At 68.8% G+C, this 57,671-nt stretch carries 42 protein-coding genes, 2 tRNA genes and 1 riboswitch (1 of these 45 running past the window's edge); of the genes, 22 read left to right on the top strand and 22 right to left on the bottom strand.

Features of this window, described 5'->3' with window-relative positions; all coding sequences use genetic code 11:
- On the bottom strand, nucleotides 1-1,024 hold the 5' portion of the coding sequence (ribD, locus tag DFO65_RS15545) for a bifunctional diaminohydroxyphosphoribosylaminopyrimidine deaminase/5-amino-6-(5-phosphoribosylamino)uracil reductase RibD (protein ID WP_245940823.1). It extends 35 nt beyond the left edge of the window; only the first 1,024 of its 1,059 coding nucleotides appear in the window; its start codon is at nucleotides 1,022-1,024; the stop codon falls past the left edge of the window.
- 113 nt (nucleotides 1,025-1,137) lie between these two features.
- Nucleotides 1,138-1,267, bottom strand: a riboswitch (FMN riboswitch).
- A 108-nt stretch (nucleotides 1,268-1,375) separates the two neighbouring features.
- Here ribD and DFO65_RS15540 point away from each other — a divergent pair.
- From DFO65_RS15540 to DFO65_RS15530, 3 genes are all read left to right on the top strand, one after another.
- Nucleotides 1,376-1,855 (top strand): MarR family winged helix-turn-helix transcriptional regulator, encoded by a 480-nt coding sequence (locus DFO65_RS15540; protein WP_113905396.1) that lies wholly within the window; start codon nucleotides 1,376-1,378, stop codon nucleotides 1,853-1,855.
- On the top strand, nucleotides 1,852-3,153 hold the full coding sequence (locus DFO65_RS15535; RefSeq protein ID WP_147233379.1) for an MFS transporter: 1,302 nt from the start codon (nucleotides 1,852-1,854) through the stop codon (nucleotides 3,151-3,153). Before DFO65_RS15540 ends, DFO65_RS15535 begins: the two co-directional genes overlap by 4 nt.
- Before the next feature lie 239 nt (nucleotides 3,154-3,392).
- Nucleotides 3,393-3,938, top strand: a complete 546-nt coding sequence (locus tag DFO65_RS15530) for a DUF805 domain-containing protein (protein WP_113905394.1) — start codon at nucleotides 3,393-3,395, stop codon at nucleotides 3,936-3,938.
- A 155-nt stretch (nucleotides 3,939-4,093) separates the two neighbouring features.
- Here DFO65_RS15530 and DFO65_RS15525 read toward each other — a convergent pair whose 3' ends face one another.
- Nucleotides 4,094-5,173, bottom strand: coding sequence for a tellurite resistance/C4-dicarboxylate transporter family protein (locus DFO65_RS15525; RefSeq protein ID WP_113905358.1), 1,080 nt, complete (start codon nucleotides 5,171-5,173; stop codon nucleotides 4,094-4,096).
- Between the two features lie 256 nt (nucleotides 5,174-5,429).
- Between DFO65_RS15525 and DFO65_RS15520 the strand changes: the two genes are divergently transcribed.
- The gene (locus DFO65_RS15520) at nucleotides 5,430-6,257 is read left to right on the top strand and encodes an ATP-binding cassette domain-containing protein (RefSeq protein WP_113905357.1); all 828 of its coding nucleotides are present in this window, start codon (nucleotides 5,430-5,432) and stop codon (nucleotides 6,255-6,257) included.
- A 63-nt stretch (nucleotides 6,258-6,320) separates the two neighbouring features.
- Nucleotides 6,321-8,498, top strand: coding sequence for a YhgE/Pip domain-containing protein (locus DFO65_RS15515; RefSeq protein WP_113905356.1), 2,178 nt, complete (start codon nucleotides 6,321-6,323; stop codon nucleotides 8,496-8,498).
- A 17-nt stretch (nucleotides 8,499-8,515) separates the two neighbouring features.
- Here the strand turns inward: DFO65_RS15515 and DFO65_RS15510 are convergent, their stop codons facing one another.
- Nucleotides 8,516-9,277, bottom strand: coding sequence for an AAA family ATPase (locus DFO65_RS15510; protein ID WP_220151306.1), 762 nt, complete (start codon nucleotides 9,275-9,277; stop codon nucleotides 8,516-8,518).
- A 107-nt stretch (nucleotides 9,278-9,384) separates the two neighbouring features.
- The gene (locus DFO65_RS15505; RefSeq protein WP_113905355.1) at nucleotides 9,385-9,984 is read right to left on the bottom strand and encodes a LysE/ArgO family amino acid transporter; all 600 of its coding nucleotides are present in this window, start codon (nucleotides 9,982-9,984) and stop codon (nucleotides 9,385-9,387) included.
- 69 nt (nucleotides 9,985-10,053) lie between these two features.
- Here DFO65_RS15505 and DFO65_RS15500 point away from each other — a divergent pair, with 69 nt between their 5' ends.
- On the top strand, nucleotides 10,054-10,962 hold the full coding sequence (locus tag DFO65_RS15500) for an ArgP/LysG family DNA-binding transcriptional regulator (RefSeq protein WP_245940822.1): 909 nt from the start codon (nucleotides 10,054-10,056) through the stop codon (nucleotides 10,960-10,962).
- A gap of 81 nt (nucleotides 10,963-11,043) precedes the next feature.
- On the opposite strand, the gene DFO65_RS15495 is transcribed toward DFO65_RS15500, so the two are convergent.
- Nucleotides 11,044-11,631, bottom strand: a complete 588-nt coding sequence (locus DFO65_RS15495; protein WP_113905354.1) for a TetR/AcrR family transcriptional regulator — start codon at nucleotides 11,629-11,631, stop codon at nucleotides 11,044-11,046.
- Nucleotides 11,632-11,842: 211 nt separating this feature from the next.
- On the opposite strand from DFO65_RS15495, the gene DFO65_RS15490 reads away from it, so the two are divergent.
- A complete protein-coding gene (locus tag DFO65_RS15490) occupies nucleotides 11,843-12,316 on the top strand; it encodes a hypothetical protein (protein WP_113905353.1) in 474 nt (157 codons plus the stop codon).
- A gap of 48 nt (nucleotides 12,317-12,364) precedes the next feature.
- Nucleotides 12,365-14,506 (top strand): RecQ family ATP-dependent DNA helicase, encoded by a 2,142-nt coding sequence (locus DFO65_RS15485; RefSeq protein ID WP_113905352.1) that lies wholly within the window; start codon nucleotides 12,365-12,367, stop codon nucleotides 14,504-14,506.
- Nucleotides 14,507-14,569: 63 nt separating this feature from the next.
- On the opposite strand, the gene DFO65_RS15480 is transcribed toward DFO65_RS15485, so the two are convergent.
- The 4 genes from DFO65_RS15480 to DFO65_RS15465 all read right to left on the bottom strand — a co-directional run bounded on the left by DFO65_RS15480 (nucleotide 14,570) and on the right by DFO65_RS15465 (nucleotide 18,527).
- Nucleotides 14,570-15,334 carry a VOC family protein gene (locus DFO65_RS15480; protein WP_113905351.1) on the bottom strand — a complete coding sequence of 255 codons (765 nt, stop codon included), beginning with the start codon at nucleotides 15,332-15,334 and terminating at the stop codon, nucleotides 14,570-14,572.
- A 66-nt stretch (nucleotides 15,335-15,400) separates the two neighbouring features.
- Nucleotides 15,401-16,186, bottom strand: coding sequence for an isocitrate lyase/PEP mutase family protein (locus DFO65_RS15475; RefSeq protein WP_113905350.1), 786 nt, complete (start codon nucleotides 16,184-16,186; stop codon nucleotides 15,401-15,403).
- Nucleotides 16,187-16,329: 143 nt separating this feature from the next.
- Complete coding sequence (locus DFO65_RS15470) at nucleotides 16,330-18,054, bottom strand: amidase (RefSeq protein ID WP_113905349.1); 1,725 nt, start codon at nucleotides 18,052-18,054, stop codon at nucleotides 16,330-16,332.
- Between the two features lie 83 nt (nucleotides 18,055-18,137).
- Nucleotides 18,138-18,527, bottom strand: coding sequence for an MmcQ/YjbR family DNA-binding protein (locus tag DFO65_RS15465; protein ID WP_113905348.1), 390 nt, complete (start codon nucleotides 18,525-18,527; stop codon nucleotides 18,138-18,140).
- A 370-nt stretch (nucleotides 18,528-18,897) separates the two neighbouring features.
- Between DFO65_RS15465 and DFO65_RS15460 the strand changes: the two genes are divergently transcribed.
- From DFO65_RS15460 to DFO65_RS15440, 5 genes are all read left to right on the top strand, one after another.
- A complete protein-coding gene (locus DFO65_RS15460) occupies nucleotides 18,898-22,632 on the top strand; it encodes an efflux RND transporter permease subunit (protein WP_113905391.1) in 3,735 nt (1,244 codons plus the stop codon).
- Between the two features lie 301 nt (nucleotides 22,633-22,933).
- The gene (gene dnaK, locus DFO65_RS15455; protein WP_113905347.1) at nucleotides 22,934-24,802 is read left to right on the top strand and encodes a molecular chaperone DnaK; all 1,869 of its coding nucleotides are present in this window, start codon (nucleotides 22,934-22,936) and stop codon (nucleotides 24,800-24,802) included.
- Entirely contained in the window at nucleotides 24,802-25,506 is a 705-nt protein-coding gene (locus tag DFO65_RS15450) for a nucleotide exchange factor GrpE (RefSeq protein ID WP_113905346.1), read from the top strand. The genes dnaK and DFO65_RS15450 overlap by 1 nt, the downstream gene beginning before the upstream one ends.
- Nucleotides 25,507-25,683: 177 nt before the next feature.
- Nucleotides 25,684-26,679 carry a DnaJ C-terminal domain-containing protein gene (locus DFO65_RS15445; RefSeq protein WP_113905345.1) on the top strand — a complete coding sequence of 332 codons (996 nt, stop codon included), beginning with the start codon at nucleotides 25,684-25,686 and terminating at the stop codon, nucleotides 26,677-26,679.
- A 38-nt stretch (nucleotides 26,680-26,717) separates the two neighbouring features.
- Nucleotides 26,718-27,128 carry a heat shock protein transcriptional repressor HspR gene (locus DFO65_RS15440; protein WP_428844233.1) on the top strand — a complete coding sequence of 137 codons (411 nt, stop codon included), beginning with the start codon at nucleotides 26,718-26,720 and terminating at the stop codon, nucleotides 27,126-27,128.
- A 230-nt stretch (nucleotides 27,129-27,358) separates the two neighbouring features.
- Here the strand turns inward: DFO65_RS15440 and DFO65_RS15435 are convergent, their stop codons facing one another.
- From DFO65_RS15435 to DFO65_RS15425, 3 genes are all read right to left on the bottom strand, one after another.
- Nucleotides 27,359-28,672: a hypothetical protein gene (locus DFO65_RS15435; RefSeq protein ID WP_113905343.1), complete on the bottom strand. Its 1,314-nt coding sequence runs from the start codon at nucleotides 28,670-28,672 to the stop codon at nucleotides 27,359-27,361.
- 256 nt (nucleotides 28,673-28,928) lie between these two features.
- A complete protein-coding gene (locus DFO65_RS15430) occupies nucleotides 28,929-30,464 on the bottom strand; it encodes a prolipoprotein diacylglyceryl transferase (protein WP_113905342.1) in 1,536 nt (511 codons plus the stop codon).
- A 248-nt stretch (nucleotides 30,465-30,712) separates the two neighbouring features.
- Nucleotides 30,713-31,825 (bottom strand): diacylglycerol/lipid kinase family protein, encoded by a 1,113-nt coding sequence (locus DFO65_RS15425; protein WP_245940820.1) that lies wholly within the window; start codon nucleotides 31,823-31,825, stop codon nucleotides 30,713-30,715.
- Between the two features lie 83 nt (nucleotides 31,826-31,908).
- Here DFO65_RS15425 and serS point away from each other — a divergent pair, with 83 nt between their 5' ends.
- Together serS and DFO65_RS15415 are read left to right on the top strand one after the other, a co-directional pair.
- Nucleotides 31,909-33,195 (top strand): serine--tRNA ligase, encoded by a 1,287-nt coding sequence (gene serS / locus DFO65_RS15420; RefSeq protein ID WP_113905341.1) that lies wholly within the window; start codon nucleotides 31,909-31,911, stop codon nucleotides 33,193-33,195.
- Nucleotides 33,196-33,226: 31 nt separating this feature from the next.
- Nucleotides 33,227-34,078 carry an HAD family hydrolase gene (locus DFO65_RS15415; RefSeq protein WP_113905340.1) on the top strand — a complete coding sequence of 284 codons (852 nt, stop codon included), beginning with the start codon at nucleotides 33,227-33,229 and terminating at the stop codon, nucleotides 34,076-34,078.
- Nucleotides 34,079-34,168: 90 nt separating this feature from the next.
- Here the strand turns inward: DFO65_RS15415 and DFO65_RS15410 are convergent, their stop codons facing one another.
- The 5 genes from DFO65_RS15410 to ilvA are packed head-to-tail and all read right to left on the bottom strand — an operon-like array spanning nucleotide 34,169 to nucleotide 38,612.
- A complete protein-coding gene (locus tag DFO65_RS15410) occupies nucleotides 34,169-35,005 on the bottom strand; it encodes an HAD family hydrolase (RefSeq protein WP_113905339.1) in 837 nt (278 codons plus the stop codon).
- Nucleotides 35,002-35,589, bottom strand: coding sequence for a hypothetical protein (locus tag DFO65_RS15405; protein ID WP_113905338.1), 588 nt, complete (start codon nucleotides 35,587-35,589; stop codon nucleotides 35,002-35,004). The genes DFO65_RS15410 and DFO65_RS15405 overlap by 4 nt, the downstream gene beginning before the upstream one ends.
- Nucleotides 35,590-35,599: 10 nt before the next feature.
- On the bottom strand, nucleotides 35,600-36,214 hold the full coding sequence (locus DFO65_RS15400) for a proteasome activator (RefSeq protein WP_281268763.1): 615 nt from the start codon (nucleotides 36,212-36,214) through the stop codon (nucleotides 35,600-35,602).
- Complete coding sequence (locus DFO65_RS15395; protein ID WP_113905337.1) at nucleotides 36,211-37,266, bottom strand: NAD(P)H-quinone oxidoreductase; 1,056 nt, start codon at nucleotides 37,264-37,266, stop codon at nucleotides 36,211-36,213. The genes DFO65_RS15400 and DFO65_RS15395 overlap by 4 nt, the downstream gene beginning before the upstream one ends.
- Before the next feature lie 59 nt (nucleotides 37,267-37,325).
- The gene (gene ilvA / locus DFO65_RS15390) at nucleotides 37,326-38,612 is read right to left on the bottom strand and encodes a threonine ammonia-lyase IlvA (protein ID WP_245940819.1); all 1,287 of its coding nucleotides are present in this window, start codon (nucleotides 38,610-38,612) and stop codon (nucleotides 37,326-37,328) included.
- A gap of 177 nt (nucleotides 38,613-38,789) precedes the next feature.
- On the opposite strand from ilvA, the gene DFO65_RS15385 reads away from it, so the two are divergent.
- Together DFO65_RS15385 and DFO65_RS15380 are read left to right on the top strand one after the other, a co-directional pair.
- The gene (locus DFO65_RS15385; RefSeq protein WP_113905335.1) at nucleotides 38,790-40,913 is read left to right on the top strand and encodes a maltokinase N-terminal cap-like domain-containing protein; all 2,124 of its coding nucleotides are present in this window, start codon (nucleotides 38,790-38,792) and stop codon (nucleotides 40,911-40,913) included.
- A gap of 145 nt (nucleotides 40,914-41,058) precedes the next feature.
- Nucleotides 41,059-41,149: transfer RNA gene (locus DFO65_RS15380), tRNA-Ser, on the top strand.
- 188 nt (nucleotides 41,150-41,337) lie between these two features.
- On the opposite strand, the gene DFO65_RS15375 is transcribed toward DFO65_RS15380, so the two are convergent.
- Entirely contained in the window at nucleotides 41,338-42,729 is a 1,392-nt protein-coding gene (locus DFO65_RS15375; protein ID WP_113905334.1) for an APC family permease, read from the bottom strand.
- Nucleotides 42,730-43,069: 340 nt separating this feature from the next.
- Here DFO65_RS15375 and DFO65_RS15370 point away from each other — a divergent pair, with 340 nt between their 5' ends.
- Together DFO65_RS15370 and DFO65_RS15365 are read left to right on the top strand one after the other, a co-directional pair.
- Nucleotides 43,070-44,131 carry an MBL fold metallo-hydrolase gene (locus tag DFO65_RS15370; protein WP_113905333.1) on the top strand — a complete coding sequence of 354 codons (1,062 nt, stop codon included), beginning with the start codon at nucleotides 43,070-43,072 and terminating at the stop codon, nucleotides 44,129-44,131.
- Nucleotides 44,132-44,203: 72 nt separating this feature from the next.
- Nucleotides 44,204-45,355, top strand: a complete 1,152-nt coding sequence (locus tag DFO65_RS15365) for a C45 family autoproteolytic acyltransferase/hydrolase (protein WP_113905332.1) — start codon at nucleotides 44,204-44,206, stop codon at nucleotides 45,353-45,355.
- A gap of 56 nt (nucleotides 45,356-45,411) precedes the next feature.
- Here DFO65_RS15365 and DFO65_RS15360 read toward each other — a convergent pair whose 3' ends face one another.
- Both DFO65_RS15360 and DFO65_RS15355 read right to left on the bottom strand, forming a co-directional pair.
- The gene (locus tag DFO65_RS15360) at nucleotides 45,412-46,410 is read right to left on the bottom strand and encodes a hypothetical protein (RefSeq protein WP_113905331.1); all 999 of its coding nucleotides are present in this window, start codon (nucleotides 46,408-46,410) and stop codon (nucleotides 45,412-45,414) included.
- A gap of 25 nt (nucleotides 46,411-46,435) precedes the next feature.
- Entirely contained in the window at nucleotides 46,436-47,104 is a 669-nt protein-coding gene (locus tag DFO65_RS15355; protein ID WP_113905330.1) for a TetR/AcrR family transcriptional regulator, read from the bottom strand.
- A gap of 124 nt (nucleotides 47,105-47,228) precedes the next feature.
- Here DFO65_RS15355 and DFO65_RS15350 point away from each other — a divergent pair, with 124 nt between their 5' ends.
- On the top strand, nucleotides 47,229-50,054 hold the full coding sequence (locus DFO65_RS15350; RefSeq protein WP_113905329.1) for an efflux RND transporter permease subunit: 2,826 nt from the start codon (nucleotides 47,229-47,231) through the stop codon (nucleotides 50,052-50,054).
- The gene (locus DFO65_RS15345; RefSeq protein ID WP_113905328.1) at nucleotides 50,051-52,363 is read left to right on the top strand and encodes a YhgE/Pip domain-containing protein; all 2,313 of its coding nucleotides are present in this window, start codon (nucleotides 50,051-50,053) and stop codon (nucleotides 52,361-52,363) included. The genes DFO65_RS15350 and DFO65_RS15345 overlap by 4 nt, the downstream gene beginning before the upstream one ends.
- Nucleotides 52,364-52,380: 17 nt before the next feature.
- Here DFO65_RS15345 and DFO65_RS15340 read toward each other — a convergent pair whose 3' ends face one another.
- A complete protein-coding gene (locus DFO65_RS15340; protein ID WP_113905327.1) occupies nucleotides 52,381-54,597 on the bottom strand; it encodes an FAD/NAD(P)-binding protein in 2,217 nt (738 codons plus the stop codon).
- Complete coding sequence (locus DFO65_RS15335; RefSeq protein ID WP_245940818.1) at nucleotides 54,594-56,807, bottom strand: LCP family glycopolymer transferase; 2,214 nt, start codon at nucleotides 56,805-56,807, stop codon at nucleotides 54,594-54,596. The genes DFO65_RS15340 and DFO65_RS15335 overlap by 4 nt, the downstream gene beginning before the upstream one ends.
- Nucleotides 56,808-57,483: 676 nt before the next feature.
- Here DFO65_RS15335 and DFO65_RS15330 point away from each other — a divergent pair.
- Nucleotides 57,484-57,572, top strand: a tRNA-Ser gene (locus DFO65_RS15330).
- Nucleotides 57,573-57,671 lie beyond the last annotated feature (99 nt).

The following is a 57,671-nucleotide window of genomic DNA, read 5'->3' as shown; positions in this document are numbered from 1 at the left end:
CGAAGTGGAGGAGCACGTCGGGTCCCAGCCGGGACACGGCGGGCTCGGCCGTGTCGTCCGGGACCAGGCTGATCGACTCGGCGAGGGTGGAGATCGACAGTCCCTCGAGCGAGGAGCGCCCGGGGCCGAGGATCGTCGGTGCCTGGTAGCAGAAGACCTCGTCGACGACCCCGGCGGCGAAGAACGAGCCGAGCAGGGACGGCCCTCCTTCGACGAGGACGTGCTCGATGCCCTGCGCGTCGAGTTCACTGAGCGCGGCGTGGACGTCGCGGGTGCGCACATGCAGGGTCTTGGGATTGCGGGCCAGGTGGGAGGCGGCGGGCAGGGACGAGACGCCGATGACGACGGGCAGCGGCTGGGATGCCAGCAGGCGTCCGTCGGCATCGCGGGCGCTGAGCCGGGGATTGTCCGCCGAGGCGGTTCCCGTGCCGACGATGATCGCTCCGACTCGTGACCGCAGGAGGTGGGCGTGTTCGCGCGACTGCGCCGAGGTGATCCACTGACTCGTCCCGTCAGCCGCAGCCGCGCGCCCGTCGAGGCTCTGCGCGATCTTCGCGGTGACGAACGGGCGGGAGGTGCCCACGGCGAGGCGCCAGCGGGCGTTGAGCGCCGCCGATTCGTCCCGTCCGAGTCCCGAGCGGACGCGCACCCCCGCCTCGGCGAGGAGAGTTCCGCCACCGGAGGCGATGGCATGGGAATCGGGGAGCGCGAAGACGACCTCGGGGATCCCGGCGTCGAGGATCGCCTGCGTGCAGGGGCCGGTGCGACCCCGATGCGAGCAGGGTTCCAGGGTGACGAACAGCGTCGATGAGGAGAGGTCGACGCCGAGGCGGCGGGCCTCGGCGATCGCGTCGACCTCGGCATGAGGTGCGCCGGCACCGGCGTGGAATCCGGTCACGGTTCGGCCGTCGGCAGTGAGGAGCGCCGCTCCGACGAGAGGGTTCGCCCCCCGGTGGCCGCGGCGGGCAGCACGCAGGGCCGCCGCCATCGCAGCGGTCTCGTGGTCGGAGAACTCCGCACCCATTGAAAAAACCTCCCAGCTCGAACCGGGAGGGAGGAGATTGCGGGTGCAATGTGCACGGTGCCGCGGAATCCTGGCCGGCACTGCTGACAGTGCTCGATCAGTCGACCGTGGTCGCCATGTTCCTCCCATCCAGACTCTTACTGTCGGTCTCGGAATTCCACCGAGTCAACCGGGTGCACGACGTGCACCCAGGTCGCGGACTGTCACCGCCGGCACGGAATTTCACCGTCCCCGGAACATATTGAGCACAGACTAACACGCCGACGTGCCGCGATTCCACGAGACGACGGCTGCGCCCGGACTCCGCGATACCGCTTGCAAAAGTACATAACCAAGGTATATAAATGAGTTATGGAAGATGTGGATCCGGGCGAGCTCGTCTCGCGTCTGGTCGTCGTCTCGTCGCGCCTGACCAGGGCCGTGCGCCGGGTCATCGGCAACGAGAGCGACCTCAACTCGCTGCGCGCGCTCGCCGTCGTCGAGCAGTACCAGCCGGTGCGCGTCGGGCACTTCGCCCAGGGCTACCTCTGCTCCCAGCCGGCCGCGACGAAGATCCTGGCCGGATTGGAGTCCGAGGGACTGGTCGAGCGCTCCGCGAGCAAGGCCGACAGGCGAGCGTCCCAGTTCTCCCTCACGGAGGCCGGCAGCGAGCGCCTGGCAGGGCATCGCTCGCTCGTCGCCGAGCAGATGGAGCCGTACTTCCGATCGCTGTCCGCCGAGGAGCGGGTGGGCGTGGACAGGGCACTCGGTCTCGTCACCGAGTACCTCGCCGACCAGCACCCGGTGGACCGGGACACCTCAGAATCGAGAAAGGGAACACCGAGCACGTGAGCACAGACAGACAGAGCACAAGCGCAGGCCGGGACGGACAGGCATCCGTCCTCCGGCAGCCCCGAGCAGTCTGGGCGGTGGCATTCGCCTGCGTCATCGCCTTCATGGGGATCGGGCTCGTCGACCCGATCCTCCCGGCGATCTCGGCGGAGCTCGACGCCTCGCCCGCGCAGTCGATGCTGCTGTTCACGAGCTACCTCTTCATCACCGGCGGCATGATGTTCTTCACGAGCTTCGTGTCCTCGCGCATCGGCGCGAAGAGCACCCTGCTCATCGGACTCATCCTCATCGTCGCGTTCGCCGCGCTCGCCGGACTCTCGGGCACGGTCGACCAGATCATCGGCTTCCGCGCAGGATGGGGCCTCGGCAACGCGCTCTTCATCTCCACCGCCCTGTCGACGATCGTCGGGGCGGCCTCGGGCGGTGCCGACAAGGCGATCATCCTCTACGAGGCGGCGCTGGGCATCGGCATCGCGACCGGTCCGCTGCTCGGCGGCCTGCTCGGAGGGATCTCCTGGCGCGGCCCGTTCTTCGGCACCGCCGTGCTCATGGCCATCGGGTTCATCGCGATCATGGTGCTGCTGCCGAGCGGCAGGACCGGATCCATCGCCTCGGCGGGCGGGGAGCGCATCGGCCTCGGCGCCACCTTCCGGGCGCTCGCCCATCCCGGCATCGCGACGCTGGGGATCGCCGCGCTGCTCTACAACTTCGGGTTCTTCGTCCTCCTCGCCTACAGCCCGTTCCCGGTCGAAGCCGCCGCACACGCCCGCGGCATGGAGGACTTCGGCGCGATGGGCCTGGGCTGGGTCTTCTTCGGGTGGGGTGTGTGCCTCGCCGTCACCTCGGTGTTCGGAGCGCCGCTGCTGACGAAGAGGATCGGCCGCCGTCGCAGCCTCGTCCTCACCCTCGTCCTGCTGGCAGCGCTGCTGGCTGCCATGGCATTCCTCGTCGACTCGTTCGTCGGCATCATCGTCTGCGTCATCGCCGCGGGCCTGCTGCTCGGCGTGCTCAACACCGTGTTCACGGAATCGGTCATGGAGGTCAGCGAGCTGCCGCGCCCGGTCGCCTCGGGCACGTATTCGGGGGTGCGGTTCCTCGGCGGAGCCATCGCCCCGATGGTCGCCGGAGCGGTCTCCGAGTCGATCAGCGCCGGTGCGCCCTACCTCTTCGGCGCCGGTGCCGTGCTCGCCTCGATCGTCGTGCTCGGCCTCGGCTGGACGGCGCTGCGCCGCGTCGACGGTCACCTCGAGGAGGCGCCGCTCGACGAGGCCTACGCGCTGACCGGGGGAGACGCCTGAGACTCGGGCTGCCGACGACCCCTGCGGAACCCGGTTCCGCAGGGGTCGTCGGTGCTGAGGCGCGGGATGTGCGAAGTATGACGGTTCTGCAGTGTTTGTCACAGTCTCGACATATCTGCCGGGATCACGCGACTCTCAGGCTTCTGTGATGCAACAATGGACTCGCTGTCAGGCTGGTGTCGGCATCCGCGAGGATCCGGGCCACGGCAGCATCCGTGCACATCAACCAGAAGGTCGCTATGTCCTACGACGCGAATCCCGCATACCCCGCCGGACCCGGCGCCGCCATCGCCGGTGCCACGAATCCCGACGATCTGTCCCTGCCTCTCTATGGCGCCAAATTCGGTCAGGCCGTCAAGCGCTTCTTCAAGAAGTACGCGACATTCTCGGGCCGTGCCTCCCGCAGCGAGTACTGGTGGGTCGCTCTCTTCACGTTCCTGCTGCAATTGGTCCCCGGCATCCTCATCGGCATCGGCGGAGCCATGCTGGCCGGTTCCGCGGCGAGCGTCGACCCGTACGATCCCTACGCGTCCAGTGCTGCGGTTGATGCCGCATCGGGTCCGGGCTCGATGATCATGATCATCGGTGTCGTCCTCGGCGGCCTCATCGGCCTCGCTGTCCTCGTCCCATGGCTCGCTGTATCTTGGCGCAGGCTCCACGACGCGAACTTCCCCGGGCCCCTGTTCTTCCTCAACCTCATCCCGAGCGTCGGCTCGCTCATCGTGCTCGTCCTCATGCTCATGCCGCCCAAGCCCGAGGGTCAGCGCTTCGACGTCCGAGCCTGAGCGACTCGGAGGGTGATTGAGTCCTCTCCGGGCTCAATCCGCCCCGCCGCCGCCTCGTCCGCTGCAGCTCCACGTCGAGAAGTCTGAACTGCAGCGGACGAGGCGGCGTCGTCTCGATTCAGAATGACCCTCGGTCGGTCGGCGGGGGTGTCCGCTCAGGCGGATGCAGTGCGACGTCCGGAACGGCTGAGGAGAGCGATCGCGGTCATAGCGCAGAAGACGGTCGCCCAGACTCCGAGCGCGACCCAGTACCAGTGCCCGCCGATCCAGGCGGCGATGGGGATCGATTCTGCTTCCCCGAGGTACATGCTCGCCACCGAGTACATTCCCAAAGGGAAGACCATGCTCCACAGTTCAGCCGAATAGCGCATCGGCACCCGGTGATGGACGTGCCGCCACCAGCCGGCGAGCAGCAGGGCGGGAATGAGCCAGGTGGCGAAGGCCCACAGAGCCGCCGAGGAGCCCGAGATGAGCAGCAGGGTGACGCTGAGCATCGGTGTCTCGTCGAGCACGACGATGCGCGATCCAGCGACGATCGAGATCGCCAGCGCGCCCATCGTCACCCAATACGGAGCATCGAGATCGTCAGGGCCGAGCCGGTAGAGCAGGGCGCGCAGGCTGACGAAGACCGCGCACAGTGCATAGAGTCCCACTCCGACCGCCCACGCGCCGATCGCGATGAGTGAGAGCGCCGCGCCGAGTGCGGTGGGCCCGTGTCCGTGTGCGACCTGCTGAGCCAATCCTGTCGCGACAACCGCGACCGACTGCGTGGCCACGCACCAGACGAACCACGTCCCATTGACCCTCCTGAGGACGGGACGCGAGCGTGAGGTGAGGATCGCCCCGAAGGGGACGAGGTAGCCGAGGACGACCCAGGCGGAGAGGCCCACGGTGAAGAGGACGATTCCGGGCAGCACGCGACCGATTCCCTCGAGCGCCGTGGCCAGTACGTTCGTGGCCGCGACGAAGGTGAAGAAGCCGAACGCCTTGCCGGGGTCGTGGAGGTCGGCGATCATCGCCTCGCGATGGGCCACGGCCCGCCAGGCCATGAGCACGAGGAAGAAGACGTAGAGTACGCAGGCAACCAAGAACAGGGCGATCGACAGGATGTCGAGCCCCTTGAGGTGCGCGCCGACGGCCATGATGCCGGTGGCCATCACCGAAGCGAAGCAGCCAGGCGGAACCGTGGCGGGACCCAGGCCCCAGGGCCTGGACTCGGCTGCGGATCTTCCCATGGTCATCGATCCTACGTTGAGGACCGTCGTCTCCGCCCGCTCGGCGCTCGCGGCAGCAGGATCGAGTGGACGGCGGCCTGCCGGAAGCCGCTAGGGTATGAATGCCGACACACGAGATCCCAAGCGGATTCTCAGCTTCGGCGACTAGAGTTACTGTCGAGTAACTTGTCACTCTGTTCGCCCGCCCGTTTCCGGTCTCTCGTCTGACGCGCGGGTGAGCGGTCGATGCAGGCAGATCCTGTGGGGAGCGGAAGATATGGTCAGCCACGAGAGCGCAGGTGCCGAGGCACCAGGCCTTGGATCCGGAGCGATCCGGGTGCGTGACTGGGCGATGTCCGGCAAGCAGGGTGATGTCTTCGCCGACGTCGACCTCGACATCCCCGCCGGATCCGTCGCGATCGTCCGCGGACCGGCGGGCAGCGGGAAGACTTCCCTGCTGCTGTCGCTGGCCGGCAGGATGAAAGTCACCCGCGGCACCGGTCGCATCGGCGAGTACGACATCAGGCGACAGTCACGGGCGGTGCGCTCACAGGTCGCCGTCGGACACGTCGCCGGGCTGACCGACCTGGAGAAGGACTTCACCGTCGCCCAGCACCTCGCCGAGCGCCTCATCATGCTCCAGCCCTGGTACAAGCCATGGGTCTCGAAGTCCACCCTGCACGAGGTCATCGGGACGATCCGGGACACGATCGCCTCGGCGACGGAGGTCGTCGACCGACTGCCTGCGGGCACGTTCTCGGCCTCCGACGCCGAGGACGCCGACTTCCTCATCGACGCCGAGGGGGCGACCTTCGTCTCCGAGCTCAGCGAACTGCAGAAGTTCCTCCTCGAGTTCTCTCTCGCCAGCCTCTCCCGGCCGCCCGTCATCGTGCTCGACAACATCGACTTCCTGCGCGAACGCCGGGACCGGGCACGGGCCTGGGCCGGGCTGCTCATCTACCAGGAGCTGCGGCGCGAACGCGACCCGGACTCCCCGCTGACCCTGGTCGTGTCCTGCGAGGACTCAGGCGACGTCGGCCTCGTCCTCGAGGCTCTCGAGTCAGAGATCAGCCCCGCCTCGGTCCTCGAATGCGACCTCGGTTGAAGGCTGAGGCCACAGTGCCCACCATCTCCTCTCATCCCCCGATCCGCTGAAGGTGAAGTCACCATGTTCTCCCTGCCCTGGCTGGAACTCACTCGCTTCAAGAGGCACACCATCACCCGGCTGGCGATCATCGTCGTCGCCGTCATCCCGGCGATCTACGGCGGGCTCTACCTCGCATCGAACTGGGCGCCGACGGACCACCTCGACCGGCTGCAGGCGGCCGTCGTCAACCATGACACGGGCGCCGAGAAGCCGAATTCCGACGGGGAGACCATGAACGCCGGCGACGAACTCGTCGACACGATCACGCCCGAAGGCGAGGGCGGGTTCGACTGGCGGGAGACGACCGCCGAGGAAGCCGACGAGGGCCTGGCCGAGGGCAGGTACTTCGCCATCCTCGAGATCCCCGCGAACTTCTCGGAGCGGCTCGTCTCCACCGGCGGCGACGATCCCGAGCAGGCCGGACTCGAACTGCGCACCGACGACGCCCACAACTTCATCGTCGGCCAACTGGCCGGAACGGTGCTCAGCGAGATCAGGTCGGGACTCAATGAGACGACCACCTCCGAGTACGTCTCCCAGGTCTACGTCGGCTTCAACGACATCCACTCCTCGACGGAGAAGGCGGCCGACGGCGCCCACCAGCTCAACGACGGAGCCGTCGAGCTCCACGACGGCACCGGCACTCTCGCCCAGGGAGCCCACGACCTCGATCGCGGCGTCGGCGAACTGGGCAAGGGCCTCGGTGACCTCGACGACGGCGCGGGCCGCCTCGTGACCGGCACCGGTGACCTCAAGAAGGGCGCCGACGAACTCTCCCGCGGCACTGGAGAGGCCGAGAAGGGAGCGAAGACGCTCGCCGACGGGGCGTCCCAGGTCGCCGACGGCACGTCGGCGCTGCGCGATGTCGCCGACACCGCCACGGACCGTGCCGAGGATCTGCGGGATCGGGCCGGTGACCTCGTCGACGGGGCGCGTCCGAAGCTGAGCAGGGCCGAGGAGGACTTCGACTCCGCTCGCACCTCGGTGCGCGGGGACATGGACGAGAGGATCGCGCAGCTGCAGAAGGACTACCCGGACGATCCGAATGTCGCGAAGCTCGCCGAGGAGATGACCAGCCTCGGCGAGGACCTCGACGCCGCACACGAACGGACCTCACGTGCCGCCGACGAGGCGCGGGATCTCGAGGAGCCGGTGACGAAGGCCGTCGACGACGTGATGGGCCAGATCGAGGACGCCGATGAGAAGATCGGCCAGCTCGACGACGGTGCCCAGCAGGTCGCCTCGGGCGCCGACGACCTCCACTCGGGCCTGAAGACCCTCGACTCCGGAGCCGGGGAGCTGGCGAAGGGAGCCGGGAAGCTCAACGACGGAGCCGTCGCGCTCAAGGACGGCACGAAGCAGGCCGTCGACGGGGCGGCGGCGTTGAAGGACGGCTCCTCCCAGCTGGCACAGGGGTCGACCGATCTCGACAAGGGCGCGGGACGGCTCGTCGACGGCTCCGGGGAGCTCGCGGACGGGCTCCAGGAGGGGCTCGAGCAGATCCCGACCTACGACAAGGCCGATCGTGAGCACCGGTCCGACGTCGTCGCCGTTCCCGTCGATGCCGACAAGGTCAAGGACAACGCCGTGGACGCCTATGGTGAGGGTCTGGCCGCGTTCTTCGTCTCGCTGGCGCTGTGGATCGGCGGAATGATCACCTACATGGTCATCAACGCGATCCCATACCGGGCGCTCGCGTCCTCGGCGAAGTCGACGCGGATCGCCTGGGCCGGCTATGTGCCCGGGCTGCTCTTCGGCATCGCCCAGGTGGCGGTGCTCTACGCCGTGCTCGCCTTCGCCCTCGACTTCTCCGCCGGGGCCTGGGCCTGGACCCTGCTGTTCTCCGTCCTCATCGCCGCGAGCTTCCACGCGGTCCATCAGTTCTGCGTCGCCCTCCTCGGCGGCGTCGGCAGGCTGGTCGCGCTGGTCCTGCTGATGATCCAGATCGCCTCGGCGGGCGGAACCTATCCCGTGCAGACCGCGCCGCCGATCTTCCAGGCGATCTCGCCGTTCCTGCCGATGACCCACGCGGTGACCGGCCTGCGCACGCTCATCGCCGGCGGCGACATGGTCATCGCGGCGCAGTCGGCGCTCGTGCTGGCGCTGATGACGGTGATCTTCCTGCTCGCGACCGTGTGGACCTGCAGCAGGAAGCGGATGGTGACGCTCACCCAGCTCCACCCGAGCCTGTCGCTGTAGGACGCTGAGGCGGCTCGTCAGTCGAAGTATCGGGTGTACCGACGCGGGTCCGTGAGGAACCTGCGCCAGTGGTCGACCATGTCGAGTCGCTCCCATTCCTCCTCTCGCAGTCCCCACTCGCCGACCTCGACGAGCTTCGCTCCCTCCGCGCTGGCGAGGACCGGCGAATGGGTGGCCATGATCGTCTGGCGTCCGGTCCGTTCCCGCTCCCGGATGAGCTGGAGGAGGGAGAGCGAGGTGGTGAAGGAGAGGGCGCTCTCTGGCTCGTCGAGGATCCACAGCCCGTGGTCGAGGAAGTCCGCCGAGAGCATCTCGATGAACATCTCGCCATGGGACTGCGAGGCGTACGCGTGCGCCCGGGGCGCGCCGACCCCGAGCAGATAGGCCATGTTCTCGTGCATGGTCTCGGCGCGGAGGAAGAACCCGCCCCGGGGCGCGGCAGCTCCGCGCACGATCTGCAGATGCTCGCTGAGCTCCGGCGGATCCTCGACGTGGTCACGCACCTCCCAGGCGGACCCGCCTCCGCGGGGCAGCCCGAGCGCCTCGGCCAGCGCTTCGATGAGCGTCGACTTCCCGGACCCGTTCTCACCGACGAAGATCGTCGTCGGCGCGAAGTCGAAGCCCCTGAGGATGTCGTCGACCATCGGGAGGCTCTGCAGCCAGGGGCTCAGCGACGGCGGGGCATGGGCGTGCCTGGTCACCGAGCGCAGCGGCAGCCCCCACGCGGGCTGCTCCGGTAGACCCCACGTGGGCCGGTCCGAATGTCGTGGTGAGTCCATGGTCGGGACCCTACCCGGCGGTGCGGACACGGGTTCCGCGGCCGCCGATCGAGTGCCGCTCGCGCCGCTGTGGCTCGACCGAGCAGTCGCGGCCGGCGACCATGCCCTCAGCCGAGTGCCAGCCGTACGGCGAGGATGATGAGGACGACCGCGATGAGCACGTCGAGGACCTGCCACACGCGGGGCTTGGCGAGGTGCCCGGACAGTGCTCGGGCCCCGTGTCCGATGGCGAGGAACCAGATGAGGGAGCCGAGCATCGCGCCGACTGAGAAGGGGAGCACTCCGCCCGGTCCCTGCTGGTTGGCGAGATTGCCGAGCATGACGACGGTGTCGAGGTACACCCCTGGATTGAGGAAAGTCAGGGCCAGTGTCGTCGTGACGACGGCGCCGAGGCTGCGCTGAGCGGAGTCGGCCTCGAGGCCCGAGGCGCGACGGGCCGAGCGCAGGCTTCCCCAGGCGAACCACAGCAGGTAGCCCACGCCGAGCCACCGCAGGACCTCGAGTGCCCACGGGGCGACGAGGACGATCGCGCCGATGCCCACCGTGCCCGCGCCGATGAGCAGGATGTCGGAGACGATGCAGATCCTCAGGACCGCGCCGAGGTGCTCGCGGCGGATCCCCTGACGCAGGACGAGGGCGTTCTGCGGGCCGATGGCGATGATGAGGGACCAGCCCGCGAGGACCCCGCTGATGAGATGAGTGAGCACCAGCTCAGACTAGGACGCGGGGTGGGATAAGCAAAGGAAATGGATCTTCATCTGATGCAGAATGTCTTCATGAACATCGAGCATGTCAGGGCGCTGGCCGCCGTCGTCGACGAGGGCACCGTCGAAGGCGGCGCCTTCGTCCTCGGCATCACCGCCTCGGCGACGAGCCAGCGGATCCGGGCTCTGGAGTCCCGCCTCGGCCAGGTGCTCATCCGCCGGACCAATCCGATCACCGTCACCGAGGCGGGGGAGGCGGTCCTCAAGTACGCGCGGGAGATCGAGCTGCTCGAATCGGAGACCATCGACCGGCTGCACGGCCTGGCGATCGGCGCGGACGCCCTTGCGGGCCCCGGCCCCGGTCCCCGTCCTGCACCGACGCTGCTGCGCATCGGGGTCAACGCCGATTCCCTGTCGACGTGGTTCCGCCCGGTCTTCGCCGAGGTGGCGAGCTGGGACGACATCGTCATCCGGATCGAGGTCGTCGACCAGGACAAGGCGCTGCCACTGCTCACCTCGGGCGATGTGCTGGGCACCGTCACCTCGGCGAGCCGACGGGGATACGGGACCCGCGTGGAGAGGCTCGGCACCATGCGCTACGTCGCGGTCGCCACGCGCGGACTCGCGGAGCGCTTCGGCTCCGGCGCCGAGGTGGACCTCAGGTCGATGCCGATGGTGAAGTTCGGTCACGACGACGATCTCCAGCTCGACTTCCTCGCCCGGGCAGGCATTGCCGCCGCCCCTCCGGTGTCGGTCGTGCCGAGCTCATGGGAGTTCGCCCACGCGGTCGCCGCAGGGGTGGGGTGGGGGCTGATCCCCGTCATGCAGCTCGACCGTCTCGAGGCGCGATCCGATCTTGTGCGGATCACCGCGACCCCCTTCGCCGACGTGCCGCTCTATTGGCATCGCTGGACGCTCGCCTCGGAGAAGCTCGCTCGACTCACCGCCGCGCTCCACCGTGCGGCGGCGACGATGAGCTGAGCCGGCGCCGACGGGCCGAATCACGGCTGCCCCATCACGACGATCCTCGTTGTCGGTCGGCCCCGCAGTGGGCGCGGCCGGTCAGCCGCGGTCGAGGATCCTGTCGATCATCCACCGGACCTGCTCATGGACGGCATCGACCGTCATCCGCTCCGGGGTGACGATCGCGTGGAGGCTGAGCCCGTCGATGAGCGTGAAGAGGCCGGTCGCGGCGGGAGCCACCTCGGCGGGGGAGAGGTGGCCCTCCTCGGCGAGGACTCCCAGCCACCGGTGGAGGCAGGAGTAGCTGAGATCGTGGCCGTAGCGGAGGAGCCGCAGGGCCTGGGCCCGCTTCTCGGGGCCTAGGGCATTCACGTGCATGCTGAACCACAGCTCGAGCTGCGCGTCCCGGTGCTCATGGGTGGGCAGGAACTGCGCGCAGCACTCGTAGAGCCGCTCGGCGGGATCGCGGGAGGAGTCGTCGATCGAGAAGTCGTCGATCGCGATGTCGAGGGAGCTGCGGACCACGGCCTCGTGGAGATCGGCCTGGGTCGGGAAGTAGTGGCGCAGGGTCGAGGCGCCGATCCCGGCCTCCTTCGCGACCGCGCGGACACTGAGGTTCGCATGTCCCGGCGCCGAGCGCTCGGCCAGTCGGATCGCTGCGGCGATGATGTCGTCGCGTCGTGACACGTCCCCTCCTCTCCACTGTCTGCCCTCAGCTTAAGCCGCGTGCGATCCGTTCGGGGACAGTGCCCACGGTGACGGTGTCGACGGTTGGCACGCTGTACTGGTACAGTGTACTAAAGCCGACGACGACGCATCACGGTGAGCCGGCGGAACGATGCCGTCTCCGTCGGCCGTCACCCGACGACCACGATTCCCCACAGAGATCGGAGCCCCCATGATCGAGAGCATCCAGACCTTCGCGGACTCGTTCCCCGACTGGCTGGGATGGGCAGGAGTCCTGCTCGTCTCCGCGATCCCCTTCGTCGAGTCGTACTTCGGGGCCGTCATCGGCGTCGCGATCGGCCTCAACCCCGTCCTCGCGATCCTCATGGCGATCATCGGCAACGTCATCTCGATGCTCGCACTCGTCTACGGCGCCGGTGCCCTGCGGGATCGGGCCACGAAGAACAGGACGACCGAGGTCACGCCGAAGCGCCGGCGCCTCAAGCGCATGTTCGACCGGTTCGGAGTGCCCGGAGTGTCCCTGCTCGGCCAGACCGTCCTGCCCTCGCAGATCACCTCGATGGCGATGGTGGGCTTCGGGGCGAATCGCAACGCCGTCGCCGTCTGGCAGATCATCTCGATCATCCTCTGGGGCGTCGTCTTCGGAGTCCTCGCGACCCTGGGCATCAACCTCGCCCTGCGCTGAGCGGGAATCCCACGCACCTGCGTCAGGGGCGGCCCCTAGACTGGGCCCATGTCTTCAGCGACCCCGTCCACAGTACCCCGCGAGCACGCTTCCGCGCCGGTGCCGGCCGACTTCGAAGCACAGGCGCAGGCCGTCCTCGCCGAGCTCACCGCGAACCCCGAGGCCCGGTTCCGCGACGGTCAGCTCGAGGCCATCCACGACCTCGTCGTCGGGAAGCGACGGGTGCTCGTCGTCCAGCGCACCGGGTGGGGGAAATCGGCCGTCTACTTCGTCGCCACCCGACTGCTGCGCGCAGCCGGCACCGGCCCGAGCCTCATCATCTCCCCGCTGCTCGCCCTCATGCGCGACCAGATCGCCGCGGCGCAGCGGGCGGGAGTCCGGGCGGCCACGCTCAACTCCTCCAATGTCACGGAATGGGACGGCGTCATCGACGAGCTGCGGGCGGGCAGCCTCGACGTGCTGCTCGTGTCGCCGGAGAGGCTCAACAACCCGCAGTTCCGGGACGAGATCATGCCGCGGCTCATGCAGCTCCTCGGCCTCATCGTCGTCGACGAGGCGCACTGCATCTCCGACTGGGGGCACGACTTCAGGCCCGACTACCGGCGGATCGGGCACATCCTCCACGAGCTCTCCGCCGACACTCCCGTGCTCGCCACGACGGCCACCGCCAATTCGCGTGTCGTCGCCGACGTCGCCGAACAGCTCGGCGACCACACGAGCGTCGTGCGCGGCGAGCTCGCCCGCGATTCGCTGCGCCTCGGGGTCCTGCCGGGCCTCGACGCGAGTGAGCGCATCGCCTGGCTCGCCGGTCACCTCGGCGACTTCACCGGGTCGGGGATCGTCTACACCCTCACGGTCAGCGCCGCCGAGGACATCACGAGGATCCTCCGCGACCAGGGGCATGAGGTGCGCGCCTACACCGGCCGCACCGACGCCGAGGAGCGCGCCGAGCTCGAACAGCAGCTCAAGGACAACCGGATCAAGGCGCTCGTGGCGACCTCGGCGCTGGGGATGGGATTCGACAAGCCCGACCTCGGCTTCGTCGTCCACATCGGAGCGCCGTCCTCCGCCGTCGCCTACTACCAGCAGGTCGGGCGCGCCGGACGCGCCACCGACTCCGCCGACGTCCTCCTCCTGCCCGGCCCCGAGGACGAGCGGATCTGGGAGTACTTCGCGACCGCCTCGATGCCCAACCGGCACGACGCGGCCGCCGTGCTGCGCGCCCTCGACGAGGCGGACGCCCCACTGTCCGTGGCCCGCCTCGAGACCCTCGTCGGGACGAAGCGATCCCGCCTGCAGCTGCTGCTCAAGACGCTCGAGGTTGAGGACGCCGTGGACAAGGTCAAGGGCGGTTATGTCTCCACCGGCCGCGGCTGGACGTATGACGAGGAGCGCTACGAGAAGGTCGCGGCCGTGCGCGCCGCCGAGGCGCAGGCGATGCTCGACTACGAAACGACCGCCGGGTGCCGGATGGAGTTCCTCATCCGCCAGCTCGACGACCCCGACCCGCAGCCGTGCGGACGCTGCGACAACTGCGCGGGCGTGTGGTGGTCGACGGAGATCTCCGCCGAGAGCAGGGACGCGACGGCGGGCACACTGCACCGGGTCGGCCTGCCCATCGAACCCCGGAGCACGTGGCCGAGCGGTCTGGCGAGCATCGGCGTGTCCCTCAAAGGGCGGATCCCCGCCGAGGAGCTCGCCGAGGAGGGCCGCGCGATCGCCCGGCTCAGTGACCTCGGGCAGGGGCAGGCGCTCCGCGAGTTCCTCGACCCCTCCGCCCCCGACGCCGAGGTCCCGGCCCGGATCGGGCAGTGGTGCCTCGACGTGCTCAGGGAATGGGACTGGAGCCGGCGCCCCGAGGCGGTCGTCTCGCTGCCGAGCGCCAGGAGGCCGATCACGGTGAGGTCGTTGGCGGCCAACCTGGCCGCAGCCGGGCGGCTGGTCGACGCCGGCGAGCTCCTCCAGGTCCGCGACTACGGCAGTCCGGACGTCAACAGCGCCTTCCGCGTCAAGGATCTCCACGACGCCTTCGTCGTCCCGCCCGAGGTCGGGGAGGCGGTGTCCGGCCGCGCGGTCCTCCTCGTCGACGACGAGGTGGTCTCGCGCTGGACGATGACGATCGCCGCTCGCCTGCTCCGGCAGGCCGGTGCCCGTGCGGTCCTGCCCTTCGCCCTCGCCCTGCGGGCCTGAGATCGGACATCGGGGAGTCCGGGCGGACCGCCTGGCGCGCCCGGGAGCGTCCGGCTCAGCGATTCACAGGTTCTGGTGGAGCTGGAACCGCGCGCCCTCCGGATCGGCGACCGTGGCGATGCGGCCGAACGGCGTGTCCTCCGGACCGTCGAGCAGCTGTCCGCCGAGGTCGACGATCGTCCTCGCCGCGTCGTCGGCGGATTCGACGTTGACGTAGACCCGCCAGTAGGAGCTCGTGGTCCACCGGCGGGCATCGCAGATTCCCGCCACGGCGCTCACTCCCGACCCGTGGGTGGCGTACGAGAAGTCACCTGGCATGGGAGCCAGGTCCCACGCGAACACGTCGCGGTAGAACTCGGTGGCGCGCTGGTAGTCGACGGTCATGAGCTCGAACCAGACCGGGGTGCCCGGGGTCAGCGGAGTCTCGAAGCCGGAGAACTCCCTCGGCTGCCACAGTCCCACACCTGCTCCGGTGGGGTCGGTGACGACCGCCATCTGCCCGAGCGGGCCCACAGCCATGGGAGGAGTGACGGCTGCCGCACCGGCGCCCACCGCTGCCGTGTAGGTGACCTCGATGTCGTCGGCGTGGAGGTAGGTCGTCCAGCTCGTCGGGATCGAGGGGTTGGGGGAGCCGTCCATGGTCATCGCCCGCATGAAGCCGCCGACGGGCGTCTCTCCCTTGAGGATCTGGTGGTAGTGGCCGAACTCGGGGCCCTGGTCGATGATGTCCCAGCCGAACACCGTCGAATAGAATCCCTTCGCCGTGTCGAGGTCCTGGCACACATAGTCGATCCAGACCGGCTGTCCCTGGCGTGCGTTCTCGGGCATCGTGCTTCCTCTTCCTCTGTGATCGGCCGCGTCGTCGCGGCCCGTCCCGGGTGGAGCCGGTGGCTGTCAGTTCGTGGCGGGGTGCCAGTTCGTCGTGAACTCCGCGAAGTCCTGCTGCATCGCGGCCTGGAGGAGGGGCCCGAAGGTCACGCGGCCGACCCCGAGCTCCGCGAGTGCGGCGAGGTCGAGCCCGTCGGGGATCGCCCCGGCCAGGGGGTGGGCGGTGACATTGAGGGGAAGCGTCACCTGAGCGAGCACGGATCGCAGCTCATCCCTGCTCGGCATCGCCACGGGGTAGACGCAGTCGGCACCGGCCTCGGCGCACAGATTCAGCCTCCGCACCACCTCGGCGGTGGGATCGGAGAAGTCGCGGGCATGCTTGAACACATCGGTGCGGGCGTTGATGACGACGTGCACGCGCTGCGCCTCGGCGGCGCGGCGCAGGTCCGAGATGTACTGGGCGTGCTCCTCGGCCGTGCGCAGCCTCTGCTCGCTGTGGACCGTGTCCTCGATGTTGACGCCGACGGCGCCGGCGGTCAGGAGACCGGCGATGAGATCAGGGGCGGGAGTGTCGTAGCCGGACTCGAGGTCCGCGGTGACCGGCACGTCCACCGAGGCGGTGATGCGGGAGATGCCCTCGAGAGCCTGCTCGAGGCTCATCGACTCGCCGTCCTCGGCGCCGAGGGAGTTGGCGAGCGGATGGGAGCCGACGCTGATGGCGGTGAACCCCGCCGACACGACGGCGCGCGCCGACCATGCATCCCACACGGTCGGCAGAACAAGAGGATGACCCGCGTGATGGGCTTCGAGCAGAGCGGCGGCACGTTCGGCGAGCAGCGGGAAATCAGTCATTCCCTCACTGTGGCACCGATCGCCGTCCGATGCACGCGAACGCCCGCAGTTCACCCGAATGTTACAGAGAATCCGCCCGGATCGTCAGACGATGGCGACGCCGGACGACGCCGTCGCCGGGATCGTCTGACGATCCGGGAGGGTCAGAGGCGCGGAGTGCGCGGCGGCACCTCGCGGCGATCACCGGTGGCCTCGAAGGCCGCGGCGAGCTCGATGAGCGCAGTGTCGTCCCACGCGCGTCCCGCGATCGTCAGGCCGACGGGGATGCCGGTGTCGGCCATCGTCTCCATCGGGACCGTCACCGAGGGGATGCCCAGATGACGCGGCACCAGATTGCCGTTGGCCACCCACGTCCCGTTCCTCCAGCCGAGATCGGCCGAGGCCTCGTTGACGTCCATGTCGGCCGGTCCGACGTCGGCCATCGCCGGGAAGACCACGGCGTCGAGGCCGAGCTCGTCCATCCACTCCTCGAGGTCGATCCGCCGCGTCTCCTCGAGCCCCCTGACCCCGGATTCGAGGAGGGGGATGTCGGTCATCGACTCGTAGGGGTGGTCCCTGACCAGCTGCGGATAGGTCGCGATGTCGTCGTCGAAGCCCGTGTAGCGGTCGGGCAGCGCCCCCTCGGGGTGGGGGAAGATCAGGGAGCCGTCCACCTCGGCGAGGGTGCTGAGGTTCGGATCGCCGTTGGCCCGGAGGAAGTCGTCCCAGGCCCAGGCGGAGAGGTCGTTGATCTCGCGGTCGAGGTACTCCGAGGTGACGAGCCCGCGGGTCCTGATCGTCGGCGCTCCCGGGCGGTCGCCCTCGTAGTTGCTCACGACCGGGAAGTCGGTCTCGACGACCTCGGCGCCGGCGGCCTCGAGGTCGCGGCGGGCGGCCTCCCAGGCCGCGATCACCGAGGCGCGCGTCTCGACCTGCTGCCCGGTGGGCCCGCCGATTCCGCCGGCGGGGTTCGTTCCCGCCTCGTCGTCGGCGTTGATGTACATCCTCGGAACGCCGAGGCGCTTGCCCTTGAGCGTGGCGGTCGCCTCCTCCCGGCTGCCGGGCAGAAGGTCGAGGTAGCTCGACGGGCGCACGTCGGAGGCCCGCGGGATCTCGACCCAGGGCTGGACGCGCCAGAAGTCGCCGCGGGTCTGCGCATCGTCGGCGACGATGACGTCGAGGACTTCGCAGAGGTCGGCCATCGTCCGGGTGTGGGGGACGACGACGTCCATCGTCGGCACGAGGGGCCAGTTGCCGCGGACCGAGATGACGCCACGGGACGGGGTGTAGGCGATGAGCGCATTGTGGGAGGCCGGCGCCCGTCCCGACGACCAGGTCTCCTCGCCGAGGCCGAAGGCCGCGAAGCTCGCCGTCGTCGCCGTTCCCGAACCGTTCGAGGAGCCCGAGGCGAAGGCGCTGGTCAGCCAGTCGGCGTTGTAGGGGCTCTCGGCACGGCCGTAGAGCCCGCGCTGCATGCCGCCGTTGGCCATCGGCGGCATGTTGGTCAGGCCGAGGCACACGGCGCCCGCGGCCCGGAGTCGTTCGATCGTGAAGGCGTCCTTCTGCGCGACGAGGTCGGCGAACGCCGGCGAACCGGAGGCCACGGTCAGCCCGGCGACCATGTAGCTGTCCTTCGCGGTGTAGGGGATCCCGTCGAGGGGGCCGAGGGTCTCCCCGCGGGCGCGTCGCTCATCGGAGGCGGCCGCCTCGGCGAGGGCGTCCGGGTTGTCGACGATCACCGAGTTGAGTGCGGTCTCGGTGCCGGGCCTGTCGTAGGCCTCGATCCTCTCCTGGTAGGCCCTGACCAGCTCCACCGAGGTGGTGGTGCCGTCCTCGAGCGCCTGGCGCAGCGTCGCGATTGATGCCTCGACAACATCGAACTTCGTCATCCTCGTTCCCTCCGTGCAGGTTCTGGCTAACAGTATGGCCCACGCACGGTCGTGAGGCACGACGGAATCCGCAGTCGAGCGGCTCAGTCGTCGAGCAGCCGGCGCAGGCGGGTCGGAGCGGTCTGGCGATGCGAGTCGACGAGGAGTTCGCGCACCTCCGCCTCGGTGAGGGCCTCGAGTTCGAGCCCGACCCAGCCGGACGGGCCGAAATAGGCGGGACGGAAGGCCTCCTCGCGCTCGAGGAGGACATCGACGTCGATCGGGTCCGGTTTGATGATCATGGCATGGGGGTGCTGCTCCATCCCCGCAGGTCGGAGCTTCTCCGCCGCGCCGAAGACCGCGAAGATCTTCACGGTGTAGAAGGCCGGGCGCCCGTGGGAGATCTTCTCCTGGGCGCCCGGCAGCGCCAGCGCCAGGGATCGGAACCAATGGAGCAGCGGGTCGTCGGGGTCGAACATGCGCTCATGGGCCATGACCGCAGTGTAGGCGAGCGAGGCTGCTCGTGGTCGGCTACGGGAAGCCGAACCCCCGGTCGGATGCGGGGGAAAACACCCGTGCGAGCGCCTACCCGCGAACCCTAGGATCGAGGCGAGGTCGTCCGCACAGGGTTCTTTCAGCCCCCATGCAGCCGAAGCCCGGACACGGCAGCCCTACCGCCCGGTTGCGGCAGCCCGATATCCCCCTTCCGGGGGAGGCGGAATGACACCTGAGGGGGGACGTCCGGGATCGCCTCAGCTGGAAGACTGAGACGGGCCGCAACCGGCCCCAGCGACCTCCGTCATGCCCTCTCGAGCCCCGTCCACCCCTGAACCCGAAGGAAGCGCCTTGTCCCTCATCACCCGGATGAGCCTGAAGAACCGACTGATCGTCGGCCTGCTCACGCTCGTGATCGCCGTCTTCGGCGTCGTCGCGACCACCTCCCTCAACCAGGAGACGATCCCGTCGGTCGAGAACCCCGGCACGATGGTCCAGGCGACCGTGCCCGGAGCCTCCCCCGAGGTGGTCGAGGAGACCGTGACCACTCCGCTCGAGACCGCGCTCGACGGCGTCGCCGATCTCGAGACCGTGACGACCACCACCTCGGCGGGGATGATGACCGCCTCGGTGACCTGGCCGTTCGGTGAGGACGCGGAGAAGATGACCGACACGGTCCGCTCCGCCGTCGATGCCGCGAAGGCGAACCTCCCCGAGGGTGCCGAGGTGGAGGTCCTCTCCCAGCAGCTCGACGACGTCCCCGTGGTCATGTTCGCCGTCTCCGGCGGCGGGGACGGTCAGCAGCTGAGCGACCTGCTCGAGAAGAGCCTCGTCCCCGAGCTCCAGGCCGTCGACGGGGTGGCCGAGGTCGAGCTCGCGGGCCAACGGGAGCAGCAGGTGAGCATCTCCCTGCGCCCGGACGACATGGAGGAGAAGAACGTCGTCGCCGCCTCCGTGCCCGAAGAGCTCGAGGCCGCCGGCACCGTCACCCCCGCCGGCCAGAGCGCGTCGGGGGACAGGTCCCTGGCGGTCGAGGTCGGCACCGAGGTGGACGCGATCGACCTCATCGCCGCGACCCCGCTGCGGACGACCGACGGCACGGTCCGGCTCGACGAGGTCGCCGACGTCGAGCTCGAGACCGTCCGGCAGACGACCCTGTCGCGTGCCGACGGCCGGGACTCGGTGACGATCTCGGTGACCAAGGGCCAGGACGACAACGTCGTCGAGGTCTCCCACGGCGTCGCCGAGGTGCTCGAGACGAAGGGTGAGGAGCTCGGTGACGACATCGCGTTCTCGACGATCTTCGACCAGGCGCCCGAGATCGAGCAGTCGATCCACGACCTGTCCGTCGAAGGCGGGCTCGGACTGTTCTTCGCCGTCCTCGTCATCCTCGCGTTCCTCGGCTCGTTCCGCTCGACCGTCGTCGCGGCGATCTCGATCCCGATGTCGCTGCTCATCGCCATGATCGGGCTGTGGGTCGGGGAGTACACGCTCAACATCCTCACCCTCGGCGCCCTGACGATCGCCGTCGGCCGCGTCGTCGACGACTCGATCGTCGTCATCGAGAACATCCGGCGCAGGCAGGGCACCGCCGAGCTCACGATCTCCGACATCGTCGCCTCCGTCCGCCAGGTCGCCGGCGCGATCACCGCCTCGACCCTGACGACGGTCGCGGTGTTCCTGCCGATCGCCTTCGTCGACGGGATCGCCGGCCAGCTCTTCCGCCCGTTCTCCGTGACCGTGACGCTGGCGCTGCTCGCCTCGCTTCTCGTCGCCCTGACGATCGTTCCCGTCTTCAGCTACTGGTTCCTCCGGAACTCCCCGAAACCGCTCTCGCCCAAGCGGCAGGCGGCCACCGACGCGAGCTACGACAGGTGGATCGCCCGGCAGCGCGCCCGCGCGATCCGGCGGGCCGACCGGCGGCAGTCGAAGATCGAGAAGAGGAACGCGAAGCGCGAGGCCAAGGGGAAGTCCCCGCTGCCGGCCGCCATCGTCGACTCCCCGATCACCCCGGCCCGCGACGGTGAGGCCGCAGGCAGGATCGACCGGCTGCAGCAGCGGAGCATGCCGGCCATCCTCACCGCGCTGCGACACCCCTGGCGCACGGTCGCGCTGTCCGTGGTCGTCCTGCTCGTCACGATGATGCTCACCTCGTTCCTGCGGACCGACCTCCTCGGCGGGCAGAGCCAGAACTCGCTCTACGCCGCGCAGACGATGCCCGCGGGTGCCTCGCTGACGACCAGCGACGAGGCGGCGAAGAAGGTCGAGGGAGTGCTTGCCGACGATCCCGACGTCGAGACCTTCTCGACGACCGTCAACGGACCCGAATCCGGTGCGGAGAACTCCTTCAACATCACCCTGCGCGACGGCTCCGACACCGCGGCCGCCTCGGCGCGGATCCGCGAACAGATCGAGGACCTCGGCGACGAGGTCGGCGATGTCAACGTCATGGACGCCGGCGGCGGGCTCAGCGAGGACGTCGAGGTGAAGCTGACCGGCACCGATCTCGCCGCGCTCTCGGAGGCAGCCGACGCCGTGACCGCGCGGATGGCCGAGGCTCCGGGCGTGACGAACGCGCGCAACGACCTCGCCGCCGATCAGCCGATCATCAAGGTCGACGTCGACCGGGAGAAGGCCGCCGACGAGGGGTACAGCCAGGCCGAGGTCGGTCAGGCGATCTCCGCCGCGCTCCACGGCGCGCCCGCGGGGACGGTGACTCTCGAGGGGCAGGAGCGCGACATCATGATCGCCCCGACCCACCCCGATGCGACCCCGGACGAGATCCGGTCCCTCGAGCTGCCCGTCACCGAGGCGCAGACCAGGCAGGCGCAGGAGGAGGCCACCGACCGAGTCGAGGAGAGGACGGAGGCCCGTACCGAGGAGGCGAAGCGCAAGGCCGAGGACGACGCGGCCGAGCAGCTGCGCTCGGCTCGCGAGGCCCGTGACTCCGCGGCCGAGCAGCTCGAGGACGCACGGGAGGCGCTGCGCGAGGTCCGCGATCCCGGACCGGCTCCCGACCCCGCCGAGATGCGCCAGGAGCAGATCGACCAGGCCGAGGAGGGCGTCGAGGCCGCGGAGAAGGGTCTGCGCGACGCCGACGAGGCGATCGACGATCTGCTCACCGCGCAGGAGGAGCAGCGGCAGAACAGCGCGGAGGAGGAGCAGCTCGCCGACGAGCAGAAGGCGATCCCGGACCTCAAGGGCAGCCCCGTCCGGGTCGAGGAGATCGCCGAGGTCGACGAGGCGGAGACTCCGGCCACGATCACCCGCGAGGACGGCAGTCGCCAGGTCACCGTGTTCGCGACTCCCGCCGAGGGGCAGCTGAGCACCGTCTCCGCCGAGGCGCAGCAGCTCACCGCGAGCATGGACCTGCCCGACGGGGTGAGCTTCGCCGTCGGCGGTGCCAGTGCCGAGCAGGCGGAGTCCTTCGCCCAGCTCGGGATGGCGATGCTCGTCGCGATCGTGCTCGTCCTCCTCGTCATGATCGCCACGTTCCGCAGCTTCGTCCAGCCGCTGATCCTGCTCGTGTCGATCCCGTTCGCCGCGACCGGTGCCGTGCTCCTGCTCGTGCTCACGAACACGCCCTTGGGCATCCCGGCCCTCATCGGCCTGCTCATGCTCATCGGCATCGTCGTGACGAACGCGATCGTGCTCATCGACCTCATCAACAAGCTGCGCGAGCAGGGCCTGGGGCTCATGGACTCGATCGTCCACGGCACCCGGCTGCGGCTGCGGCCGATCCTCATGACCGCCGCCGCGACCGTGTTCGCCCTGCTGCCGATGGCATTCGGCCTCACCGGGGGAGGCGTGTTCATCTCCCAGCCGCTGGCCATCGTCGTCATCGGCGGTCTGACGTCCTCGACCCTGCTCACCCTGATCCTCGTCCCCGCCCTCTACCTCCTCGTCGAGCGGCGCAAGGAACGGCGCGCGCTGCGCCGTGAGGAGAAGCGTGCGGCGAAGCGGGCCGAGCGTGACGCCGCGGTCGCGGCCGAAGCCGCCGAGGTGGGAGCGACCGCCGAGGCGCGGGCCGCCGGCGAGGCGGACGCCGCCGGTGAGCCGGGCGCCGCGGGTGAGCCGGGCGCCACCGGCAGGGCGGCCCACTGAGCCGAGGGGAGAGCTGACCCACTGGGCCGCGCCCGGCCCGATTCCCGGCCGCAGAGATTTCCAGGGAGCTAAAGGTCGAATTCCGGCAACGGATTCGACCTTTAGCTCCCTGACAATCGCACCCGCTCGCCCCCGGCCACGCCGAATCTCGCCCGCGAGAAACTTTCCGACATTCGGAATAAACCTCTCGTGTCCAAAGTTGAGTCTGGTGTACGCAAGTTTCATGAGGTCGGGTTTGACGGCCTCGGATGCGAAGAGAATACTGAGTCGGGCAGACTCAACGAGCTAAGGAGAGAACGTTATGGCACGTGCTGTTGGAATCGACCTCGGAACCACGAACTCCGTCGTCGCAGTCCTCGAGGGTGGAGACCCGAAGGTCATCGCCAACGCCGAAGGCGGTCGCACCACCCCGTCCGTCGTCGCCGTCAACAAGAACGGGGACTCCCTGGTCGGCGAGATCGCCAAGCGCCAGGCCGTCACCAACGTCAAGAACACTGTCGCTTCCGTCAAGCGCCACATGGGCACCGACTGGACGACCGAGATCGGCGGCAAGACCCTCTCGGCCCCCGAGATCTCGGCCCGCATCCTGCAGAAGCTCAAGCACGACGCCGAGGAGTACCTCCAGGAGAAGGTCACCGACGCCGTCATCACCGTCCCCGCCTACTTCAACGACGCGGAGCGCCAGGCCACGAAGGACGCCGGTGAGATCGCCGGCCTCAACGTCCAGCGCATCATCAACGAGCCCACCGCCGCGGCCCTGGCCTACGGCCTCGAGCGGGGCAAGGAAGACGAGCTCATCCTCGTGTTCGACCTCGGTGGCGGCACCTTCGACGTCTCGCTGCTCGAAGTCGGCAAGGACGAGGACGACTTCTCCACCATTCAGGTGCGCGCCACCTCCGGCGACAACCGCCTCGGCGGTGACGACTGGGATCAGCGCATCGTCGACTGGCTGGTCGGTGAGGTGAAGAACGGCTACGGCGTCGACCTGAGCAAGGACTCGACCGCTCTGCAGCGCCTCAAGGAGGCCGCGGAGCAGGCGAAGAAGGAGCTGTCCTCGGCGACGAGCACCAATATCTCGCTGCAGTACCTGTCGATGAGCGAGAACGGACCCATCCACCTCGACCAGACCCTGACCCGGGCGAAGTTCGAGGACCTGACGAAGGACCTCCTCGAGCGCACCAAGGCGCCGTTCCACGCCGTGATGAAGGACGCCGGCGTGTCGGTCTCCGACATCGACCACGTCGTCCTCGTCGGCGGTTCGACCCGCATGCCCGCCGTGACCGAGGTCGTCAAGGAGCTCACCGGCGGCAAGGAGCCCAACAAGGGCGTCAACCCCGATGAGGTCGTCGCGATCGGCGCGGCCGTCCAGGCCGGTGTCCTCATGGGCGAGCGCAAGGACGTCCTCCTCATCGACGTCACCCCGCTGTCGCTGGGCCTCGAGACCAAGGGTGGCGTGATGACGAAGCTCATCGAGCGCAACACCCCGATCCCGACCAAGCGCTCGGAGACCTTCACCACCGCCGAGGACAACCAGCCCTCCGTGTCGATCCAGGTCTTCCAGGGCGAGCGCGAGTTCACTCGTGACAACAAGAACCTCGGCACCTTCGAGCTGACCGGCATCGCTCCGGCTCCGCGCGGAGTGCCGCAGATCGAGGTCGCCTTCGACATCGACGCCAACGGCATCGTCCACGTCTCGGCCACCGACAAGGGCACCGGCAAGGAGCAGTCGATGACCATCACCGGCGGGTCCGCCCTGCCCAAGGAGGACATCGAGCGCATGGTCCGTGAGGCCGAGGAGCACGCCGAGGAGGACAAGAAGCGCCGCGAGGCAGCCGAGGTCCGCAACAACGCCGAGAACCTCGCCTACCAGACCGAGAAGCTCATCTCCGAGAACGAGGACAAGCTGCCCGAGGACGTCAAGACCGAGATCACCTCGGACGTCGATGCCCTCAAGGAAGCGCTCAAGGGCGAGGACGACGACGCTGTGAAGTCGGCCTACGACAAGCTCGTGGCCAACCAGCAGAAGATCGGCGAAGCCATCTACAGCCAGCAGCAGGCTCCCGAGGGTGCCGCCGCCGGTGACGCCGGAGCCGATGCCTCTGCGAGCACAGGTGCCGATGACGACGTCGTCGACGCCGAGGTTGTGGATGAGGACGAGGAGAAGAAGTGATGAGCACCGAGGGCAACGATCAGTCGTCCGAGGAACCGCGCTTCACCTTCAGCGACAAGCGACGGGTCGATCCGGAGACCGGTGAGGTGCGTCCGGAGGCCGAGGGACAGCCGGCCGGCACGGAGGATGCCGCCGGAAGCCCCGAGAGCCCGACGGCCGGCGAGCCCGCCGGGGAGTCGGTGGCCGATGCCAGCGACCTCGGGGTCGAGATCCCGGCCGACGCCTCGGGCCTGGAGGACACTCAGGCACCGAGCGAGGAGGGCGCCGCTTCCGAGGAGCCCGCGCCGGGTTCCGAGGCCGCCGGCTACCTCGCCGATCTCAAGCGGATCAACGCCGAGTACGCCGCCTACCGGATGCGGGCCGACCGCGAACGCGAGCGGGCTGCCGCCGGCGGCTCGATCAAGGTCGTCGAGGCCCTGATCCCCGTGCTCGACGAGATCCGCCTCGCACGTGAGAACGGCGACGTCACCGGACCCTTCGAGACCCACGTCAACAAACTGCTCGAGTCGCTGCAGAAGATCGGCGTGGAACAGTACGGCGAGGTCGGGGACGCATTCGACCCGACCCTGCACGAGGCTCTCATGCAGCAGCCGTCGGACGAGGTCGACGGGCCGACCGTGTTCATGGTGATGCAGCCGGGCTACCGCTTCGGCGACCGCATCATCCGCGCGGCCCGCGTCGGCGTCCAGCAGCCGGAGGACTGAGCCGATGACCTCGCCGAGGCGGTGCCGCGGTCACAGCAACCGTGGGGACCGCCTCGGCGACGGTCCGGATTCCCGAGACAGACCGTCTCGGGGATGCGGAACGTGGAGGACAAGTGAATACGATGACGAAGTCAGCACTGGCCTCAGCGTCAGGATTGGGAAGGAAGGAGGTGCCAGGTGAATACCGGACCTCAGAATGATTGGTTCGAGAAGGACTTCTACAAGACCCTCGGCGTCTCCAAGGACGCGACCGATGCCGAGATCAAGAAGGCCTATCGGAAGCTCGCACGCAAGTACCACCCTGATGCGAACCCGGGTGACGCCGCGGCCGAGGCCAAGTTCAAGGAGATCGGGCAGGCCCATCAGGTGCTGTCCGACAAGGAGTCGCGCGAGCAGTACGACCAGGTGCGTGCGATGGGCAAGGGACCGCGGTTCACCGCCGGCTCCGGCGGACCCGGCGGCGCGGGCGGATTCGAGGACGTCTTCTCCGACCTCTTCGGAGGAGGTCGGGCGCGGACCCGCACCCGCACGAGCACCGATGTCCCGCCGGATCTCGCCGACCTCCTCGGCGGTTTCGGCGGTGGATACGGGGGCGGCTACGGCGGGTACTCCCCGCCGGTGCGCGGCGGCGACATCAAGTCGAGCACCACGCTGTCGTTCACCGAGGCGATCAACGGCGCGTCCGTCAAGCTCAACATGCCCGGCGGGAAACCGCTGACCGTGCGCACCCCGATCGGGGTCAAGGACGGGCAGAAAATCAGGCTGGCGGGCAAGGGCAAGGCCAGCCCGAATGGCGGGGAGAACGGAGACGTCATCCTCACCGTCCACGTCAAGCCGCACCCGGTGTTCACGCGTGACGGCGACAACCTGCGGGTGGAGCTTCCGGTCAGCTTCGACGAGGCGGCGCTCGGCGCTGAGGTCAAGGTGCCGACACTCGGCGGCATGCCGGTGACGGTGAAGATCCCGGCGGGCACTCCCTCGGGGCGGACCCTGAGGGTGCGCGGCAAGGGCGTGAAGACGAAGACGGGAACCGGTGATCTGCTGGTGACCGTCCAGATCGTGGTCCCGCGCAATCTCACGAAGGAGGCCAAGGCGGCGGTCGAGTCCTTCCGGGCGGCGACGCAGGGCGAGGACCCGCGAGCGGGACTGCTCGACAAGGCGAAAGCGAACTGAGGCGGTGAAGCACAGTGCACATCTCATCGAGTGCCGCGGTGTACGTCATCTCGGTGGCGGCGGAACTGGCCGGTATGCATCCGCAGACTCTGCGTCAGTACGACCGGCTGGGTCTCGTCACCCCGGAGCGGACACCCGGCAGAGGCAGGCGGTACTCCGGTAAGGACATCGCCAAGCTGCGGATGATCCAGCAGCTCTCCCAGGACGAGGGCGTCAACCTGGTGGGGATCAAGAAGATCCTCGAACTGCAGAACCAGGTGGACGCGCTGAAGAGCCGCAATGAGGAGCTCGAGGCGGAGCTGAACTCGCGGATGTCGGCAAAGGAACGTGAGGCCCGGGTGTTCGCCGCGGGCACCCGCGGCGACGTCGTGTCGATCTCCCGCGGACGCCGACCGCAGATGAAACCGGAGTCCGGAGCCCTCGTGCTCTACAACAGCTTCTTCCGGTGACACAGCGAAGCCCTGGGTAACACCTGTGCCCTGGGTGGCACCTGTGCCTCGGTGAGCCGCATCTTCCGGGTACCTAGTTTCTTCCGTGGTACGACGTAGCCCCCAGCCGAGGCTGGGGGCTACGTCGTATGCGGCGGTAGGTCGCCGGCCGCTCCCTGCTGTGCGCTCAGTGATGCGCGCTCATGGGCGATCGCTCATCGGTGCGCGCTCAGGAGCCTCGCCGAGGCGGCTCAGAACTCCGTCGGCGACGTGGCCTTCCGGCGACGCATGGTCATCGTCACGGCTGCACCGCCGACGATGAGCAGGGTGACTCCGGCGGCGAGTCCGGTGAGCTCGGCACCGGTGCGGGGCAGTTCTGCGCCGCCGTTGCCGTTGTCGTCACCGCCGTTCCCGTTGTCGTCGTTGCCATCGTCGTCGCTGCCGCCGCCATTGGCTCCGTCAGTGACGGAGAATGCGCCGGTGAGCTCGTCGTCACCACAGGTCACGGTGACGTCGTAGTCGCCGATGTAGGCCTCGGGGTCCGAGGTCGAGGTGCCGTAGACGCTGACATTGGCCTTGCCCTCATCGTCGGCCTGGACGGTGTTCTCGTAGGCCGTCACATTCGAGTTGCCCTCGGGGTTGACGACGAAGTTGACGTCCTCGCCGGGCTCGCAGTTCTCGACGGAGAGGACGACGCCCTTGTCCTTGTTGACGAAGTCAGCGGCTTCGATCTTCTCAGGGCTCACGGTCAGCGAGGCCTCGGCGGCCGGGGTCTCGGTCGGATCCTCGGTCGGCGGTTCGGTCTCCTCGGCCTCCTCGGTGAGGGTGACCTCGCCGACTTCGACGTTGGTCTCGGTCGTGGAGTCGAAGGCCGTCACCGGGTAGGTTCCCGGAGCGAGTTCGGCGCCCTCTTCGGGCTTGATGACTCCCTCGATGTTGCCGTTCTCGTCGGCGACGACCTGGGCGCCGGCCACGACGGTGTTGGGGCTCTGCAGTCCGACTGCGGCCTGCCCGTTGGGGGTGAATCCCTCACCGGAGAACGTGATCCCGTTCTCGGTGAACTCGGCCACGGTGAGCTCGGTTTCTGCGAGGGTCACCTTCGGGTCGACCTTGGGGTCCGGGGTCTCGGTCTCGTCGGCGACGATCTCGTAAGTGGCTTCATGGACGACGTTGCCTTCGGCGTCCTTGATCTCCCCTCGGTAAGAACCGAGGAACGCGTCACTGGTGTTGCCCTGCGAGTTGATGGAAAGAGCGAACGTGCCGTCGGCTTCGACGGTGACCTCGGTGCTGTAGGGCTTGACGTCCTGGCCTGAGGTCGGAGTGTCGACGATGGTGTAGGTGGAACCGGCTTCCAGCCCGGTTCCGCTGTAGAGAACGCCCTCTTCGGCGTACTTGGCGAGCGAGATCTTCGTCGGGGAGATATCGAATGCGGGTTCCTGCGTCTGGTTCTGAGCCTGGGTGGCTTCCGCAGTGCGAACGGTGGGTGCCTCGGCAGCGAAGACGGGGGCGGCGGCGAGGCCGGTGATCGCCAGGGCGACTGCCGGGGCGAGAGCGAGCTTCTTCATTCACGGTCCTTTCGGGGATCCAGAGTGCTGGGTGAGCGACATGCTGACTCTATTTCCGCCCGAGAATGTTTCCTACTTGTGATCATTAAGTTCACATCGCGCGTTGTAGAGAAACAAGTCCGCCTGTTGTCCGCATTTCACGACCCATGCACCGTTCGAGGCTGTGCGATGCGTCCCGTTCTCGCTGCGATGGAGCGCGAGGAGGCCGGGAACTCTCGTGAGTTCCCGGCCTCCTCGCCTTTCGAGTGGGAGTTGCTCAGATGTCCGTCGGGGACTGCCCGGCAGACTTCCTGCGTCCCGTCAGCGCGACCGCCGCACCACCGACGAGGAGCAGGATCGCGCCCGCGGTGAGTCCGCCGAGGTCGGTGCCGGTGCGGGGCAGGTACCCGTTGTCGTCGCCTCCGCCGCTGCGAGCACCTCCGGTGACGGAGAACGAATCCTTCATCGTGTCGCCGCCGCAGGTGGCAGTGACAACATAGTCGCCGACATAGGCCGACTCGTCGCTGGTCGTGCCGAACACGACGACCGAGGCGGTGCCTTCGTCGTCCGCCGTCTCCGTGTTCTCATACGCGGTGACGTCGATTCCCTTGGGGCTGATCATGAAGTGGACGTCGGCCCCGGCCTCGCAGTCCGTCACGGTGAGGGTGACGCCCTTCTTCGAGTTGACGAAGTCGGCGGCCTCGATCGACTTCGGCGTCACGGACAGGCTCGCCTCGGCGGGAGCCTCGAAGTCGTCCTTGCCGTCGTCCTTCGGCTCGTCGTTCTTGTCGTCATCCTTGGGCCCGACGACCGTGATCGTGCCCTTGAGGACCTGTTCCTGCCTGTCCTCGCCCTCGCCGCGGACGACGGTGACGGTGAAGTCGATGGGCCCGGGCTCGATCTGCGAGGCGTCCCCGTCGTAGAAGATCCGCGTGGAGTACGAGGTGCCGTCGACCGTCTCCGGCTCGTCGGGCGTCAGGGAATCCTCAACCGTGTCACCGGGCCTGAGACCATCGACGGTGATCTCGAATCCCTTGTCCTTGTTCGCGAGGTCGGCTGCGGTGATCTCTTCGGGAACGACGGTGAGGCTCGCGTTGAGCTTGTCGGCATCATCGTCCTCTTCGACGAGGTTGATGGTTCCTTCGGCTGTATCCGGCGAGGCATTGTCTCTTTCCACTGTCACTGTGAAATCAACGGCTCCGGCCTCGATCTCGGCAGCGGTGGCGCTGTGGCGGAGTCGGATCGTGGCCGACCCGTCGGATTCGACCGTTTCGGACTCACCCGTGAGGGAGTTGGTGACCGTGTCGTCCTTGAGCACGCCCTTGACGGTGACAGTGACGCCCTTCGCCGGGTCGGCAAGGTTCTCGGCGGTGATCTCGCCGGGGGAGACCTGAAGTGAAACGCCAATAGGCTTTACGTCCTGCGTTCCTTTCTTCTCGTCATTCGCCCCGTCCTCATTGGCTTCAGCACCCTTGTCCGCAGTGTCCTCGCCGGACCCTGCTGCCTTTGAACCGCCATCGTCGGGCCCTTCAGCAGGGGACCTCTTCGCCGGCTTCGGCTTCTCGGTCTCCTTCGGAGGCTCGGACGTCGGAGTCGACGAGTTCCCCTCCTCCGCCGAGTCCTTGGCGGACTCGCCTCCCGCCTTCTCTCCGCCCGCCGGCTCGGCTGAATCCTTGGTCTGGGAAGCATCATTTGCCGACGTAGTCGTCGCCTCGGTGCTCTGGGAGTCGGTGGGCTCAGCGGCGACGGCCGGAGCGGCTGCCAGCCCGGCGAACGCCAGGGCGACTGCTGGAGCGAGAAGCAGCTTCTTCATGGTGGTGCCTTCCTTCTGCACGGGAGTCGGAGACGCGTTCCAGGGCATCCAGCGAAGTGTCAGCCAACTCAGATGGAAGTCATCCTAGGGTCGGAAATGAAGGGTCGGCATTTAAGTGCGTTTTGTTCACGTAGTTTGCAGTAACGCTTTGATCAAGGGAATTCGGCGACCGTGACATTCTCGTGACAAAGACTTCTCGCCACCAGGCGCATTGACCCCAAGCTTCTCGCCGCCGGACTGCCGATCTCTCAGACGGGCCAGGCGCCCGCCCGGATCTGCTTGCGCTGCTCGGTGGTCGGGACGCGCACTCGCAGTGCCGAGGGCAGCACCTGCATCGCAAGGTAGGTGGAGCGGCCCACGGGATCGCCGTCGAACTGGACGTCGACCTCCTCGTGGGTCTCGATGACGACCTTCTGGCATTTCCGGCTCTCGGTGTGCAGCCCCTTCGACGCCTTGCCCCCGATCACCGAGGCGACGACGCCGACCCACTGGCCCAGGTTCTTCGGGCTGACGATGAGGACGTCGAGCAGACCGTCGTCGATGACGGCATCGGGCAGGAGCTGGATTCCGCCCTGGAGCCGTCCGCAGTTGCCGCCGAGGACCGAGCGGACCCGGGCCGAGATCCGGTAGTCGTCGTCGAAGGTGATCTTCACGTGGCTGGGCTTGCCGACCAGCTTGCGGGAGCCGGCCTCGACATAGGCGAGCCAGCCTAGCTTCGTCTTGAGCTCGGAGCTGGTGTCGGCCATGACCGCGGCGTCGAACCCCAGGCCGGTCATGACGGTGAATACGTGCGTATCGCCGTCCTCGGCGATCTGCGCCTGGCCGACGTCGATCGACCGGTTCCGGCCCCACAGCGCGATCCGCAGCGCCCATTCGGTCTTGTCGAGGACGAGGTCGATGTTGCGGGCGAGCAGGTTGCCCGTGCCCAGCGGAACGATGCCCATCGGCGTCGAGGTGCCGGTCAGAGCCCCGGCGACCGCACGGACCGTGCCGTCGCCGCCGGCGGCGATGACGACGTCGACTCCTTCGTCGAGAGCGGCGGTGGCGGCCGCTCGCCCCGAATCCTCGATTGTCGTCTCCAGCACCAGCGGCGGGGCCCATCCCTCGTAACGGCAGATCGCCTCGGCGGTGGAGGCCAGCTGCCCGGCGTCGGTCTTCGTGGGATTGATGATGAGTGCCGCACGGTACCGGTGTGTTGGGTTCGCCTCGGCGGTGGACTCCGCCGTCCGCACGAGTTCGCGAGAGCGACGCTGGATGCGGCGGGCGCCCACCCTGGCGCCGAGGAGGAAGGAGGACAGGAGCGCCAGAACGAGGACGGCGCCGACGATCAGCCAGCCCACTATGCCCAACTCAAAGTTCATGCTCACAACTTACTCTGCCGCGCGCCCCTCCTCGTCCAGCATGCGAATATCGAAATCGATGCCCGGGCCGTTAAGCTGTCAGAGTGATCGATCTAGCGCTGTTGAGAGAAAACCCGGACCTGTTCAAGGCGTCGCAGGAGGCCCGTGGAGCATCCGTCGGCCTCGTCGACGAGATCCTCGCCGCCGACACCGCGCGCCGTTCCGCCATCACGGCGTACGAGGACGCGCGCGCCGAGCAGAAGTCCTTCTCCTCGCAGATCGCCACGGCCGCGAAGGAGGACAAGCCCGCACTCATCGCCCAGGGCAAGGAGAAGTCGGCCCGGGTCAAGGCGTTGCAGGCCGAATCCGACGAGGCGACGTTCGCGTTCGAATCACTCGTCTCGAAGCTGCCGAACCTCATCATCGAGGGGATCCCCTCAGGCGGTGAGGAGAACTTCGTCACCCTCAAGACCGTCGGCAAACCCCGCGACTTCGGCCCCGACGGCTTCGAGCCGCTCGACCACCTGGAGATCGGGGAGAAGCTCGGCGCCATCGACACTCAGCGCGGCACCAAGGTCTCCGGCGCACGCTTCCACTACCTGACCGGGTTCGGTGCCAAGCTCGAGATGGCCCTGCTCAACCTCGCCCGCGACGTCGCCGAGGGCGCGGGATTCAGCCCCACCATCACCCCGACCCTCGTCAAGCCCGAGGTCATGCGCGGCACCGGGTTCCTCGGCGAGCACGCCGACGAGGTGTACCGCCTCGAGGCCGACGACCTGTTCCTCGTCGGCACCTCCGAGGTGCCCCTGGCCGGCTACCATATGGACGAGATCCTCGACCTCGAGGACGGTCCGCTGCGCTACGCCGGGATCTCCTCGTGCTACCGCCGCGAGGCCGGCTCCTACGGCAAGGACACTCGCGGGATCATCCGCGTCCACCAGTTCCAGAAGGTGGAGATGTTCTCCTACGTCCAGGTCGAGCAGGCCGAGGCCGAGCACGACCGGATGCTCGCTCTGCAGGAGAAGATGCTGCAGCTGTGCGAGCTGCCCTACCGCGTCATCGACACGGCTGCCGGCGACCTCGGCGACTCCGCGGCCCGCAAGTACGACTGCGAGGCATGGGTGCCGACTCAGGGCACCTACCGCGAACTGACCTCGACGTCGAACTGCACGACCTTCCAGGCCCGACGCCTCCAGATCCGCGAACGCCGCAATGGGGCCACGCGTCCCGTGGCCACACTCAACGGAACGATGGCGAACACCCGGTGGCTGGTGCCGATCCTCGAGAACCATCAGCAGGCCGACGGCTCGGTCACGGTTCCTCAGGCACTGCGCCCCTACCTCGGCGGAATGGTGGCTCAGGGACCCGAAGGTCCCCGCTTCGAGCGCTGACGCCCCGTTCATCCCCTTGCAAGGAGGAATATTGCCCTCACACCTCATCGCGCTCGACGTCGACGGCACCGTCGTCGACTACGACGGCAGGATGTCAGCGTCGACCCACCAGGTCCTCAGCGAGCTCGGCGCCGCCGGGCACCACCTCGTCGTGTCCACCGGGCGTGCCCTGCCGGGAGCCATGGAGGTCGTCCGTGCTCTGGACCTGACCACGGGGTTCGTCGTGTGCTCGAACGGTTCGGTCGTCGTCCGCCTCGACCCCGAGCTGGAGAACGGCTGGGAGATGCACCACGTCGTGTCGTTCGATCCGAAGGACGCCCTCCAGCGGATGCACGAGGCCCTGCCCACGGCGCTGTTCCTCGTCGAGGATCCCGATCTGCACCGCTGGGCCTCGGGCGACTTCCCACCCGGTGAGCTCGCCGAGTCCGACACCCTCGACATCGTCAGCTTCGACGAGCTCCTGGAGAAGCGCGCCACCCGCATCGTCATGCGCGAGGTCAACGGCAGCGCGGAGGAGTTCGCCGAGGCGGTCGACCGCCTCGGTCTCCACGAGGTCAGCTATTCCATCGGATGGAGCAATTGGCTCGACATCGCCCCGGATGGGGTGTCGAAGGCCAGTGCCCTCGAACTCGTCGAAGCCGAGCTCGGCATCGACCATGAACTCACCGTCGCGGCCGGCGATGGGCTCAACGACAGGGAGATGCTCGGGTGGGCCCACCACTCGATCGTCATGGGCCAGGCGAAGGAAGAGCTCAAGGAGCTCGGGACCGTGGTGGCGCCGAGCGTCGCCGACGACGGACTGGCCCGGGAACTCATCGATTACTTCGACCTCGATTCCGGTCTGCTCGACGGCACAGGATCCATCGACACGACGGAGACGTAGAGGACGCTCGCCGTCTCAGCGGAGCCGGCGTCTCACCGGTGCCCGCGCGGCTGGGGAGCCGAACCCTCGCCGACCGGCCCGGCCCACGCGTCAGAGTCGGTCGAGCACCGCACCGAGGTAACGAGCCACGCCCTCGGCCTCGACCGCCTCGGCGACGGCGTCCGCTGACTCCTTGACCGAGTCGAGGGCGTTGCCGACGGCCACTCCGTGTCCGGCCCAGGTGAGCATCTCGATGTCGTTGGGCATGTCGCCGAACGCCATCACCTGCTCACGGCCCACGCCGAGGCGCCCGCACAGCTGCTCAAGCGTCCGCGCCTTCGTGACCCCCGCAGGTGAGAGCTCGACCAGGCCGTTGACCGGGTCCGAGAACGTGGCATGGCAGGACCGGGTGAGCACGGGCCCGAGGAGGGTGTGGAGCTCCTGCGAATCGTTCGTCCCGATGCTCACGAGGATCTTCACGACCTCGCGCTCGCGCAGCATGCCGAGGTCCTCGACGAGAACGGCGTCCTGCGGGAACCGGGTGGGGAAACCGGGGTCGATGAGCAGCCCGGTCAGCGTCTCGTAGGCGAATCGGGCCCCGGGCTGGGACTCGGTGATCGCCGCGACGATCTCCTCGATCTCCGGATGGGCGATCGTATGGGCCTCGACGACGCGGGAGGCGGCGATGTCGTAGATGACCGCTCCGTTGAGGCAGACGACGAGCCCGAGGTCGGGGATCTGCTCGGCGATCGGGGCCAGCCAGCGGATGGGCCTGCCGGTGACGAGGACGAACGGGATGTGCGAGGTTCGGCAGCGGTGGATGGCGTCGATCGTCGTGGTCGAGATCGGCTGCCAGTCGAGCAGGAGGGTCCCGTCGATGTCGCTGGCGACGAGACCCAGCCGGAAGTGCTCGGGCAGGGCGACCGTGTGCCGATGCTGAGCAGTCATCGCCAGTCCGGCCCGGATCGCAGGCCGCCCACCGGCAGTCCTGACCGGACGCGGCCCACGAGGTCCGCGGCATCCGCGATGAATCGCTCGCACGCCTGCGCACTCGAGGAGGCGGGACGCCCGGCGAGGAGTTCGGTGCGGGCCATCGAGGCGGCGAGCACCGCCTCGGCGACCTTTGCCGAGGCACGGCCCAGCAGCTCGGGCGCATCGCCGACGACGCTGCGCACCTGGGCGGGGACGACCTGCCCGTCGACGGGGTGGTGGGTGTGCAGCCATTCCACGATGTCGTCGAGGACCGGGACGAGGTCGTTGAGCCGGTGCGTGCCGGCGGCGATCCTCTCGCTGACCCCGATGCTGCCGGTCGTCTCGGCGCTGATACCCGCAGTGGAGCTCGCACTCGTCTCGGCGCCCGCCCTTGCCGCAGAGCTGCCACTCGCCTCGGCGATCGCCGCCGACGTCGCGTAGTAGCGGTCCACCGCGCGGAGGAACCGGTCGTGATGCTGACGCCACAGCCCCGTGCCGAACCGCCGGTCGGGCCCGCGACTTCCCCGCCCGAGCTTCCTGAGATCGGAGAAGAGCGTCATCGAACCCTGATCACAGGTAGTTGCCCGGGCCGCGCTCATCGCGGTCGGACTGCGGTCGGGCGCCCGGGGGAACCGCGCCGGGAGGCAACTGTGCCATGGTCTGCCGGGCCATCGCCTGCTGCGCCATGATCGCCGTCTGGATGCCGTGGAAGAGACCCTCCAGCCAGCCCACCAGCTGAGCCTGGGCGACCCGCAGCTCCGAGGTCGTGGGCGGGCCGTCGGTGCTGTCGAACGGGAGGTCGAGCCGCTCGAGTTCGTCGACGAGCTCCTTCGAAAGTCCGTCCTCGAGCTCATCGATCGAGCGGCGGTGGATCTGGGCGAGCCGCTCCCGGCCCTTCTCGTCGAGGTCCGTGTTCCGGACCTCCTCGAGCAGCTGCTTGACCATCGTGCCGATCCGCATCACCTTCGCCGGAGAGGAGATGTCGAGTTCCCGGGACTCCTCCTTCTCCTCCCCGCCCTGAGCGGAGGAGTCTCCGTCGGTCGAGGGCTCTCCGACCGCAGGCTGCCCGGCAGTGGGCTCGCCGCCCGGGCTCTCACCGTTCGCGGGACCGGCGCCCATGCCCTGGGAGGTCGTCGAGCCGCGGCTCTCGTCGGCGGGTCCGAATGCGTGGGGATCAGCGGTCATGGTCGAGTACCTTCTTCCTGGGAGACGTCAGAGGGCTGTGCGGTGCGGTCTGCGGAGGACTCGTCGACGATGAGCAGCATCTTGCCGATGCTCGCCCCCTCCTCGAGCGCCGCGTGCCCGCGGCCGGCCTCGGCCAGCGGGAGGGTGTCGTGGACGATCGGGCGGATGTCACCGGAGGCCACGGCCGGCCACAGCTGCTGGGCCACCTCGGCGACGATCCGGGCCTTCTGCTCCTTCGGCCGCGCCCGCAGCGTCGTGGCGGTGACGGTCTTGCGCGGCTGGAGGAGGTCGCCGAGGTTGATCTCCGTCTTCGTCCCACCCTGGAGTCCGATGATGACGAGCCGCCCGTCCGTGGCCAGGGCGTCGATGTTGCGCTTGAGGTACTTCGCACCGATGATGTCGAGGATGACGTCGGCACCGCTCGACCCGTCCTCGCGGGTGCAGATCTCATGCACCCGGGCCACGAAGTCCTCGTCTCGATAGTTGATGACGGCGTCGGCGCCGAGGTCGCGGCAGAACTGCGCCTTGCGCTCGGAGCCGACGGTGACGACGACGCGGACGCCGAGGTGCCTGGCGATCTGGATCGCGGCCGTACCGATCCCCGAGGCCCCGCCGTGGACGAGCAGCCACTCGCCGGCGCGGATGCCGGCGCGGCCGACGATGTTCGAGTGCACGGTGGCGAGGACCTCGGGGAGCGCCGCCGCCTCGGTGAGGTCGAGGGAGTCGGGGACGGGCAGGAGCTGACCGGCGGGAACGGGGACCGCCTCGGCGTACCCTCCGCCCGTGAGCAGTGCGGCGACGCGGTCGCCGACCTTCCACCCCGTGACCTCGGGGCCCACCTCGGCGATGGTGCCGGAGACCTCGAGCCCGGGGATCCGGGTGGCACCGGGAGGGGGATCGTAGAACCCCTGCCGCTGGAGCAGATCAGCGCGATTGATCCCGGCCGCGTGGACGGCGACCAGCACTTCATCCGGGGCTGTTCCTGGCTGCGGCTCATCGGTGACCTCGAGAACCTCGGGGCCGCCGGGAGCCGAGAACGTGATTGCTCGCATGTGTCCACTCTAATCGGAGGCTCTGACTTCGCGAACAGCCGGCGGCGTCGCGATCCTGCTCAGGCGAAGAGCCGGAACAGCGGCGAGTTCTTGTGCACGCGCTCGATCTCGATCGGGGAGGCGTCCATGCGTTCGAGCAGGTTGGGCAGGTCTTCGGCGGATCCGAGCTGGATCCCGACGAACGCGGGGCCGGTCTCCCGATCGGAGCGCTTGACGTACTCGAACAGGGCGATGTCGTCGTCGGGGCCGAGGATCTCGTTGAGGAACCGGCGCAGGGCGCCGGGCTCCTGCGGGAAGTCGACGATGAAGTAATGCTTGAGTCCCTCGTGGACGAGCGAGCGCTCGAGGATCTCGGGATAGCGGGAGATGTCGTTGTTGCCGCCGGACACCAGGCAGACGACGGTCGAGCCGGGTTCGACGGTGATCGGCTTGCCCGATCCGGGAGCACCGATGGCCGCGGAGGCCAGCGCCCCCGAGGGTTCGGCGATGATGCCGTCCGTCTGGTACATGTCGAGCATCTCCGTGGCGACCGCGCCCTCGTCGACGGGGCGGACGTCGACGCCGAGCTCGGAGACGATCCCATAGGTCACCGCTCCGGCGCGCTTGACCGCGGTGCCGTCGGCGAACCGGTCGATGTTCTCCAGGGTGATCGGCCGGCCGGCTCGCAGGGCGGCGATCATCGAGGCGGCGCCAGCAGGCTCGGCCCCGATGACCGCGGTGTTCGGCAGGCGCTCGGCGGCATAGGCGGCGACCCCCGAGAGGATCCCGCCACCGCCGACGGGAACGATGATGGCGTCGGGGTCGACGTCGAGCTGCTGGGCGATCTCGACGGCGACGGTGCCCTGGCCGGCGATCGTGCGCAGGTCGTCGAAGGCGGAGACGAGCAGGGCGTCGTTGCGGTCGGCGAAGCGGTGCGCCAGGGCGGAGGCGTCATCATACGTGGAGCCGGCAATCTCGATCGTCACCCGGTCCCCACCGAAGTGGCGGACGCGGTCGATCTTCTGCCTCGGCGTGGTCTTGGGGACGAAGATCGTGCCCTGGATGTCCAGCTCCTTGCACGCGCGCGCGAAGCCCTGGGCGTGATTGCCCGCCGAGGCGCACACGACTCCGCGGGCACGTTCGGCCGCGTCGAGCTGGAGCATGAAGTTGAACGCGCCGCGGATCTTGTAGGAGCGGACGAGCTGCTGGTCCTCGCGCTTGAGGTACACGGTCGCACCGGTGGCGGCGGAGAGCCGCTCCGAGATGTGCAGGGGCGACATGATCACGGAGTCGGCGATTCGCCGCGCGGCCGCCTCGACCTCGGATGCGAGAGCCTGCTGCTGGGGTGACACGTCTGGTTTCAACACATGTCCATTGTGCGCCCTCCGTCTTGCCATCCGGTAAACCGTTCCGGGATGAGGACACCTCATCCCAGGCGGCAGCCCCTCCGAGGACAGGTGCCTGATTGCGGTGCGTTGCAGATGAGCACGAGGGCCCAACCGTGATTTGATGGAAGATGCCCGTATTCCCTTCAAGGAGGCGACATGGCCATCAGCAGTGAGCTCGAACAACTGTTAGCCGGTTGGATACCTCGGCAGCCCTGGTTCCCCAAACTCGCTGCGGACTTCGGGACCGACCCCGACATCACCCCGATGTCGGTCGCCCGCGCCTTCACCTACCCCGCCGAGGAGCTCGGCGGTTTCGTCGGCCTCGTCACCGTGATCTCCGTGGGCGACGGGCCCACCCTGCGCCGCCTCAACATCCCCCTGTCCCTGCGCGGTTCCGAGGACCTCCACCTCCGCCACGCCCTCATCGGCCAGGTCGACGACCTCGCCCGCGGCCCTGTCTACGTCTACGACGGACCCGCCGATCCCGTGTTCGTCAACCTCATGGCCGATGCCATCGTCAAGCGCAAGGTCTTCGCCGGCGGGCAGCTGAGCACCGAGTCGCTGCGACACGAGGACGATCGGGACGCGACCGCGGGGAGCCGCCTCGGCGCCCGGCAGACGCCTGCGGGACAGGTCCCTCCCGGACCGATCCCCGCCGGTGACGCCCCGTATCCCGGGGCGACCGAGATCGTCGACCCCGCGGACCTCTCCGCGCCCTTCGACACCGTCGCCGAGGTGGTTCCTCCGAAGCCGTCGAAGGAGGCGCTGGCCACCCCCGCTCCCTCGATCACCGTCCGTCCGATCGAGGTCACGGACTCGGGCGCCAACAAGTCGACCGTGGTCATCCACGACGAGTACGAACCGCTGGAGCTCAGCTTCTTCCGTGTGCTCGAGAACGGGATGCCGGCATCCCTGACCATCCCCGTGCTGCTCACCGAGGCGGGATCGCGCAGCGTTCCCGAGGTCATCGGGTGGAGCTCGGGCCGCTGGTACGACATGTTCGAGGTCACCGAGATGGAGGCGCCGATGGCGCTGCTCTCGCACGTCGACGTCGAGGCCGAGCCCGCATGGCGGGAAGCCGTCGACATCGTCTGTGCCGTCGACTCGGGGTCGATCGGCGGCTACAACGCCCAGGCGGCGGAGATGGGCCGGAGGATCGGGGAGCTGCACGCGGACCTCGCCGCCGAATTCGGCATCGTCGAGGGCACCGGGGAGCCGACGAAGCAGCTCGTCGAGAAGTGGACCCAGCGCGTCGACTGGGCGCTCGGCCGAGCACCGCTGGCCCTGGATTCCCTGGTCCCCGAGCTGCGCCGGCACCGGGCGAAGCTGCTGGCGCTGGAGACCATCGGCAGCCTGCAGAAGATCCATGGGGAGCTCACCCTCGACCACGTCGTGAGCTCGCCGACGGACGGCTACACCGTCGTGAAGTTCAGCGACTCCGCGAACTCCGACCCCAGGCCTCCCGCCCTCGACCTCGTCGCCCTGCTGCGCAGCGTCGACTACGCGGCCGGGTTCGCCCGCCTCCAGAGGACCGGTGAGCTGGACTCCGATGACGGCGGTCTGGTCGTCAACGGCTTCGGCAGCAGCCCGGAGTCGCTGCGGGCGATCTACGATTCCCCGGAGTTCCTCTGGGCCTCCCAGGTCCAGAACTCCCTGCTCAGCGGGTACTCGCGGGCCCGCGGAGAATCCATCGGACTCGGCGACTCGGTGCTGAGGGCGGCCCTGATCGACCGGCTGCTCGTCGAGGTCGTCACGGAGCTGCGCAACCGGCCGACGTGGCTCTCCGTCCCCCTGGCCACTCTGACCCTGGTGCTCAAGGGCAAGCCCGCCCGTGCGAGCGACGAACCGACCGAGGCCGAGCTGACGGTGCCCGGGCCGGACGACGGAGAGGCGAACTCTGAGGATGCGCGGTCCGAGGAGACGACGGGTGACTCGGAGTCGGCCGCCGGGAAGGGTGAGCCGGAATCGACGTCGGATCGGGCCTCGGACGAGAAATCTTCCGCCGGAAAGCCGTCGGCAGACAGGCCCGCTGGAGAGGAATCGTCGACGTCGGGTGCCGCTGACGGCAAGGCCGCGGAAGCCGACGGCATGGCCGGGGAAGCCGAGCTCGACGACGAGCCTGACGACGACGTCGTCTCCACTCGAGTGCCGGCGACCTTCGCGGCCCGGGGTGCCGCGCCCAGGGACGCTGATTCGAACGGACGACGTGCCTCGATGCCCGGCCGGGAGAAGGATCCCGCGGATGATCCGAACCGGGGTCGAGAGGCGAAGGACTCGTGAGGCCCATCGCGTCGAACGTCTGATGGTCACCGCATCTCGTCAGGTGCCTGATCACCCGCTCAGGCGATTAGCGCAACGAGTATCGCTGTGAGAAACTGTTGTGGCTCAGCCGGTGCTGGGCAGGCCGGGTTCGACTCGAACCATGGGAAGCGTGTCTGAGCGGCCGAAAGAGATGGTCTTGAAAACCATTGTGCGGCAACCCCGCACCGTGGGTTCGAATCCCACCGCTTCCGCCAAAGTATGAGGTCCTCACGATCCAGGAAATCGCCTGGACCGTGAGGACCTCATCGTTCTTGCGGCGTCACTCACAGCGAAGCTCGTCGGTCACGAGTTCGAGAATCTCACTCAAGAGTTCGGCCGATCTGCCAAGCGCCGGCGGGAAGCAGAACGGCCGAACTCTTGAGTGACGAGGGTGACGCCACGGTCACACCGACTCCTTCTCCTCACGCTCCTCGACGGGCGGCTCCGACATCGCGGCATCCGCCTCGGGGTCGTCGAAGCTGCGGACCGTGCGCCGGAATCCGCGGGTGAGCACGGCGAGGTAGACGACTCCGATGGCGAGCCAGATCAGTCCGCCGGTGAGGGCGATTCCCTGCAGGCTCGACCACAGGATCCCGGTGAGGATCGCGCCGATACTCGGCATGACGACGTAGTGGAACGCCGACTTGGCGTCGACGACCTGTCGGGTCCGGAAAGCGTAGTGGGCGATCACCGTGAGGTTGACGAACGTGAACGCGATGAGCGCACCGAAATTGATGAGCGCCGAGATGAACTCGAGGCTGAACGTCATCGCGAACAGGCACACGGCGCCGACGAGCACGATGTTGAACACCGGGGTGTGCGTGCGCGGGTTGATGTAGCCGAACGTCTTGCGCGGGAGCACTCCGTTGCGCCCCATGACGAGAAGCATCCTCGACACCGACGCATGCGAGGCCAGACCCGAGGCGACGGTGGCGGCGAATGCCGCGGCGAGGAAGAACAGCTGGAAGATCGGTCCGCCGGTGATGAGGCCGATCTCCGGCAGCGGATCGTCGATGAGGTGGAACTGAGAGTTGTCCGGGAAGAGCAGCTGGGCGAAGTACGCGGCGACGAGGAAGATCGCGCCTCCGGCGAGGACGGTGATCATGATGGCCTTGGGCATCGTGTTCACGGACTTCGCCTCGTTGGTGTACATCGTCACCGCGTCGAAGCCGATGAACGAGAAGCAGACGACCGTCGCCCCGGTGAGCACGGCGGACATGTGCACGCCCTCGTGGACGAACGGCTCGGCGCTGAGGATGACCCCCGCGCCCTCGCCGGCCTGGAGCTGGAAGAAGGCGAGGACGCAGAACATCGTCACCATGACCAGCGCGAAGACGAGCAAGATGCCGTTGAGGTTCGCCGTTCCCCGCATCGAGGTGAGCACGATGCCGGTCATGATCACGGTGTAGGCGACGACCCAGATCCAGACCGGGGCGTCGGGCACCATCGATTCCATGTAGAGGCGGATGATCAGGCAGTTGACCATCGGCAGCAGGAGGTAGTCCATGAGCGAGGTCCACCCGACGAGGAATCCCAGCCCCGGCGTCATGGTCTCGCGGGTGTAGGTGTAGGCGGAGCCCGCCGTCGGGAAGACCTTGACCATCTTCCCGTAGCTGAATGCCGTGAACACCATGACGATGAGCGCTACCAGGTAGGCGGCAGGCACTGCTCCGTTCGTCTCGTCCGAAACGATTCCGAAGGTGTCGAAGACGACCGTCGGCGTCATGTATCCGAGCCCGAGTCCGACGATGGACCACAGTCCGAGGTTGCGCTTCAGCGTGCCTGAACCAGCCATATCAATCCTCCCCAATGAGTCTGAATGTGTCTCGTGCCGGTCCTCCGACGTCGAGAGCAGAATGTGATCTGCCTCCCAGACAATAATCCACCGATGCGGAAAGCGAAACTCCGAAGACGGATCGAGATGAGAAGGTGACCAAACCCGGGACCGGCGCGACGGAATCAGTGGCGATGGTTGCGGTAAACGAAATCTCACCGAGGTGGTGCCCGCGGATCCGTGCAGGCGGCCGTCTCTCTGTGCAGAACGACCCTTCAGTAATATGCCGGCCCCGGGTAGGTTGACGGAAGAGGACCGAACGACGGAAGTCGACCCAACGACACGGAAGGTGGACCAATCGATGGCGATCGAGGCACTGAGCCCGCAGCAGTCCCAGGCGTGGAAGGACCGGATCCTGCCCGAGGTGGAGTCCGTCGCCGACGGCGTGTGGGCGATCCCGGTGCCCATCCCCGACAACCCTCTCGTCTACACCTACTCCTATGCGATCGCCGACGGTCCGGGAGTCGTCCTCATCGATGCCGGCTGGGACGGCGCGGAGCAGTTCGGGGCGCTCACCTCGGCGCTGGGATCCCTGGGGTTCGCGGTCACCGACATCCGCGGCATCGCGATCACGCACTACCACCGCGACCATGTCGGGCTGGTCCCGGCGCTGCTGCGAGCGCATCCGGACATGTGGGTCGCGATGCACGGGGAGGACGTCCGGGCGCTCGAGCGCTTCGCGTCCAAGACCGTCGACCTGGGCACCGGAATCGACCCGGGGATCAACATCGCCCGCGCCTACGGTGTTCCCGAGGAGCGCTGGGCGGAGATCGAGAGCCTGCAGCTCGGCGGTCGTTCGGGCGGAAGCCTCGTCGACCTGCGGCTCGACGGGCTGCCGGAGGGACTGCTCGTCCTCGGCGACGGCGACGACCTGCCGGTCGACGCCGGCTCCATCCGGTCGCTGTGGACTCCGGGCCACACCTACGGCCATTCCGTCTTCGTCCGCGACGAGGACGGGCTGCTCTTCTCCGGTGACCATGTGCTGCCGACGATCACCCCGAACATCGGCCTCGACAGCGCCGCGATCACGCACAGCCTCGGCGACTACCTCGGGTCCCTGGAGAAGATCAGCGCGCTGGCCCCAGACATCTCCGTGCTGCCCGCGCACGGGTTCCGCTTCCGCGGCCTCCACGACCGCACGCGCGAGCTCGTCGACCATCATGAGGAGCGACTCGACGAGATCCGCTCCCGCCTGGACGAGACCGACGACCACCGCGTCTACTCGATCGCCCAGGGACTTCGGTGGTCGCGCGGCTTCGAGGAGCTCCACCGCTTCAACCTCTTCGCCGCCCTGGCCGAGACCGCCGCCCACATGCACTACCTGGGGCTCGAGGTCGGGGTGGGAGCGCTCGCCGGACGCTGAGCCCGCGGGCGCCGGACGCCGAACCCGGGCTACTGTGGACCGTGACGGTCGAGTCGAGACGAGGAGAAGCGCATGACCACGACGGAGTTCCGTCCCGCGGCATCGATCGAGCCCGAGGTGTTCACGGTCCGGGCCGCCGACCACCGGGAGCGCGGGCACCTCCGCGGCAGTCGGCTGCGCGACGGTGTGGCCCGGACCCTCGCCGGTTACCAGCGGTACTTCGGGCACCTGCAGATCGCCGAGGCGGACGTCCGCGACGCGGCTGCGGCGAGTCTCGAGGCCCTGCGGGCCTGGGACCTCGACGCGCTCGAGGAGATCGAGGCGATCGCGGCAGGTGCCGACATCACCGTCATCGACCTCATGACGATCATCGCCCGCACGGAGATCATGACCCTGGCGCCGATCGCCCCGACGGAATGCTCGACGGTCAGCTTCTCCCGGCCCGGATCGTCGCTGGCCGCGCAGAACTGGGACTGGGTCGCCGACTTCTCCACGCTGTGGCACATCCACGACGTGGGCGGCGTCGGGGATGGAGAGTCGGGCGGGCCGTCTCGCCCGGACCGGGGATCGTCGCCGTCGGCCGATTCCGGACGGCAGCTGCGCCACATCGGCTTCGCGGAGTACGGGATGCTCGGCAAGGTGGGCCTTAACGAGGCCGGCGTCGGAGTCCTCCTCAACATCCTCAAGCACGAGGGAGATGCGCCCGGCGGAGTGCCGATCCACATGGTGCTCGAACGGGTGCTGTCGAGAGCGACCACGCTCGCCGAGGCGCTGGCGATCGTCCACTCGGCCCCGACGACATCCTCGTCGGTCATCACCGTCGTCACCGCCGACGAAGCGGTGCAGGTGGAGATCGCGAACGCGCAGAAGCGCGAACGTCGCGGAGAGGGATTCCTCCTGCACACGAATCATTTCCTGCACCCCGACCTGCAGACCGGTGCGCTCGAACTGCGTCCGGGATCGACGTCGCGGGCCCGCTGCGACCACCTCGAGACGAGGATCGCCGCCGCCCGGCCGCCCGAGACGACCGCCGATCTCCTCGACATCCTCACCACGGGACCGGGTGAGCCCCCGGTGTGCTGCGCTCCCGAGCCCGGAGCCGTCTACGGGGAGCGCTCGGCCACCCTGGTCACCGTGCAGCTCGATCCCGCGAACCGGACGATCGAACTGGCACCGGGCTCACCGGCCGACGGACTGACCGGCAACCGCCGCTTCACCCTCTGACGCCGGCCCGACGGTCGTCGGTCACCCGCCCCGTCGGTCGCCGGCGGCCCGACGCGTCAGCGGTCCTCCGCGACACTCTCCTCCGCGGCCCGCTCCTTCGCCTCGGCCTCCTCGGTGCGCATCGCGATGATCGTATCGAGCGCCGAGGCGAGTGACTCGGAGTCGTCGAGCGCCGTCTGCGCCAGCTTCCAGGGGACGATGTCGAGGTTCTGCTCGCCGACCGTGAATCGAATGTAGGGCTGCTTGTGCCGGGGGTCGTCGGCGTCGACGTCCGAGCCGTAGCGCCACTGTCCGAATCCGTGCCGGCGGATCGTCTCGCCGATGAAGCGCATGGCTCCGGCGACGAAGGGGACCTCGTCCTCGGCCATCATCTCCTCGGGGGAGTCGTAGCGCACCGAGATCTGCCGGCCGAGACGGATCAGGCTCTCCCGGTCGAAGGTCCAGAAGCTCGGTTCGGCCTGCTCCTTCGTCCAGGCGGCGATGCCCGGCTCGACGGTGCCGATGAACCGGGAGAGGAAATCGACCTCTTCCCTGGTCGAGTTCTCCGCCGTCAGCAGGCCGATCGCCAGCCCCGTGCAGGCCCGCTGGGGACCGGAGTCGCCGAGGCCGGCCTTCGCCTTGTCGAGGACCGCGGTGAAGATCGTGCCCGTGCGCTCGTCGACGGCGGTGAGGATGACGGCGACGAGCGGGATCGGCTCACCGCGCAGCGGACCCTCCGCGGAGTCGGGACGGATGAAGGGCATCCCGTTGCCGGTCGTCTCGTCATGGTCCCAGGCGCCGCCGACGGCCCGCAGGTACGTCTCGCCGAGGTAGCGGATGAGTCCCTCGGTGAAGCGACGGTTCTCCTCGGCGACCACCTCGGCGGTGGTGGAGAACCGGGAGAGCACGAAGTGCTCGATCATCGGCAGCGACTCGGGGCTGAGGTCCTTGGGGAAGCGCGCCTGCGTCCCGTCCTCCTGCGCGACCGATTCCGGGAGGTCGGCGAGGATGAACGCGCCGAGGCGGACGTCCATGTTGGACAGGAAGGCTGCGTACTCGCGTTGACGTTCACTCACCTCATCCACCCTAGTGCCTGCACGGTCAGCTCCGGGCGCAGGAGTCGTCGGGGAACTCGATGAGGGCCATGAGGATCGCGACGGTCGGCCGCGGGTCGAGCTCGATCCGCTCATCCAGGGCCTTGCCGGCGGCGGCCTGCAGGGAGGTCTGCGAGTGGATCGCCGTGAGGACCACGAGCAGATCCGCGAGCGGGATCGTCGTCCTCGCCCGCACGGCCTCGAGCGCGGTGGTGACCAGGGACTCGAGGCGAGTGAACTGGCGGGCGCCGAGCTCCTCGAAGCGCTCCTGCAGGTGCGGCACGCGCAGGCAGTAGAGCTCGATCTCGTGTTCGGCGATCGTCTCGGCCACCGTCTCCCGCTTCTCGCTGAAGATGTCGTCGATGAACGTCGTCAGCAGGGACTCGATGTCGGAGTGATCGGCCTCGCCCAGCTCGGTCCGCCATCGGCTGATCGTGCGGTCGAGGCGGTCGAGCGTCTCCTTGGTCCGCTGTTCGATCGTCGCGAGGACGAGGTCGTCGCGGCTGGAGAAGTTCGAGTAGAACGCCCCGCGGGTGAAGCCGGCGGCCTCGCAGATCTCCTCGATCGACGCCCCGTCGATCCCCTTGACCGCGAACACCGAGATGCCCGCCTCCACCAGGGTGGATCGGGTCTGGCGGCGCCGCGCGCTGAGGTTCTCGGGTGTCGTGGGATTCATGGTCGCTCCAGGGAGAGTGTAGCCGCCGCCATTTGCATCGACGGCTCCGGCCGGGTAAGAATACAATACTGTATCGGATACAGATCTGTATCGAAACCGACTCGAAACCGCATCGGGGTCTGCTGTGTCACCGTTCCTCTACGCCCTCGGCCGGCGCGCCTACCGTGCCCCACTGCGCTTCATCACCGGCTGGCTCGTCATCCTCGCCCTCGTCGCCGGCGGCGTCGCGCTCTTCGCCAAGGACTTCGACGACGACTTCACCCTGCCCGGTTCCGAGGCCCAGACCGCGCTCGACTCGATGCGCGCGACCTTCCCGTCCGCCGCGGGCGTGTCGGCGACGGTCATCGTCGTCGCCGCCGACGGCGCGAGCGTCGAGGACCCCGACTACCGCGACGCGATCGAGGACACGGTCGAGCGCCTCGGCGATCTTCCCCATGTCGAGGCCGTGACCTCGCCCTTCGACGAGATGGTCAGGGGCTCCATCAGCGACGACGCGTCGGCGGCGCTCATCTCGGTCCAGTACGACGGCAGCCAGCAGGACGTCGGCGAGGACGCCCCCGAGAAGCTCCTCGGGGAGCTCGACCAGACCCGCGACGCACTCCCCGGGGCCCAGGTCGACGCCGGGGGCGAGCTGTTCCAGATCACCGGCGTCCACGTCTCCTGGGTGGAGGGCATCGGCGTCGTCATCGCCTTCATCGTCCTCCTGCTCACCCTCGGGTCGTTCCGCGCTGCGGGGATGCCGCTGCTCACCGCTCTCATCGGCGTCGCGATCTCCGTCCTCCTCGTCGTCGGGGCCACCGCCTTCGGGTCGATCAACTCGACGTCGATCATGCTCGCGCTCATGCTCGGGCTCGCGGTCGGCATCGACTACGCCCTGTTCATCGTCTCCCGCGCCCGCAGCCTCCAGGCCGAGGGGCACGATCCCCTCGAGGCCGCTGCCCGGGCGACCGCGACCGCGGGCTCGGCCGTCATCTTCGCCGGGATGACCGTGATGATCGCCCTCCTCGGACTCTCGCTGGCCGGCATCCCCTTCCTCACGGTCATGGGCATCGCCGCCTCGGGTGCGGTGGCCGTGGCCGTGCTCATCGCCCTGACGATGATCCCCGCCCTGCTCGGGCTGGCCAAGGACCGGATCCGCCCGCGCCCCCGTCGTTCCCGCCGGGCCTCCGCCGAGGCGACCGCCGCCGGCACCGACCCGCGCGGTGCCGTACCCGCCGAGGCGACCGCTCCGGTCCGCCCGACGCTCATGGACCGCTTCTTCCGCGGCTGGCTGAAGGCCGTGACGAAGGCGCCGGTGCTGACGATCCTCCTCATCGTCGGCGGGCTGTCCCTCTTCGCGGCCCCGGCCGGGCAGCTCCAGCTCTCCCTGCCCGACGCCGGCAGCCAGGAGAAGGGCACTCCGGCGCGCACGACCTTCGACCTCATCGACGAGCACTTCGGCCCCGGCTTCAACGGACCGCTGATCATGACCAGTGAGATCGTCACCTCCGACGATCCCCTCGGCGACGTCGAGAGGATCGAGGACCGCATCGCAGCGGACCCGGGCGTCTCCGAGATCGTGCTCGCCACTCCCAACGAGGACGCGACGAGCGCCCTGTTCCAGATCATCCCGACGACGAGCTCCGCGGACCCGCACACCCTCGAGACCGTCGAGCGGCTGCGCGCGATCGGCGCCGAGGTGGAGGACGAGTACGGGTTCCCCACCGCGGTGACGGGAGCCACGGCGATCCAGATCGACGTCTCCGACCGCCTCGGCGAGGCCCTGCTTCCCTTCGGCGTCTTCGTCGTCGGTCTGTCGATCATCCTGCTCACGATCGTCTTCCGCTCCATCGCGGTGCCGCTCAAGGCGACGGGCGGGTTCCTGCTCAGCGTCATCGCCTCGTTCGGGGCCGTCGTCCTCGTCTTCCACGACGGGTTCCTGGCCGGGCCGCTGGGACTCGACCAGACGGGACCCGTGATCAGCTTCCTGCCGATCATCGTCATGGGGATCCTCTTCGGGCTGGCGATGGACTACGAGGTGTTCCTCGTCTCCGGGATGCGCGAGGCCTATGTCCACGGCGCGAGCGCGCGGGAGGCGATCTCGATCGGCTATCGCGGATCGGCCCGCGTCGTCACCGCGGCCGCCGTCATCATGTTCTCCGTCTTCGCCGCGTTCGTCCCCGCGGGGGAGCCGATCATCAAGTCCATCGCGCTCGCGCTCGCCTTCGGGATCTTCGTCGACGCCTTCCTCGTGCGCATGTCGCTGGTCCCGGCGATCATGGCGCTGCTCGGGGAGAAGGCGTGGTGGCTGCCGCGCTGGCTCGATCGCCGACTGCCCCAGCTCGACGTCGAGGGCGAGGGCCTCGCCCACGAGGTCGCGCTGCGGGACTGGCCGCAGCCAGACTCCCCGTATCGGGTCTACGCCCAGGGCATCGGCGTGAGCGCGGACATGGGCGATGAGCGGCGCGGCTTCGCCGGCGTCGACCTCGCCCTGCTGCCCGGTCAGCTCCTCGTCGTCACCGGCTCGGCCCGGACCGCCCTCCTGCTGGCGGTCTCCGGCCGCCTGCCGCTGAGCACCGGCGAGATGAAGATCGGGCAGTCGGTGCTGCCCGAGCACGCCGGACGGGTGCGCCGCAGCGTGCCCTACCTGAGCAGGGGCGCCCTCGACGAGCGGACCTGGGTGCGGGAGATCTCCCGGGTCGCCGCCTCCGCGCCCGACCTCCTCGTCATCGACGCGACGGGCCTCGACGGGCGCAGCGCCGCAGCGGGCCTCGACGGGCGCAGCGCCGCAGCGGGCCTCGGCGAGCGCCTCGCGGAGCTCATCGCCGAGGTGCGCGCCGCAGGCGGAGCCGTCGTCCTCGGACTCGCCGACGCTCCGGACCTGACTGTGTCCGGGGTGCTCGACGACGGCTTCCACCTCGACCTCGACCAAACGACGAACAGCGGACAACTGGAAGGTGCACAGCCGTGAGACTCGAACGTGCGAACTCGAAGCGACCCGTCACCTGGGTCTCGTTCCTCGGCCTGGTGCTCATCCCAATCATCGTCGCCGCCGGATTCATCCTCGCCACATGGAAGAGCGGCGACCGGCTCGACTCGATCGACGCCGCGATCGTCAACGCCGACGAGGGCGCCGAGGTGGACGGGCAGACCGTGCCGCTGGGCCGGCAGCTGACCAGCGGCCTCGTCTCCGAGGAGGACACGGCGATCAACTGGGAGATCACCGACGCCGAGACCGCGGAGCAGGGACTCGCCGACGGCACGTTCGCCGCGGCCCTGACCATCCCGGAGGGCTTCTCCCGGGCCGTGACGTCGGTCGAGGACGCCTCGACGGCCACGCAGACCCGCATCGACGTCGACGTCTCCGAGGTCGCACCGGCCGCGGACACCCTGATCTCACAGGCGATCGCCGAGGCGGCGCGGACGACGTTCAACACCGAGATGACGAAGACCTACCTCGACAGCATCTACGTCGGCTTCAACGAGATGGGCACGCAGATGCGCGACCTCGGTGAGGCCGCCGGCGAGCTCGAGAAGGGGACCGACGAGCTCTCCCGGGGAACTTCCGAGGCCGCCACCGGCGCGGGAGAGCTCGCGGCGGGCATGACCGAACTCGACACGGCCGGAGGTGAGCTCGCCACCGGAGCCGGGGACCTCGAGTCCGGGGTCGGCGACCTCGCCGCCGGGACCTCGGAACTGGCAACCGGCCTCGACGAGGCGGCGACCGGGACGAAGGACCTGCCCGAGAGCACGGACAAGCTCGCCGACGGCGCCGACGAGCTGTCGACGGGAGTCGACGAGTACACGAAGTCCATCGACGAGATCATCGAGGGATTCGCCGGCTCCGGTGACACCGGAGGCGGGGACCTCGGACAGGTCGTCGACGGCGCGCAGGGACTCTCCCGGGGACTCCACGACTACCGCGACGGACTCGTGCGGAACGCCGACGACGCCCGGACCCTCATGAACAGCGGTCAGGTCACCGGACTCGACTCACTCGTCGACGCCGGTCTGCTCACCTCCGGAGAGGCGAAGCAGGTCCGCGCCCAGCTGTGCCCCGAGGGCACCCCGGCCGAGACCTGCGCGGGACTCGAGCGCGCCTATGCCACGGGACTGCTCGGCGGGACCTCCGGAGCGCTCGACCAGGCCGCGGCAGGCCTCGAGGAGGAGCGCGACGGCGTCTCCCTGCTCAGCGGGATCGAGGAGCTGGCCACCGGACTCGAGGATGGACTCGGGGAGCTGACCGAGGGGATGGAGAGCATCGCGGACAACGCCGATGAGCTGCTCGAGGCCTCCCAGGGCCTGCGCTCCGGAGCCGCCTCGGTCGCCGAGGGCAACCGGCAGCTGGCCGACGGAATGCCCGGACTGGCCGACGGCATCGCGCAGGCCGCCGAGGGATCGGCCCAGCTCGACGAGGGCGCGGGACAGCTCTCCGACGGGATGGGCGAGTTCCGAGACGGACTCGACCAGTACGTGGCCGGGGTCTCGAGCGCGACGACCGGCACCGGAGACCTCGCCACCGGGCTGACGGCCCTGTCGGACGGGACCACGGAGCTCGACGAGGGGATGGGCACGTTCTCCGAGGGCGTGCAGAAGGGCGCCGAGGAGGTGCCGTCCTACACGGCGCCCGAACGCGACACCCTCGCCGAGGTGGTCTCCTCGTCCATCGAGTCGCCCGACGACCGCGGAGTGCCCGACCTGCTCCAGGGAACGACGATCGCACTGCTCATCATGCTCGCCCTGTGGATCGGCGGCATCGTCACCTACACGGTGCTCAGGCCCGTCCAGGCGGCGGTCCTGCTGTCGACGGAGTCCTCGCCGGCCATCTGGCTGCGCGGGCTCGCCCCAGGCCTCCTCGTCGGGGCGGTGCAGGCGGTCGTCCTCAGCTCCCTGGCGACGACGGTGCTCGACGTGGACACGACCCAGGCGGTGCGGATCGTGCTCCTCACCTTCGCCTCGGCGCTCGTCTTCATGATCTTCAACTTCGCCCTCGTCGCGTGGCTCGGGGGAGTCGGGCGGTTCGTCTCGGTCATCGCCCTCGTGCTCGCCGTCGCCGGCCGCACGATCGGCGCCGTGCCGGAGTTCTTCGCCGCGGTCGCCCCGCTCCTGCCCCTGACGCCGGCGATGAACGGGTTCGCCGCGATCGCGGGGGGCACGACCGGTGCGGGGGCGGCCTGTGCGGGTCTGCTCGCCTGGGCGGTCATCGGAGGCGTCGCCTCGCTGCTGGCGATCGTGCGGGCCCGGACGACGAAGCCCGAGGTCGCGCTCGCGATGGCCTGAACCGGAGGGTCGCCGCGTCAGCCGAGGAGGTCGAGGATCGCCTCGGCGGCGGCATGCGAGTCCGCGAGGGTCGTCGCGTCCGAGTGCGGATTCGCGGCGATCGCCAGTCCCCACTGCACGGAGGACAGCTGCAGGGACAGGGCGAAGCGGCGCGGATGCACCGTACCCTCGGCGTCGATCGTCCGGTACGGCCGCGGAGTCAGCGCCAGTCCGTTGAGCAGCTTCTGCCGGCCGTCGTCGAGCGTGAGCCTCGCGGCCGTGAGCTGCCCGCGCTCGAGCATCCCGTGGATGAGGACGTCGGCGGCGCGGGTGACGGAGTTCGTCGGGGACGCCGCATCGATGACGACGCTGCCGGCGATCTCCCCGGACACCGCCGCCGAGGTGACCGTGAAGATCTGCGGGAGCGGATCCGCAGGTGCGGTCTCGGGTGAGTCCCTCGCGTCGATGCGCATGTCGGGACCGATGAACCGGACGACTCCCGCCTCGGCGAGGGCGATGAGCTCGGCGATGCGCTGCGGGGGAGGCCCGTCGCAGATGCCGGAGACGAAGCTCTCGAACCAGCCGCAGATCTCCATGTCGACGCTGACCCGATCGATGTGGCCGGCGACGATGAGGTCCTTGAGCAGCAGGCGCGCCTGCCACAGGACGGTGAACAGGGCCTTCTCGGGGCTGCCTGAGGGCCCGGCGATCGAGGCGTGCAGATCGGCGCGGAGGAAGTCGAGCATCCAGTCGTGGAGTGAGCCTGGAGCGCCGGGTTCGCGCGAGTCGAACTCGAGGCCGTCGAGGGGATTGAGCAGGGCGTGCAGGGACATCCGGTGGGCCGGGTCGGGGACGAGCGCCTCCTCGATCTCCGCCCATGCCAGCGCCTCATGGGTGACACGGCCGGGTCGGACGGCCTCGTGCGTGGCGAGACCCGAGCGCACGGTCTCGGTGTCGCGGCGGGAGGACTCATCGGCATCGCGATCCCACCGCGCGGGGGCGGGGGAGCGTCCCGCGGGAGAGTGCGCGTCCGCCTCGGCGTGGGTCTCCTGCCAGGTCCGCCGCGTCAGGTGGCGGGAGACCGCCTCGACGATCGCCTCACGCAGCTGCCCGGGGTCGCCGGCGAAGACCTCGGGGTGCAGCCGTGACAGGGTGCGGTAGTAGGCGAAGCGCAGGTCGGCGAGGATGAGGGGCCACAGCTGGTCGTTGAACCGGGCGCCGGCGCGCGGCCCGTCGTCGAGGTCGGCGAGGTTGGCGAGCTCGGCGACGTTCTCCTTCGTGAAGAAGCGCAGCGGCTCGAACGACCGGGGGTGCTCGTGGGTGATCGGCTTGCTCCGGTAGGGGATGCCGCGCCGGGACCCGAGGAACAGCTGGGGTTCGTCCCCGGAGGCGAGGTAGCGCAGCTCCCCACGCCGGGGACTCGGCTCCTCGCCGGGCACGACGGCCGGGCCCACCCGGTCGCTCGGGCCGTCCTCGACCGGGACGAAGCGCCCGCCCCTCTCATGGGTGAACAGGGTCTGGAGGTCGAAGTAGTTGAGGCCCATGCCGCGGACGATGACACGGCTGCCGGCCGGCACCTCGGCGACGGGAGCCTCGGCGGGCAGCCCCTGGGGGATGTAGAGCCCACCGGCGCGCTGGGCGTAGGCGGCGAGCCGGGCCCGTTCCTCGGTCTGGGTGCTGGGGATGTGCCCGACGGCGAGGACGACGGCCGCCGCGACGATGGTGGTGCCGTCCTCGCAGCGCACGACCTGCGCCGGAGGCGTCTGCGGCGTCGGGGTCTCGTGGCCCGGAACCTCGACCGGGGGCAGGTCGATGACGGATTCGACCCGGGTGGGATGCTCGACGATCTCGACGGACTCCGGGGCCCGGTCCCGGATCAGGGCGTAGGCGTCGCGCAGGTAGCGCCCGTAGAGGGTGCGGCTGGGGAACGTGGAGTCGACGGGTTCGGTCCCGCCCGTGCCGCGGTACCACTCGGCCATCGTCGGCCCCGCGGCCGGGGCGCCGGGATCCATGAACGAGCTGCTGGGGTCGGGGAAGATCGTCTGCTCGGCGATCGTCGTGTTCATGAGCAGGCTCTCGGGCTGGTCCGTGCGCCACACGATGCCCGCCCCCGGTGGGTAGGGGTCGATGAGGTGGACGACGATGTCCGGCCCGTCCCCGCGGTCGGCGGCGAGAGCCACGAGCCGTTCGAGGACGCTGAGCCCACGGGGTCCTGCTCCGATGATGGCGACCGATTGGGGTTCTGCCGCACTCACCCTTCGTCTCCGGAGCCGGGTCCCGGGTAGCCGGGGAACGGGTCGCCCGGCTCATAGCCGTCGGGCAGGCACTTGCCCTCGGCATTGGCCTGACCGGGGTTCTTCGCCGTCGACTCGTCCTCGTTCTCTCCGCCGGGAGCGGCGGTCTGGGAGTCGGCGGGAGCCTCGGCCGCCTGCTCCTCGGTGGCGCTCTCCTCGGCGGTCTGCTCCTCCGTGGTCGCCGGGGCCTCGGTCGCGCCCTCGGCGGGGGCGTTGTCGGACACGCCCGGGCTGGGAGCGGTGGTCTCCGTGCCGTCGGCGGCGTCCTTGAGCTGGTCCTGGATCCAGCTGTGGAGCTCGTCGAAGTCGGGGTTGTAGGTGGGGGTGACGTTGTTGTTAATCTGCACCGAGGTGACCTCGCCCTTCTGCAGGGCGACGGCGAGTTCGATGAAGGCCGGGATCTCGTTCTGGGGGATCGACGTCGCGATGTTGCGCGTCGCCGAGTTCGCGAGCTTCGGATAGGCGATGGCGAGCTCCTGCGGATCGATCTGCTCGATCGTCGTCTTGAGCATGCGCTGCTGACGGCACATCCGGTCGTAGTTGTCGGCGCCCTGCCGGGACCTCACGTACCACAGGGCCTTCTTGCCCTTGAGCGTCTGCGGTCCGGGGTCGATCCAGCCGTTGACCTTGTTCGGGACGCCGTTGATCGACTTCCCGCCGCCCATCGGGATGGGGCGTTCGACATCGATCTTGACCCCGCCGATCGCGTCGACGACGTCCTCGAAGCCGGCCATGTCGACCGAGGCCCAGTAGTCGATGTTCAGGCCCAGGGATCCCTGGACCGCCTGCATGCTCGCGTACATTCCGGGGTCGAGGCCCTTGGTGTCCCCGACGGCGTCCGGATTGTGCTCGGCCCAGTCCCAGACGGAGTTGATGAGGTCGACCGAGGAGTCGCCGGTCGGGCGGAAGCCGTCGGGCCACTGCTCGGCCAGGGGAGTGCCCTCGGGGAAGATCGGGAACGCGAGGTTCCTCGGCACGGAGACGAGCGCGGCGTTGCCCGTGCGGGTGTCGATCGAGGCGACGAGCATCGTGTCGGGGCGGGTGCCCTCGCGGCCCTCGCCGGTGTCGCGGCCCATGAGGAAGACGTTGATGTGGGGCTTGTCGGCCCACAGGTCCTTCGCGTCCTTGACCGAGCCGGTGCTGCTGCCGAAGAGGCTCGACACGGTGTCGCTCTGGACCCGGGCGAACACGGAACCCACTCCGAAGGGGATCCCGATGATGAGGGCGAGGGACACGACGAGGAGCCCGGCGAGCCGGTTCTGCCAGCGCGCGTAGCGATTGCCCTTGCGCAGACCCAGATGGGAGACGACCATGACGGCGATCCAGATGAGACCGACGAGCCCGGCTCCGAGCGCGATGACGTTGAGCAGGGTGGGGTTCGAGACGACGGTGCCGATGGCCTGGACGGGGCCGCGGATGAGCAGGTAGCCGACGACTGCGACGACGGTGAGGATGAAGCCGAGCAGCAGGATCCACCCGAGCCGGTGGAACCGGGTCCGGAGCAGTCCGATGCCCGGCAGCAGGGCGCTCAGGGACGTCCACCCGACGAGGCTGGGGAAGGTCTCCCCGGTCCGTGAGGCGTGGCGCTGCGCGCGGATCGCCGAGGCGGAATGCTCGCGGTCGCGAGGGCGCGAGGTGTCCGTCGCGTCAGTGTCTTCCGCGGCAGCTGACGTTCCTGCGGCGGTTGATGCTCCGGCGGCGGATGCCCCTGCGGCAGCGGATCCTGCTGGGGTCGATCCCGCGCCGGCGGGATCCGCGGATCCGGGTCCTGTTCCGGCTGCCGTTCCAGCCGATCGGCGGGTGGGGGCGCCCTCCTCGGCGGTGGCGGAGCGGGCCGTTGACCTTGGTGTCGGGTGGTCGGATGCAGGGCGCTGCGATTCGGCGCGGCTGAAGACGGGGCGGTACGCCGGCGTGTCCGGACGATCCGCTCCCGGGGTCTCCGGATGTCCCGCGGCTGCCGGGGCCGCCGTTCGCGGCGTCGAGGCGGCCGGGGCTTTGATCGTCGGCGACTGCGGGGTCCTGGAATCCGGCGTGCTGGTCTCCGGCGTGCTGTCGTTGAGGGCTGCGGCCGCGGCGGCTGCCCGGAGCATGCGGGCCTCTCGTCGGGTGCGCGGGGCCACGGGGCGCGGGGTCGGTGCCTTGGGGGCTTCGGCCTCGGCGCGGTTCGGCACTGAATCACCGAACGCGGAACCGGACGGGGTCGACGGAGTGGGTGCCGAGGATCCGGTCGAGGCGGACCGGCCTGCAGAGGAGTCGGACTGGTTCGGATGCTCGTCGCTCGCGGTGGCGTCACCACGGAATCGAGGTCGAGAAGATGCCCTGAGACGGCGACCGGGCGACGCAGACGTGGGGTCGGTCCCCGTCGGCCCGTGCTTGTCAGGCGGGATCTCTGGCAAGTTCTACACTCCTCAACGTTCTCAGCTCATGGTTGCTCGGTGCGCTTGACCACAAGCACAGGGAAGACCTCTGATTGTCGTTGCCAACACTCCTGAGAGCACAAACCGCAGAGCACTACGCGACGATTTTACGCCCGTAGATTGATGAAACCTGGAATCGGCGTGTGCGTCCGCGCAGGAGAGACCCGGCGAAGGCCGGATCGTCGGGGCGCCCGAGCAGCCGGGTCGCTCATTGCCGACCGGCCGAGAGGACCTGATGGGTCGACCGAGGGGACCTCGCGGCTCGGCCGAGAGGACCTGGTGGACGGGGGTGCCAGAGGGCTGCGCTATGACGGTGGCCACGGTCCGCGTCCGCGCTTTGCTCTTCGCCTCCCCTTTCGCATAGGCTGGTACGAGCAGTGAGAACTGCTGATCCGGGATCCACTCCACGAACCGTGGGCGGATCGACTCTGGAGTCGTGGCTGAGCGGCCGAAAGCGTCACCCTGCTAAGGTGAAGTCCCTTGAACTGGGGACCGTGGGTTCAAATCCCACCGGCTCCGCGTTTGTCCTGAGTCGCGACATCGTTGACAGACGATGTCGCGACTTGGGACTTTTTTGTGGGTTCACTCCTGGAATCAGATACCGTCCTGGTTGTCGTG

The organism is Brevibacterium sanguinis (assembly GCF_003315415.1).
Taxonomy (GTDB): domain Bacteria; phylum Actinomycetota; class Actinomycetes; order Actinomycetales; family Brevibacteriaceae; genus Brevibacterium; species Brevibacterium celere_A.
Note: the sequence above shows the minus strand (reverse complement) of the source record. Positions and strands in the feature narration are given on the sequence as shown.

What these genes read in the sequence shown, in the direction of transcription:
- DFO65_RS15540 (WP_113905396.1), top strand. Translation starts at nt 1,376, where the DNA reads ATGGAAGATGTGGATCCGGGCGAGCTCGTCTCGCGTCTGGTCGTCGTC.
- DFO65_RS15530 (WP_113905394.1), top strand. Translation starts at nt 3,393, where the DNA reads ATGTCCTACGACGCGAATCCCGCATACCCCGCCGGACCCGGCGCCGCC.
- DFO65_RS15525 (WP_113905358.1), bottom strand. Translation starts at nt 5,173, where the DNA reads ATGGGAAGATCCGCAGCCGAGTCCAGGCCCTGGGGCCTGGGTCCCGCC.
- DFO65_RS15520 (WP_113905357.1), top strand. Translation starts at nt 5,430, where the DNA reads ATGGTCAGCCACGAGAGCGCAGGTGCCGAGGCACCAGGCCTTGGATCC.
- DFO65_RS15515 (WP_113905356.1), top strand. Translation starts at nt 6,321, where the DNA reads ATGTTCTCCCTGCCCTGGCTGGAACTCACTCGCTTCAAGAGGCACACC.
- DFO65_RS15510 (WP_220151306.1), bottom strand. Translation starts at nt 9,277, where the DNA reads ATGGACTCACCACGACATTCGGACCGGCCCACGTGGGGTCTACCGGAG.
- DFO65_RS15500 (WP_245940822.1), top strand. Translation starts at nt 10,054, where the DNA reads ATGAACATCGAGCATGTCAGGGCGCTGGCCGCCGTCGTCGACGAGGGC.
- DFO65_RS15490 (WP_113905353.1), top strand. Translation starts at nt 11,843, where the DNA reads ATGATCGAGAGCATCCAGACCTTCGCGGACTCGTTCCCCGACTGGCTG.
- DFO65_RS15485 (WP_113905352.1), top strand. Translation starts at nt 12,365, where the DNA reads ATGTCTTCAGCGACCCCGTCCACAGTACCCCGCGAGCACGCTTCCGCG.
- DFO65_RS15480 (WP_113905351.1), bottom strand. Translation starts at nt 15,334, where the DNA reads ATGCCCGAGAACGCACGCCAGGGACAGCCGGTCTGGATCGACTATGTG.
- DFO65_RS15475 (WP_113905350.1), bottom strand. Translation starts at nt 16,186, where the DNA reads ATGACTGATTTCCCGCTGCTCGCCGAACGTGCCGCCGCTCTGCTCGAA.
- DFO65_RS15470 (WP_113905349.1), bottom strand. Translation starts at nt 18,054, where the DNA reads ATGACGAAGTTCGATGTTGTCGAGGCATCAATCGCGACGCTGCGCCAG.
- DFO65_RS15465 (WP_113905348.1), bottom strand. Translation starts at nt 18,527, where the DNA reads ATGGCCCATGAGCGCATGTTCGACCCCGACGACCCGCTGCTCCATTGG.
- DFO65_RS15460 (WP_113905391.1), top strand. Translation starts at nt 18,898, where the DNA reads ATGAGCCTGAAGAACCGACTGATCGTCGGCCTGCTCACGCTCGTGATC.
- dnaK (WP_113905347.1), top strand. Translation starts at nt 22,934, where the DNA reads ATGGCACGTGCTGTTGGAATCGACCTCGGAACCACGAACTCCGTCGTC.
- DFO65_RS15450 (WP_113905346.1), top strand. Translation starts at nt 24,802, where the DNA reads ATGAGCACCGAGGGCAACGATCAGTCGTCCGAGGAACCGCGCTTCACC.
- DFO65_RS15435 (WP_113905343.1), bottom strand. Translation starts at nt 28,672, where the DNA reads ATGAAGAAGCTCGCTCTCGCCCCGGCAGTCGCCCTGGCGATCACCGGC.
- DFO65_RS15430 (WP_113905342.1), bottom strand. Translation starts at nt 30,464, where the DNA reads ATGAAGAAGCTGCTTCTCGCTCCAGCAGTCGCCCTGGCGTTCGCCGGG.
- DFO65_RS15425 (WP_245940820.1), bottom strand. Translation starts at nt 31,825, where the DNA reads ATGAACTTTGAGTTGGGCATAGTGGGCTGGCTGATCGTCGGCGCCGTC.
- DFO65_RS15410 (WP_113905339.1), bottom strand. Translation starts at nt 35,005, where the DNA reads ATGACTGCTCAGCATCGGCACACGGTCGCCCTGCCCGAGCACTTCCGG.
- DFO65_RS15405 (WP_113905338.1), bottom strand. Translation starts at nt 35,589, where the DNA reads ATGACGCTCTTCTCCGATCTCAGGAAGCTCGGGCGGGGAAGTCGCGGG.
- DFO65_RS15400 (WP_281268763.1), bottom strand. Translation starts at nt 36,214, where the DNA reads ATGACCGCTGATCCCCACGCATTCGGACCCGCCGACGAGAGCCGCGGC.
- DFO65_RS15395 (WP_113905337.1), bottom strand. Translation starts at nt 37,266, where the DNA reads ATGCGAGCAATCACGTTCTCGGCTCCCGGCGGCCCCGAGGTTCTCGAG.
- DFO65_RS15385 (WP_113905335.1), top strand. Translation starts at nt 38,790, where the DNA reads ATGGCCATCAGCAGTGAGCTCGAACAACTGTTAGCCGGTTGGATACCT.
- DFO65_RS15375 (WP_113905334.1), bottom strand. Translation starts at nt 42,729, where the DNA reads ATGGCTGGTTCAGGCACGCTGAAGCGCAACCTCGGACTGTGGTCCATC.
- DFO65_RS15370 (WP_113905333.1), top strand. Translation starts at nt 43,070, where the DNA reads ATGGCGATCGAGGCACTGAGCCCGCAGCAGTCCCAGGCGTGGAAGGAC.
- DFO65_RS15365 (WP_113905332.1), top strand. Translation starts at nt 44,204, where the DNA reads ATGACCACGACGGAGTTCCGTCCCGCGGCATCGATCGAGCCCGAGGTG.
- DFO65_RS15355 (WP_113905330.1), bottom strand. Translation starts at nt 47,104, where the DNA reads ATGAATCCCACGACACCCGAGAACCTCAGCGCGCGGCGCCGCCAGACC.